A 54,264-nucleotide genomic window follows, 5' to 3' on the forward strand; every position below is an offset into this window, starting at 1 on the left:
CTGGATTGGCAGTACGGCGACCTCGGCATCGGCTGGACCGCGCGCTACTACTCCAGCATGAAGGAGAAGTGCTCGTACATGGATGAGTGCAACATGCCGGGCTTCAACTCGTCGTACACCAGCGCGTCGCCGACCAACAAGGTGGGCTCCAACACCTTCCACGACCTGCAGGTGCGTTACAGCCTGCCGTGGGATGGCACCGTGTCGCTGGGCGTGAACAACGTGTTCAACCACCAGGGTCCGATCATGTACAGCCAGCCGAACAGCAGCTTCACCTACTACGGTGGCTTCGACATCGGCCGCTTCATGTACATGAAGTACCAGCAGCGCTTCTAAGCCTGCAACCGCCTTCCCGCCACGGCCATCCCTCTCTCCTGGCCGTGGACGGAAGCAGAACGGCGCCCCTCGGGGCGCCGTTCTTTTTTGGGTGGAAGCGGGTCGGATCCCTTCGCCCTGCGAAGGGCTCTGACCCCACGCGACGGATAGAACAGGGTCAGAGCCCTCCGCGTTGCGGAGGGATCCGACCCCGCAGCCCCGCCGGCGCTAGCGCTTGGCGCGCATCGTGCGGATGTTGTCGCCGACGAACAGGATCAGGCCGGCCCAGATCGCGGCAAAACCGATCGCCTTGGCGGTATCGAACGCTTCGTGGAAGAAGAACACGCCCAGCAGCAGCTGCAGGCTCGGTGCGATGTACTGCAGGATGCCCACCAGCGACAGCGGAATGCGCTTCACGCCGTAGGCAAAGCCGATCAGCGGTACGGCGGTGACTGCGCCACCGAAGATCAGCAGCAGGTCGTTGCGCCAGCCCCAGCCATGGAAGAACGCACCGCCATGGCCGTTTTCCGCCCAGATCGCGAAGGCCAGCGCCGGCAGGAACAGGTACATGCTTTCCACGCCCAGGCCGGCCACCGGGTCGACCGAGACCAGCTTGCGCAACAGCCCATACAGGCCGAACGAACAAGCCAGGCCGAGCGCGATCCACGGCGGTGTGCCGGCGTCGATGGTCAGCCAGGCCACGCCCACCGCCGCCATCGCCACCGCCACCCATTGCAGGCGGCGCAGGCGTTCCTTCAGCACCAGCACGCCCAGCAGCACGTTCACCAGCGGGTTGATGAAGTAGCCCAGGCTGGTCTCGATGACATGACCGGCGTTGACCGCCCAGATGTACAGGCCCCAGTTGAAGGCGATGGTCAGGCTCGACACCAGCAGGATCGGCAGCGCGCGCGGCTGCGCGGCGATCTTCTGCCACCAGCCCAGGCGCGAGCTGATCAGCAGCCAGCCCAGCACCAGCACGGTGCTCCAGATGATGCGGTGGGCGATGATCTGGAACGAAGGCACCTCGTTGAGCAGGTGCCAGTACACCGGCACCAGGCCCCAGATCACGAAGGTGGACGCGGTGACCAGCAGGCCCCGGCGTTGTTCTTTCTCGTCCATGCTCATCTCTTTCGCGTCCTTGCCATCGTCAGTACCACCACACCCAGGAGAATCACCGCCATCGCCAGCAGGTCGCGCCAGCCGAAGCGTTCACCGTTGAGCAGCGCGCCGAGCAGCACCGCGATCACCGGGTTGACGTACGCATAGCTGCCCGCCAGCGCCGGACGCACGTTCTGCAGCAGCCACACGTAGGCAGTAAACGCGACGATGGAGCCGAACACGCACAGGTACGCCATCGCCAGCAGGCCACCGGTATCGGGCAGCGTGCTCGGGCGCTCGCCGACCGCCAGGCCGATCAGCACCAGCAGCACGCCACCGCAGATCATCTGCCCGGCCGCGGTCATGAACGGGCCCGGCAGGTCCAGCCCGCGTGCCCACACCGAACCGAAGGCCCAGCCGATCGGCGCGATCAGCAGCAGCACCAGCCCGGTCGGCGAGGCGGTCAGGCTGCTGCCGGCATTGAGCCAGACCACACCGAGGAAGCCGATGGCGATGCCCAGCCACTCACCGCGGCTGGCATGCTGCCCGCGCAGCGCCGAGAACAGCGCCATCCACAGCGGCACCGAGGCCACCGCGGTGGCGGCCAGGCCCGAGGACACCTCACGCTCGGCCAGCACCACCATGCCGTTGCCCAGCACCAGCATGGTCACGCCCATGATGACCAAGTTGCGCCATTGCCGCAGGGTCGGGTTCGGCAGCTTCCAGAACAGGCGCAGCGCCAGGAACATCAGGCCGCCGGCAATGATGAAGCGGCTGCCGGAGACCATCGTCAGCGGCAGTGCGCCGCCGTGCAGGGCCTTGGCGATGCCCAGGTAGGTCGAGCCCCAGACCACATAGACCAGCAGCAGTGCCAGCGCGACAAGGCCACCCCGGGAGGCAGCCGCAGACGAAGAGGGGGGAGCCGACATGACACACCAGGGAGCCGGGGGAAGGCGGATTCTAGGACGTTTTGAGTATGGTCCGGGACCCCATGCGGTGGCACGCTGTCATCCATCCATGCACCCTGCTCTGGTCTGCTACCCCGTGTTGACGGTCGATGCAGTACCAAGAGGGCTGCCCGGCCGCGCCGCCCCAAGGCCGGGCGCCGTTTTCCCTGCGCACGGACGCGCCGCATCGAGGATTCCCACCCAGATGAGCACCACGCCCCAACCTGCTGTCCCCGCGAACGACCGCGCCGCCCTGCGGCGGTCGATCTCCAACACCCTCAAAGGCTCCGCCGGCAACCTGGTGGAGTGGTACGACGTCTACGTGTACTCGGTGTTCGCCGTGTACTTCGAATCGCAGTTCTTCTCGCCCGACGACAAGAACTCCACGATGTACGTGTGGGCGATCTTCGCCGCGACCTTCCTGATGCGCCCGATCGGCGCCTGGTTCTTCGGCCGCTTCGCCGACCGCCATGGCCGCCGCCTGGCGCTGACCGTCTCGGTCACGTTGATGGCGCTGTGCTCGTTCCTGATCGCCATCACCCCCACCGCCGCCAGCATCGGCATCTGGGCCGCGGTCATCCTGCTGTTCGCACGGCTGCTGCAGGGCTTCGCCACCGGTGGCGAGTACGGCGCCAGCGCCACCTACATGTCCGAAGCCGCCATTCCCGGCCGCCGCGGCTTCCTGTCGTCCTTCCACTACGTCACCCTGGTTGGCGGCCACGTGCTGGCCCAGCTGACCCTGCTGCTGATGCTGACCTTCTGGGGCAAGCCGGAAATCTCCGAGTGGGGCTGGCGCATCGCCTTCGGCATCGGCGGCATCGCCGCGGTGGTGGTGTTCTGGCTGCGCCGTGGCATGGACGAGTCGCTGTCGGAGTCGTCCATCGAGGCCGCGCGCGAGGGCAAGGCGCAGAAGTCCGGTTCGATGTACGAGCTGTTCGTGCACCAGTGGCGACCGCTGCTGCTGTGCTTCCTGATCACCGCCGGCGGCACCGTGGCCTTCTACACCTACTCGGTGAACGGCCCGAAGATGATCCAGAGCGCCTTCGCCGGCAACGATCCGATGACCGGCACCCTGATCAACCTGGGCGTGCTGGCCTTCCTGATGGTGCTGCAGCCGGTCGGTGGCTGGCTGTCGGACATCATCGGCCGCAAGACCCTGCTGGTGTTCTTCGGCGTCGGCGGCGTGCTGTACAGCTGGTACCTGATCACCCAGCTGCCGCACCAGCATGACGCCACCCTGGCCTTCCTGACCCTGGCGCTGGCCTTCGTCATCCTCACCGGCTACACCTCCATCAACGCGGTGGTAAAGGCCGAACTGTTCCCCACCCATGTGCGTGCACTGGGCGTGGGCCTGGGCTATGCGCTGGCCAACTCGCTGTTCGGCGGCACCGCCCCGCTGCTGTACCAGGGCGCGCTGAAGACCGGCCACGTCGATTGGTTCGCCCTCTACGTGACTGCCACGATCGCGGTATCGTTGGTGGTCTATGTGTTCTTCCTCACCAACAAGGGCCCGAACTGGCTCGACGGCACCCGCAAGTAAGCGCGTTGCCCTGATCGCGGCCACCGGTGCAATGCCGGTGGCCGCTGCGTCTCCCGCTCCTCCACTGATGTGGATCGCGGTGACGCTGGCCGCAGCCACGGCACTGGCCTGGCTGCTGCGCCGCCCCAGCGCACAGGCCGCATGGCCACGCATCGGTTTCGGGATCGCCCTGCTGCTGTTCTGCGCCGCACTGGCGCTGCAGCTGGCAGTGGACCTGGGCAGCGGCCACAGCTCGCTGCAACTGCGCCTGCATCGCGGCGTCAACGGCGGATCGCTGGTCGGCCTGCGCACGATGGTGGCGTGCTATCTGGCAGCGCTCGCCGCCAGCGGCTGGGGCGCGTGGAAGCTGCTGCGCCGGCGCTGACGAACACCCGGTCGTGCCGCCGGCTGGCCGACACCTCCACATTCTTTCGGTCGTGCCGGCCGCTGGCCGGCAACTCAACATTCCTTTGGTAGTGCCGGCCGCTGGCCGGCAACCTCATGAACCTCCGGAAAGAGCAGGCAGTTGCCGGCCAGCGGCCGGCACTACCTCAGCGGCGGGCCGCTTCGCTCTTGTCGCGCGCGCCGCGGAACTCCGATTCCTTTTCCCACGTCGGCCAGCGGCGGCTGTTGGCCAGCTCCGCGCCCAGATCGTAGACCAGCAGGGTATCGGCAGCGTGGCCGCTCGGGTCCCAGCGCGGCGTCCAGGCATCGCAGGCCTGGTGGTAGCAATCGGCGAAGTACTTCTCGCGCAGCGCGCGGCCGGCTTCAACCCCACCGTCCAGCTTGTCCAGGCCCGGGCCGATGGTGATTGCCGGCACGCCCAGGCGGGCGAAGGCGAAGTGGTCAGCGCGGTAGAAGAAGCCCGCTTCCAGGTTCGGGTCCGGGCTGTAGCTGCGGCCGCGGGCCTTGGCCACGCGTTCCAGGTCGCCTTCCAGCGAGACCCGGCCCTTGCCCCACGACGCGATGTCGCGGGTCGGGCCATCCGGGCTGAACATCTCGATGTTCAGCACCGCGGCGGTCTTGTCCAGCGGCGCCAGCGGGTGCGCGGCGTAGTAGCTGGCGCCCAGCAGGCCCTTCTCTTCGGCGGTCAGCGCCACGAAGTACAGCGTGCGCTGCGGCTGCGGGCCGGCGGCGAACACCCGGCCCAGTTCCAGCACCGTGGCCACGCCGGTGGCGTTGTCGATCGCACCGCGGCGGATGCGGTCGCCCTTGGCGTCGGGCTGGCCGATACCGAAGGCATCCCAGTGCGCAGAGAAGATCACCGCCTCGTCGCCATGCTCGCCACCGGGCAGCTTGGCCACCACGTTGCGGGTCACCACCTGCTCGCGCTTCAGCGCGAAGTCCACGCTCAGCTTGGCGTTGTCCAGTGCCACAGGACGGAAGTCGGCGCGCATCGCCTTGCGCTTCTCGGCATCGAAGTCGAGGCCGGCGTCGGCGAAAATCGCCTCGGCCAGCTCGCGCTGCATCCAGCCACGCAGCGGCGTGTGCTGCGCCATCGCCTCGTCCTGGCCGCGCTCGATGTCGAACAGCGGCGATGTGCCCGAGCTCTTCACCGTGGCCCAGCCGTAGGCGGCCGGCGCGGTCTCGTGCACGATCAGCACGCCTTCGGCGCCACGGCGTGCGGCTTCCTCGAACTTGTAGGTCCAGCGGCCGTAGTAGGTCACCGCCTTGCCGTCGAATGCGCCCGGTGCATCGGCTTCGAAATCGGCATCGTTGATCAGTACCACGGCGATCTTGCCGTGCAGGTCCACGTCCTTGTAGTCGTTCCACTGGCGTTCCGGCGCATCGATGCCATAGCCGACGAACACCAGCGGCGCATTCCTGATCTGCACGCGCTTGCGCGGCTGCAGGCTCTGCAGGGTCACGTCCACGCCATTGGCCAGCGCACGCTTGCCCTGCTTCAGCGACAGGCTGGCCTTGGCCGGGCCGTCCAGCTGCGCGCGCACCAACGGGACCGGCTGCACCCAGCTGCCATCCACGCCGCCGGGCTGCAGGCCGTAGCTGCGGAACTGCTCGATCAGGTACTGCACCGTGCGCTCTTCACCCTCGGTGGCCGGCGCGCGGCCCTCGAATTCATCCGACGCCAGAACGCGCACATGGCGCGACAGCGCCTGCGGATCGATGCCGCCACCCGGCAGGTCGTTGGCCGCATGGGCAAGGCCACCGACGAACAGGCAGGACGACAGCAGCAACACGCGCATCGGATTCACGGCAGTACCACGGCTAGCTTGGAAGTCACCAGAGTGTAACGTGGTCGTGACATCACGGCGCGGCTTGGGCCTGCGTCATCCACGCAGGGCGTGGATCTACCTGCTGATGCGATCCAGCCAGCAGGCCAGGCCCTGTGCATTGAGCTCGATATCCATCGCCAGCACGGTGGTCACTGCCGCATCGTCCAGCGCACAGCCATGCAGCTGTGCACGTTCCAGATACAGCGCCTGCAACGCGGCCAACAGGCAACGATGGCGGTCCGGTCGACCGTCGCACTGGCGGCCGATGGCGGCCATCGCATCGATCTGCTCGAACAGGTCGCCGGCCAGTTTCTCCACCTGTTCCACACGACCGTAGTGGGTCAGGTACATCGCCTGCGGGCCGTAGCCCAGCATGCGCTGGATCGAGGCCTTCATCGCCTCCGGGTCGAACTGCACCGGCGAGGAGGTCGGGAAGATGAAAGCGCCCTGCGCGCTGTCCAGCTCGCGGTAGGAGATACCGAAGGTATCGCCGGTGAACCAGCTGCGGCTGCGCGCATCCCATACGCAATAGTGGTGCAGCGCGTGACCCGGCGTGTGCAGCAGCACCAGCTCGCGGCCGGCCAGATCGATGCGGTGGCCGTCTTCGGCCACCACCACGCGCGACTCCGGAATCGCCTCGATGCGGCCATAGCTGCGCGCGATCTCGTCGGCGCCATACACCGCTGTGGCACCGGCGATCAGCCGGGTCGGGTCGATCATGTGCGGCGCACCGCGCGGGTGCAGCACCGCCTTTGCGTTGGGCAGCTGCTGCATCAGCAGGCCGGCGCCGCCGGCGTGGTCCAGGTGCACGTGCGTGAGCAGCAACCAGTCCACCGCTTCCACGTCCAGGCCGGCATCCGCCAGCGCCTGCAGCATCGCCGGCACCGACAGGCCGGTGCCGCAGTCGACAAACGCGGCGCGGCCGTTTTCAACGATCAGGTAAGCCGCGTCGAAGTCCGGGCGCTGGAAGCCGGTATCGATGGTGTGGATGCTGGGGTCGGCGGTCATCGGCACGCACCTGGCAGGATCGGGAACAGACGCCCATGGTAGGCGCGCAGGCGGCCCGGGTTCGATGCGGCTTTGGTCGGAGTCAAGATTCCGTAGAGCCGAGCCCATGCTCGGCTGCCTTTCTGCCAGACATCAGCCGAGCATGGGCTCGGCTCTACAGAGGGCGCGTGCAGTCGAGCATGGCTCGACTCTACAAAGGCGGGGTTACCGGTCCAGCCAGCGCGGTCGCAGCAGCAACGCCAGCACCAGCACCGCCAGGAACGCGCCGTAGGCGTACAGCACCGCCAGCACCTGCGGCCAGATCGGGCCGGCGCCGGGTTGCACCACGCCGATGCGGTAGCCCCACAGCATCGACACGATGCTCAGCGCGAACGCCAGTACCAGGGTGGTGCCATCGAACAGGCGCCGCCGCGCGGTACGCGGCTGGCGCGGGAACAGCCAGTACAGGCTGCCCAGCAGCAGGAACCAGGGCAGGAACAGCAGCAGCGACAACCAGGCCATCGCAGACTCCATGTCATCGCGCCGGCGGCGCGCGGACATCATGCCATGGGTGCTGTGCCACGGTCGTGCCGGCGGGGGGCTTCCCTGTAGAGCCGAGCCCATGCTCGGCTGCTTTGCTACCCAGCCGAGCACGGGCTCGGCTCTACAGAGGCGGAGCAAAGTCGAGCATGGCTCGACTCTACAAAGGGCAGGCAGGACCGGCGATCAGGCCGCTTCGCGCAACACGGCCAGCGCGGCCAGCACGGCGTCCACCTCGGCGTCCAGCTTGAACAGCTCGCTCTGCAGCTGGTCGCCCTGCTCGGCCTGCTTGATCACGGCAATCAGCTGGCCGGCATCACGTGGCGAATCGAAGCCTTCGCTCTGGATCAGCAGCGTGCCGTCGCCGGCGGTCAGCTTGAAGTAGAACCGGCCGTCCTTCTCGCGGTACTGCTTGAACTGCGGCGGCGCCACGCGGGCCACGCCGGCATCTTCGCTGGCGATGTCGCCCGCCGTGGACAGGTCGCGCAGACCCACGGCGTGGCGCAGTTCTTCCAGCAGCGGTGCCGCCAACTGCTCGCGCAGCTGCTGCCCACGGCGCTTGAGCAGCGCTTCGATCTTCTCCGGCTCGGCCATCAGCGCGTTGTAGCGCTCGCGCAGCGGCGACAGTTCGCTGTCGATGCGCTCGAACAGCTGCTGCTTGGCGTCGCCCCAGCTGATGCCGGCAGCGAACGCCTTGGCGAACTCTGCGGTCTGTTCCGGCGTGGCGAACGCTTGGTACATCTGGAACAGCGCCGAGCCTTCGGTGTCCTTCGGCTCACCCGGTGCGCGCGAGTCGGTCAGGATCGAGAACACCAGCTTCTTCAGCTCCTCGCGCGGCACGAACAGCGGAATGGTGTTGTGGTAGCTCTTGCTCATCTTGCGGCCATCCAGGCCGGCCAGCGTCGCCACCTGCTCATCGATCACCACGTCCGGCAGCGGGAAGTACTCCTTGCCGTACACGTGGTTGAAGCGCTGGGCGAAATCGCGCGCCATCTCGATGTGCTGGATCTGGTCACGACCCACCGGCACCTGGTTGGCCTTGAAGATCAGGATGTCGGCGGCCATCAGCACCGGGTACATGAACAGGCCGGCGCTGACGCCTGCGTCCTCGTCCACGCCTTCCTCGCGGTTCTTGTCCACTGCGGCCTTGTAGGCGTGCGCCCGGTTGAGGATGCCCTTGCTGGCGATGGCGGTCAGGAACCACATCAGCTCGGTGGTCTCGCGGATGTCGCTCTGGCGGTAGAACCACACGTGTTCCGGGTCCAGGCCGCAGGCCAGCCAGCTGGCCGCGATCTCCAGGGTCGCGCGCTGGGTGCGCTGCGGGTCCTGCGACTTGATCAGGCTGTGCAGGTCGGCCAGGAAGAAGAAGCTCTCGATCCCCGGCGCGCGGCTGGCGGCGATGGCCGGACGGATGGCGCCAACGTAGTTGCCCAAGTGGGGCGTGCCGGAGGGGGTGATGCCGGTAAGGACTCGGGTCGTCATGACTGCGTGGGGTAACCTTCGATGAACGGCGCCAGTTTACCTTGCACGCCACCAACCCCGTCAGGGCCTGCGGCGCGTTCATTCACCCAACCCCGCTGGAGACGCCCGATGAAACGCCTGCTGCCCCTGCTGCTGATCCTGCCCCTGGCCGGCTTCCGCCCGGCGCCACCTCCGCCACCGGCCTACGAAGGCGGCCCGGTGCGCATGACCCTGGTCGACCGCGACCGTGGCACCGAACTGCGCAGCTACCCCGCCGAGGGCCAGCGCTGGGTGGCCGGCGAGCGCGGCCACCGCTACGCCGTGCGCCTGTACAACGACAGCCCGCGCCGGGTGCTGGTGGTGCTCTCGGTGGACGGCGTCAACGCCATCTCCGGCGAGGATGCCGATCCCTCGCAGACCGGCTACGTGCTCAACCCCGGCCAGCGCGCCGACATCACCGGCTGGCGCAAGAGCCAAGACGAAGTGGCGCAGTTCGTGTTCAGCAGCCCCAGCGGCAGCTATGCCAGCCGCACCGGCCGCCCGGACAACATCGGCGTTGTGGGCGTGGCGGTGTTCGAAGAGGCACGTCGCTGGCGCCCCGAGCCGATCCTGCGCCGTGGCCTGCCGCTGCCGGCCCCGGCGGCCGAAGCGGCGGCCGATGCCAGTGCCAGTGCCAGCCGCATCGAAGGCTACGCCAGCAAGTCGCAGGCGCCAGCGCTGGGTACCGGCCATGGTGCGCGCGAGCAGTCCTCGGTGCGCGATACCGACTTCGAGCGCGCCAGCCGCAGCCCCGCACAGGTATTGCAGCTGCGCTACGACAGCGCCCGTAACCTGCGTGCGCGCGGCATCCTGGTGGATTCGCCCTCGCGCCTGCCGCGCGAACCGCAGGCGTTCCCCAACCGCTACGTGCCGGACCCGCCGACGCGCTGATCGTCCGGCGCAGACAACACGACGCCCGCAACCTCACGGTGCGGGCGTCGTGTTGCGGGGGAAACCGAAGCGCTTACTTGTAGTCCGGATAGTCCTTGCTCACCGCGTCCTGGAACTCGCGCACTTCCTTCTCCGCGCGGTCCTTGGCCCAGCCATAACGTTCCTGCAGGCGGCCGGCCAGATACTCGGCGTTACCTTCGGCCACATCGAAGTCGTCGTTGGTCAGATCGCCCCACTTGGCCTGGGCCTTGCCCTTCAGCTGCGACCACTTGCCGGAAATGATGTCTTTGTTCATTGCTGGGAGTCCTTGGTTGCAACGGCGTTCTTACCGTGGCTCCAGCTTCGCGCAGCGGCTGTTGAGTACCGGTCAACCGGCAATGAAATACATGCTCACCTGCTTGAATGGTTCACTCCGCTTCGACGGCCACGCGGCAAACAGCGCGCACAAAAAAGGCCGGGAAGATTCCCGGCCTTTTCGCTTTCCAATCCGCGCCGGGCTCACTTGCCCTTGGCGGCGTCCTCAACTTTTTCACCGGCCTTCTGCACGTCCTTGCCGGCACCGGCAACGGTATTGCAACCGGCCAGCAGGGCCACCGAGAACATCGACAACAGCATCAGGGCAACTACGCGCTTCATGGGCTTCTCCTTGGGTTCGCCGCTACACCGCTTCATTCGCGGATGGGGTTCTGTCGCTCGGCGGGAGGGCACACTGCCACCGCCGCCGCGTGAAGTGCAATCTGGCGGCAGCGGCGTGGAGCGGGTGTGAACGGATCGGCGATCCGTTCAGGCCAGGCCCTCAGTCGCGCATCAGGGTGGACTTGCCGAACAGGCTTTCGACCAGGTCCACGGCCAGTTCGGCGGTGGCATTCTGCTTGTCCAGCAAGGGGTTGAGCTCGACGATGTCCAGCGATCCCATGCGCCCGGTGTCGGCGATCATCTCCATCACCAGCTGCGCCTCGCGGTAGTTCACCCCACCCGGCACCGTGGTGCCCACGCCCGGTGCGATGCTGGGGTCGAGGAAGTCGACGTCGAAGCTGACATGCAGGTGGGTGTTCTCATCGATGCCGGCCAGCGCCGCCTCCACCGCGCGCTTCATGCCGTTCTCATCGATGTAGCGCATGTCGTACACATCCACCTTGTGGGTCTTGATCAGGCGCTTCTCCTCCGGGTCCACCGAGCGGATGCCGATCTGGTGCATCTGCGCCGGGGTGATCGCCGGTGCGCTGCCGCCCAGGTGGGTCAGCGCCTCCGGGCCGAGGCCGCACAGGCAGGCCACCGGCATGCCGTGGATGTTGCCCGACGGGGTGACATCGCTGGTGTTGAAATCCGAGTGCGCATCCAGCCACAGCACGCGCAGGGTCTTGCCCTGCTCGCGGCACCAGCGCGCGACGGCGGTGATCGAACCGATCCCCAGGCAGTGGTCGCCGCCGAGCATGATGGGCATGCGGCCGGCCTGCAGCTCGGCGTAGCTGGCTTCCATCAGTGCATGGTTCCACGCCACCACTTCATCCAGATGGCGGTAGCCTTCCACCGGCGCGGTCCACGGGTTGCGCGGGCCATCCAGGTTGCCCACGTCACGGACGTCCACACCACGTGCTTCCAGCGCCTCCGGCAGGCCCGCCACGCGCAGCGCCTCCGGCCCCAGCCGTGCACCGCGATGGCCCGCACCGACGTCGGTGGGAACGCCAATCAGGGATACGGAGATGGTATGGGCCATGGGTGCCTCCTGCGGTGCGGAAAAAGAAGCACAGTCTAGCCAGAGCTGTGTGACACCACTCGCGGCGGTGCAGCAGGGCATGGGCCAGATCGCCGCGGCGTGGCAGCCGTATCCGGTCAGGTATTTCAACGCTGAGTGGTCAGAAACCCGCCCTTCCTTGATCCGCTTCACACCCGAGTCGGCATCGCCTCTTACCCACGGCGGTCCTTGTCTCCACTCTGCGTCGGCACCCGGACGGTGCGGCTTCATTTCCCCAACCCTGGAGAACGACGCACATGAAACATGCACTCAATGGATTTGCGGTACTGGCAATTGCCCTGGGCGGACTGTTTCCGGCAGCTGCCAATGCCTCCTCGCAACGCATCACGCATACGGTGACCACCGACGCGTATCCCATGCAGACTGCCAGCGCACGCCAGGTGCTCGACTGGGTGGCGCAGCGGGTAAAGCCGTCTTTCGCCCCACAGGGCTACGGCAACGTACAGGTGGAACGGCGTGCGTTCTCCGTAGGGCGCGCGTCTGCACGCTCGGATGAATCGATTCCCGGCAAGCTGCCGGAGCAGGGCATTCCCGGTGAGATCTACCGGGTGGAGAACCTGCTTCCCGACGGCTCCCTGCAGACGTGGGAATTCACCTGGGTGGAACCCTCGTCCGGCCATGGCGGCGGCTGGGATGTCACTGGGTACACCTACAAGAAGGGAAATGACCCGGTAAACCAGCAGTAACGGGACGGGGGCAATGTTTGCCGCATTGCCCCTTTAGACTCCCGGCCGACGGCGGTCATGTCGGCCTGCGACGGCTTTTACGGCGGCGGAAAATTGGTGACCGACCGCTTGGCGGGCCGCGCTTAGAGGATCGCCGACGACCACTTTTCAACTCGGAACGGGCGCCTTTTCAACACGTCGATACGCCACTTTCCACTCACGCGTCTGAGTACGAACAAGTGCTCGTAACGCAAGGAACTCGACTTCTGAGGATCGTCGCGTACCAGCACTTCCGCCTTCGAGATCCCAAGCCTCGCAACTGATACCAGTAGGTCATCCGGCACATACCGTCGGGGGCTGCCGACTGAAATTCCAGTCGAGTACACACGTTGGCGGTCGGTGCACCAGGCTGTCAAAATATCCGCTTTCTCCTGCTGGAAGCCGGAGCTTCGCAGAAGGTTGCCACCGGACCGGGAATCCTTGTAGCCACGCGTTTCCCATTCGTAATAGGCCAACAAATAGCCACGCACCACTGAGGCGGGTTCACCTTCGGCGTCTGGTTCGGGCCACTCAAGCGCCGGCGCCTCTATCAACGGTGGCGGCAACTGCGCCCCCGCCAACTTCAAACGCGCCACTACGTCTTCGTGCTTGCGGGCATCAGCCATTGCCAGTGCGTTTGTCCCCTCGAAGTTCAACGGTGCGACGGTAGCTCCGCTATCCAGCAACAGTTCGACCATCGCGAGATGGCCGCCCGAAGACGCCAACATCAGCGGCGTGTACCTCGATTCCGGCGAAGCAGCATCCAGCAATGCACCGCGAGCAATCAGCACACGTCCGATTTCCGTATCGCCTGCGTTGGCAGCCCAACCCAGCGCGGTGTAACCCAGTGCAGTGCAGGCGTGCTGGATGTTGGCGCCACGATCCAGTAACCGCTCCACCGAGTCAGCCTTCCCGGCGATCACAGCCGATAGCAGCGGGGTGCGCCCCGTGCCTTTGTGCTGCCACTCGATATCGGCACCCTCATCCAGCAGCGCGTCGATTCGGGCGAGATCCTGCTTCTCAGCTGCTTTGGCCAGAAGATGGGACATATAGGTGCCACCAGACGGGTGTATGGGCGGTCACCATAAGGCCGCTGGCGCGATGAACTCAACCGCCGCGGCGACGAACCGGCGTCAGGCTCTGCACCTGGCCGTTGTTGCGCATCATGCACAGGAAGCGGCCATCGGGATAATCGATGATCAGTTCCTGGTAATCGCTGCCCACCGGCATCCGGGTCACCAGCGTGCCCTGCGCGCCCTTGCGCATATTGCAGGAGCCCAGCGCGGTATCACCCGCCGGCGCGCTGTACGCCACTTTGGACACATTGCGGAACACCGCCCGGCACCCGCCGTTCACCCATACCGAGTGCCGCGACAGGCCCCAGTTCCCGGCCACCCAGGCGATGGTTGCGGAGATGCGCGCTCCACTTGATGCCCCTGGACGACCGCAATGCGCCCTATTCCTGTCTATCGCAGAGCAGTTTGAGGCGACGGTCCTGCTGGCTCAGGCCGGATTGACTACTCATGCCGGCGTTCATGTCCGCTCTATGTTGGAAGCGCTGGCTGACGTGTACCAGCTTGCTTCCAAGAGCGATCACGTGCGGCGAATGCGCTACGAGCAGGCTCATGGCGAGAAGAAGCTCTACGACCGGATGCTAGCCACCGACCTGCTGGAGCCGCACGACCGGGCGATGCTGGAGGCGCGCTTGGCTGAGTGCTTGACGCGCTATCAGCCTTTGCATGAAGAGTTCCGCAGGGGTAAGCCTTCCCAGGCCGATCACTTCATCGCAGCAGGGCTGCCGGAACTGATTGGGCCATACACGATGCTATGCAGCTTCACCCACAGCGATCTGACTGCGTTGGCGCTCCGGCACCAAGGCGAGCGCGGGCTGATCCTTCGCGCGCCCGTAGCATACGACGTGTTGTTCCTCGTCCTCTCGCTCGCCACCTACTCGCTGGTCCATGCTGCACGTGCACTCGAAGCGGTGGTCTACCTACCCGAAGGGAGCTACGACCTTCACATGGCGAGGCTGGAAGCGCTACAGGACGAACTCATGGTTCTCAGGCCCGAATTGCCGGAGGCCGACCAGGCAAACGAAAGCCGCCCGGAGGCGGCTGGTGCACAGTGAAGTGCGGGCAACAGCCGCGCAACAAAAAGCCCCCGCCGTGAGGCAGGGGCTTTGGTCGCTACAGAAGGCAAGGAAGGGTAACCTTCCTTCTACCGAGGTTTGGGCTTATGCCGCCCGAGGGGTGATTTCGTCGATCACATCGGCCAACTCAGCACTGGTCGTCACCAGGTCGTAGTTGGCCTGCAGGTTAAGCCACACCTCGGCCGAGGTGCCAAAGTAGCGCCCAAGGCGCAAAGCGGTATCGGCAGTTACGCCGCGACGCCCTGCGATAATGTCGGAAACGCGGGCCGGGGTAACGTTAATTTCATGGGCCAGAGCGCGGGCGGACATACCCAGCGGGGCTAGAAACTCGACGGACAGGATCTCTCCCGGGTGAATTGCGGGGAGCGCGGTGGCGGTTTTCGCGTTGGCGCGTGTCATGGACTTGATAGTTTCGCCGCACGTTGCGTGCGCGGCGCCTCCTATTTGAGTGTGAATGCTTACGGAATGTTCCAATTGTGTGAAGCTGAAATTCGATTCTTAAATGAGACTCTACGTGATGGACTGAGGGTCTTACTTGGGAGGCCCGCGCCGGTGTTAGCCGGCGCTCCCTCTCCTTAGTGGTAATCGGTGACTTCTACATCGTAGGCGTCACCATCCTTCCATTTGAAACAGATGCGGTACTGGTTGTTGATGCGGATGCTGTGCTGCCCAGCTCGGTCGCCTTTCAGCGCTTCCAATCGGTTGCCGGGCGGTGACTTCAAATCTTGTAACGTCACCGCAGCATTCAGGTACACCAGTTTGATCTGAATCTGCCTCTCGATACCTGCCAGAGGTTTGACCTTCTTACCGCTGGCTATTCGTTCGGTATCCTTACTTCCATACGTTTTTATCACCGGCGCCTCCTTTACTCGTAGCGACAGGCGTATCGTATACCGATACACGGTACACTGCAACCCCCCCCCCCCCCTCTGGACAAAAACACACCTCCCAGGCAGATGCCCATTGAGGTGGACCAGCAGCCCTTAAGCTGCGGCGCCCAGGTCGAAGGGGTTGAAGCGGATCACCTCATCGCCCAGCCATTCGTTAAGCGCGGTCAGCCGCGTCTGCAGGGGTGACAGTTCCATTGCAGTCCACACGGTCGCCGCCTCGCGGATCGAGCCCCGGTAATTTTCCCGGTAGACGTAAAAAGGCCAGCGCCCCGCGCTGGCCTTTTCTATTGAAACCCCTGTTTTCAAGGCGTTTCGGCACTTCCCGAGTGGTGCCGCTTATCCGAATCGAACGGATGACCTACTGTTTACAAGACAGTTGCTCTACCAACTGAGCTAAAGCGGCATGGGTGGTGCACCGGCGGCAGCGCCGCGGTCCGGGGATTCTAGCGCAACCGCGTGCATTCCAGCGACCGGCTCTGTGCCGCCCCGCTGCGCTGCTGGGCCTGGGCCGGCTGCGTGCCCGCCGCCAGCTGCCCTTCCAGCCACCATTGGCCGGCGTCGCCGCTGGCCACCAGGCGCGGCTGGAAGCCGGCGGCCTGCACCGCTGCCATGCGGCGCTCGGCGCCTTCGCGATTGCGGTACTGGCCCAACGCCACGGCGTTGGCCTCCTCGCCCTGGCTGATGATGTAGTAGTCGCTCAGGCCGGCGGCGACGATACGTTTCACGGTGGCCTGCGCTTCATCACGGTTGGCGGCGGCCGGCAGCATCACCCGGTAACGGGCGCTGCCGCTGGCAGCGGGCTGTTCGCGCAGGCGCGCCTGGCTGAGCAGCGCGCCGGCCTTGCCTTGCGCAGTGGTCGCGGCGGCGCGGTCGGCGAACGGACCCAGCGCGACGCAGCGCGGCGGCTCGGCGGCCGCGGGCGGGGTTACGGGCTTTTCCGGTGCCGGAACGGGTGCAGGCGGTGTTGCCGGCTTGGCGGCGGCAGCAACCGGCGTAGCGTCAGCCGTCTGCGGCTTGGGAATTTCCGGCTTGGCCGGCACGGCCGGCGCGGGTGCGGGCGTCGCAGCCACTGCGGTCTTCGCGGCCGGTTCGCGCTCCATCAGCGGTGCGGTCGGGGCGGCGGCGGTGGCCTCGGCTGCGGCATTGGCATCCGCGCCACCGGGCACCCAGCGCAGCTCGGCGACGCCAGCCGGTTGCGGTGCAGGCGCAGGCGGCTGCGGTGCATCGCGCAGCAGCCACCAGCAGGCGACGCCAAGATTGAGAACGGCCAGTACGACGATCAGGGCACGGGTCAGCATGCGCGGATACTAGCCTGCGGGCTGGTGCACCGCCCAGCGGGCGAGTCCATCCAGCACCAGCGAGGGGTGGTAGTCGGCACCCGGCAGCAGCGGCATCAGCGCCGGTGCGCCGCCGCCGTGCACCAGCAGCGACGGCGCTACGCCCAGCAGCGCGTGCGCCTGCTGCGCACTGCGTTCAATCAGCGCCACCGCAGCGCCATCGCAACCGGAGGCCAGCGCATCGGCGGTGTCGTTGGCGAACTCGCTGTAGTCGCCGCCGGTAGCCGGCAGCTGCACGGCGCGGGCGTGCAGCGCTTCGCGCATGGTCGTGGGCGACGCGGAAATGCGGCCACCGTGGTGCTGGCCGTCGGCGTCGAGCAGGTCAATCGTCAGCGCGGTGCCCACGCCGACCACCAGCACCGGGCGCTGTGCCTTTGCGGCAGCCAGCAGGGCCAGGAAGCGGTCGACGCCGAACTTTTCCGGCTTGGCGTAGGCAATGCGCACACCGGCGCATTCGGCGCTGGTGCGCACCACGTGCACGTTTTCGAAGCGGCGTTGCAGCTGGTCAAGCATGGCGCTGGTCAGCGAGGGTGCGGCCACGCTGGCCACGAACGCGGTGGTACCGCTGGGCAGGCTGTGCGGCGGCTGCCCGGCCATGCCTTCGGCGCCATGCGCCCAGGCCTGCACGTCACCGGCACGATCTCCCTGCAACGGCGCGAACTTGAAGCGCGAGTTGCCGAGGTCGAACAACCAATCGCTCATGCTGCCCTCACGCTGACTTCGCCGGCGTGCAGCAGGCGCTCCTGGCCATCGATGCGCACGCGCAATGCGCCGTCATCGGCCAGGCCAAGCGCGGTACCGTGCTGCCACTGCCCGTCCAGTTCCACGCGTACTTCGCGGCCGGCCAGCATGTCGAAGGCGGCGTAGCGCGGCAGGAACGGAGCGAGGCCTTCGCGATCGAATTCCTCCAGCGCCGGCAGCAGACGGGCCAGCACAGCGGCAACGACCACGTTGCGGTCCACCGGCTTGCCGGCCAGGGTGTCCAGGTCCACCCACGGCTGGCTGATCTGCTCGGCGAACGACGGCGGCATGTGCGTGTTGATGCCGATGCCGATCACCGCGCGCGCCGGGCCGGCGTATTCGCCACCGCCCTCTGCGAGCAGGCCGACCAGCTTGCGCTTGCCATCGACGATCAGGTCGTTCGGCCACTTCAGCTGTGCCTGGGCATAGCCCAGGTCGTGCAGCGCTTCAGCCACGGCGATGCCGGCCACCAGGCTCAGCCCGGCCAGGCGGCCGAGGCCACCGGAGTACAGGCGCAGCACCGACAGGTAGATATGCGCGGCCAGCGGCGAGGCCCAGGTGCGGCCACGACGGCCACGGCCACCGGTCTGGCGTTCGGCCAGCAGCACGCTGACCCCGCGCTGGGGCGCGCTGCACCGCAGCAATTCAGCGTTGGTGGAGTCCACCGTCCAGGCCACCTGCAGGTCGTGCAGCAGCGGCAGAACCCCGGCCGGCAGGCCAGCACGGATCGCCGCCGGGTCCAGCAGGTCAACCGGGCGGGTCAGGCCATAGCCCTCGCCGGCACGGCCCTCGACATCCACACCGGCGGCCCTAAGCCCTTGAATACGCTTCCAAATAGCCGCACGGGTCTGGCCCAGCTCACGGGCCAGGGCGTCGCCGGACAGGCGACCGGCAGCGAGTTTGGCCAGCAATTGGCGATCGTCCACGGCAGCTTCCACGAAGTCAGGCAGGAATTATGCGGGAAAGCCGCCAGCGACGCCCGCCACGCTGGGTTCCGCGGGGGCTTCCAACGGGGCGCCGGGTTCGGGCTAGAATCGGGAACTCACCCTCCCTTAACGTGGATGTCGTCAATGCGCCGTTATGCCCATTGCCTGATCGTGCTGATGATGCCCTTCGCGGCGTCTGCGACGGCAGCGCTGGACGACAGCCGCGGCGCCTGCGTGTCCTCCAACGGTGATGCCGCCTCGCAGCGCGCGCCGACCGCGACTGCCTCGGCTGCGACCACCAAGCCGGCACCGGTACGCCCCGCGGCCAGCAGTGCCACCAGCACCGGGGGCGGCGGCAGCGACGATGACGTGCTGCAGCGCATCCGTGCGCCGAAGTGGCACAGCTACCTGCCGGGAATGTTCCGCTGATCAAGTCGTTGCTGCAGTGGCTGCGGCCTACGCCGCGGCCGATCGACGATGCACTGTGGGAACACGCCTGCCGCCGCGCGGCCTGGCTGGACGGACTGGACGACGAACGCCGCGCGCGCCTGCGCGTACTGGCCACGCGCTTCCTGCACGAGAAGACCATCACCCCGATCGGTGAGCTGCAGCTGCAGGCCGGTGACGGCGTGCTGCTGGCCGCGCTGTGCTGCCTGCCGCTGCTGGCGTTCGGTGAGGTGGGGCTGGAGGGCTGGTCGCAGCTGATCGTCTACCCCGATGCCTTCCGCGTGCACCGCAGCCACATGGATGCGGCTGGCGTGCTGCACGAGTGGGATGACGAGCTGATCGGCGAGTCGTGGGACAGCGGTCCGTTGATCCTGTCCTGGGCCGATGTGCAGGCCGACCTGGCGGCGCCGCACGAGGGCTACTGCGTGGCGGTGCACGAGATGGTGCACAAGCTGGATGCGCTCGATGGTGCGATGGACGGTACGCCGCCGCTGCCGCGCGAATGGCAGCGCGAGTGGGCGGGCACGTTCCAGCGCGCCTACGACGCGTTCTGTGCGCAGGTGGACGCAGGCGAAGAGACGCTGATCGATCCGTATGCGGCCGAGGCGCCGGAAGAGTTCTTCGCGGTGGCCAGCGAGTACCACTTCTCGGCACCGGATCTGCTGCAGCAGGCGTTGCCGGAGGTGGCGGCGCAGCTGCGACGGTTCTACGGCGAGCCGCCCAGGATCGCAATGCGGTAGTGCCGGCCGCTGGCCGGCAACCCCATGATCTTCGATGGCATTGCTTGGTTGCCGGCCAGCGGCCAGCACTACCGATCAACGAGGCTTACGGCCCTGGCGGCAGGCGCACTTCGAAGCGGGCGCCGCCCAGTTCGGCCGAACGGCCCACGGTCAGTTCGCCGCGGTAATCCTTGATCAGGTCCTGCACGATCGACAGGCCGATGCCGTGGCCCTGCACGCGCTCGTCGCCACGCACGCCACGCTGCAGCACCTTGCCGATGTCGTCCGGGGCAATGCCCGGGCCGTCGTCATCCACCGCCAGCAGCAGGCCGGCGCGGCGCGCGTTCGGGGCCGGCAGCGGCTGCGCGGTCAGCAGCACGCGGCGGTTGGCCCACTTGAAGGCGTTCTCCAGCAGGTTGCCGAGCAGTTCCTGCAGGTCGCCCGGTTCGCCGTGGAAGCGTGCGGCCGGATCGATATCGAATTCGCACAGCACGCCCTTGGAAGCGTAGACCTTTTCCAGCCCACGCACGATTTCCTCGGCATTGGACTCGATCGGCAGCGGCGCGGAGAACAGCTTGTGGCCCGAGGAGGCCGCGCGCGCCAGCTGGTACGAAACCAGGTTGTTCATGCGCTGCAACTGCACGTCCAGTTCTTCGCGCAGCGCGCCGTCGCCGGCACCGCTGTCCATCTGCGTGCGCAACACGGCAATCGGCGTTTTCAGGCTGTGCGCCAGGTCGGCCAGGGTGTTGCGCTGGCGCTCGAGGTTCTCGCGCTCGCTTTCGATGAAGGCGTTGATGCTGTCAGTCAGCGGTTCCAGCTCGCGCGGGTGGCGCTCGCTCATGCGCTCGGTCTCGCCGCGCTGCACCTTGGTCAACTCGGTGATCACCCGGCGCAACGGGCGCAGGCTCCACTGCAGGATGACGGTCTGCAGCAGCAGCAGGATCAGGCCGATGCCGCCCAGGTAGAACCAGACGCGGCCACGGAACACGCGCAGCTGGGCACCCAGCGCGCGCGAGTCTTCCATCACATAGATGGTGTACGGGAATTCGGTGGCGGGGTCGGCATCGGCGCCCCACACCAGGCCCAGGCCATAGCGGTACACCGAGCCCTGGCTGCCGTCGATCTGGATCATCGGCAGCGGGCCTTCGAACACTTCCTGGCGCGGTGCCAGCAGGCCGCCGCCCACGGTGGGCAGCATCGGGCCTTCAGCGGACATCGAATTGCCCTTGCCGTGCGGCATCACCACCTGCAGGTACAGGCCACTGCCGGGCACGTCGAAGCGGGAATCCGGCGGCTGCTCGCGGATGTACAGCGAGCGGTCGCGGGTGAAGTCGATGCCGGCCGCGTAGGAGGTGGCGTAGTTCTTCAGGCGCTCACGCAGGTTCGCCTTCGCCGTGTCGGCGAAGGCGGCGTCGAGCGCGTAACCGGCCAGGGCCAGGAACGCCACCAGGCCCACGGACGCGGCGAGCATCTGGCGCGCCTGCAGTGAGCGTGGCCGCCAGCGTCGGAAGAACCACAGACGGCCGGACATCGTGTTATCGCCAGGGTGAGCCGGCTCAGCCCTCGTTGCGCGGAATCGCGAAACGGTAGCCGCGACCGCGCACGGTCTCGATCGGCTTCAGTTCGCCGTCCGGGTCCAGCTTCTTGCGCAGGCGACCGATGAACACCTCCAGCACGTTCGAGTCGCGGTCGAAGTCCTGCTGGTAGATGTGCTCGGTGAGGTCGGCCTTGGAGACCAGTTCACCGGCATGCATCATCAGGTACTCCAGCACCTTGTACTCGTAGCTGGTCAGGTCGACATTGCTGCCGGCCACACTGACGGTCTGGGCGGCGAGGTCCAGGGCGACCGGGCCGCATTCCAGGGTCGGCTTGCTCCAGCCAGCGGCGCGGCGCAGCAACGCGTTGACGCGGGCCAGCAGCTCTTCGACGTGGAACGGCTTGACCAGGTAATCGTCGGCACCCTGCTTCAGGCCCTCGACCTTGTCCTGCCAGCTCGAACGCGCGGTCAGGATCAGCACCGGGAACTTCTTGCCTTCATCACGCAGGGCCTTGATCAGCTCCATGCCCGACATCTTGGGCAGGCCGAGGTCGATGATGCCGACATCGAACGGAACTTCGCGCCCCATGTAGAGGCCTTCCTCGCCGTCCTGCGCAGCATCGACGGCAAAGCCTTCGCGCTTGAGCCGGGCTGCCAGGGTCTCACGCAGCGGGGCTTCGTCTTCGACCAGAAGGATACGCATGAACTCTCCCTAGTGTCCTGGGTGTGGCCCGGAGGCCTGTGGGGTACGGGTTGATAGCGACAACTATCCCTGTTCAGGGGTTATCGCCGCGTAGTGATGACATATCCGACCGCGGCGTGCGCGGCTGTGAACGCGACGGGGCGGGGTCGTCCATGTAGCGGACCCGGCCCCGGTCGTCCATGTACTTCACCCGGTTGATATCACGACCATCGAACGGCACGCGCTCGGCACCGAGGATGTGACCACCCGTGGTGCGCTGCACGCGGCGCACGGCATCGGACAGCGAACGCTCGTCGCCACGGTTGCCGCGCTCGCCCCGCTCCATCATCTCCGCACGCCCCTGCTCACCCCGCGGCGGCTGCTGTGCCAGCGCCGACGACAGCGGCACGGCCGACAGGACCACGCAGGTGGCCAGGGCAATGCGGCGATGGAAGGGAGCGGAAGACATCGATGCGATCCTAGCCGAGCACGGCGATTCGTTCAAAAGTCGTAAATCCGGATGCCGGGTTCGGGGCCCGGCGCTTTACAAATCCTTTGCAAATTCTTGGTTTGGGGCAGTGAATCCGGTCTGAACTTTTCCGGCCGCGGCCCCGCGATGTTCAGCTAGGTGAACATTCGGAACGAATCGCCGCGCCTTGTCAAGTCAGGAATGTGACAGCGGTCACGCTGCGGCGCGATCAGCGTCGCGTTCGGTCGCGGCAAGCGCCTGCTCGACCAGGCTCCAATCGGCGCCCGGGCGGTGTGCGCCCTCGCTCAGCACCTGGCGGAATGCGCGGCCACCGGGCTGGCCATGGAACAGGCCGAGCAGGTGGCGGGTGATGTGCTTCAGCGCCAGGCCTTCGCCCAAGCGCGCTTCCACGTAGGGGCGCAGCGCGCGCAGCAGGTCGCCGCGGGCCTGCAGCGGGGCGCCGGTCTGCAGCGCCTCCAGCTGATGCAGCAGGTAGGGATCGTGGTAGGCCGCGCGGCCCAGCATCACGCCATCGACGTGCGCGGCCTGCGCCTGCACCGCCTCGACGCTGGCCAGGCCGCCGTTGAGCACCACCGGCAGCGCCGGGCGCTCCTGCTTCAGCCGGTAGGCCCAGTCGTACTTCAGCGGCGGAACCTCGCGGTTCTCCTTCGGCGACAGGCCCTTCAGCCACGCGTTGCGCGCGTGCACCACCACCATCGCGGCACCTGCGGCGACCTGACGGTCGACGAAGGCGGCGAACACGTCGTAGTCGTTGTCCTCGTCCACGCCCAGGCGGCACTTCACCGTCACCGGGATCTCGACGGCATCGACCATCGCCGCCACGCACTCGGCCACGAGCCTCGGCTCGCGCATCAGGCAGGCGCCGAAGCGCCCGGCCTGCACGCGGTCGGACGGGCAGCCGCAGTTGAGGTTGACCTCGTCGTAGCCCCAGTCGGCAGCGATGCGCGCAGCCTGCGCCAGCAGCGCGGGATCGCTGCCCCCCAGCTGCAGCGCCAGCGGCTGTTCACTGCGGTCGAAGCCGAGCAGGCGCTCGCGATCGCCGTGGATGACCGCGTTGGCGTGCACCATTTCCGTGTACAGGCGCACACCCGGTGCCAGCACGCGATGGAACACGCGGCAATGGCGATCGGTCCAGTCCATCATGGGGGCAACGGACAGGCGCAGGGAATCGGCGTAACGGGCGGTGGCGGACGGCATCGGGGTGTTGATCGTGGAGACTGGCATTGCCAGTGAGATCAATAGTTTACACCGGACGGCTGAATGGCGGCGGGTGGCTCCGGGGCTGGCCGCTCGACCGGCCCCGGGGACACCGCGTGGCTTACAACCCGCGGTTGCGAACCTGTTCCTGCTGCTGTTCCTGCGCACGCTGGTTGAACTGACTGTCCAGCGCTTCGCTCTGCCGGCTGCTGGCCTCGACCGAGTGCGACACCGCCTGCTGGCGGTCGACGAAGGTCCGCTGCGCTGCCGGGTCACCCAGCTCGCCCTGCACCGCGAACAGGCCGGTGCCGTCCGGGCGGGCCACGACATGGTCGATCTGGCGCATGCCGGACACCTTGCTTTCGTAGGCCAGCTGGCCAGCCGCTCGTTCGGCTTCCTGCGGGTTGGCGAACAGCGGCTTCAGGCCGGCCTGGGCGCGCTGCTGTTCGAGCGCCTGCAGCCTGTCCAAAGCCTGGCCGAAGCGCGCGTTGTCGGCATGCCCGGCGTCGCGCATGCTGGCCGGCGCTGCAGGTTCGGCCTGGGCCGGTGCCGCCGGCGCGATACCGGCCTTCACCGCGTTGGGGGCATCGACCTGCGCCAGGGTCCTGCGGCCGGCCTTGCCATCGTCGTCCAGGCCATTGTTGGCCTGGAACTGCTTGACCGCTGCAAAGGTGTCCTTGCCATACACGCCATCGGCGTGCAGCGGCTTGCCGTCGGCCCCGGCGTAGCCCAGCGCCGCCAGCTTGCCCTGCAGGGCCTTGACCTCATCGCCGCGCTCGCCCTGCTTCAGCACGCCATCGGCCATCGGCGCCTGCTGTGCACTGCGTGCGGCCTGCGCGGCCTCGGGGCCCTGCGCGTGGACCTTGCCGCCCAGGGTGATGCGGTCGTTGAGGATGTCGCCCAGGAACCTGCGGTACTGATCGGGCTCGAGCTCGATATGCGCGTGCACGGCACCCGGGGTACCGGCATCGGACTGGCGGATCAACGGCGCACCGTACTCGACGAAATCACCGGTCTTGTAAGGGGTGGTTCCACGCGCACCGTGCAGCACCTGCCCGACCAGTTCGCGCTGCGGATGCCCGGCCGGATGGCTCCAGATGCTGATCGAATTCCACTTGTCATTGTTGACCTGGACATACCCGGCGACCGGATTGGGAATCATCACCTCCCGATCGCCGCGCGCATTGCTCAGGATCAGATCCTTGTGCACCAGCGGGATGCCGTTGCGATCACCGCGGGTCCGTACCGTTTCCAGTTCGCCCTCGACCATGGCCGACGGGCGGTCAGCCTTGGCGGCATTGCCGGTGCGCACGGCCTCGGCATTGGTGTTGGGGTGATGGATCTTCAGTTCGCGATAGGCATCCTCGCCACTGGTGCCATGGCGCAGTGTGCGGTTGCTGCTGCCGTTGCCAAAGGGTTCGACCACGACGATGCGCTGGCCACCGGGCGCGGCGGCGGCATCGGCTTCCCGCGCAGTCGCGGGTGCGGGTGCCGCAGCAGGAGTGACCGGTGCAGGCGTGGCCGGTGCCACAGGCTGCGCCGGCGTGTGCTCGCGTACCGCCGTATCCAGGGCCTGCAGGGTCTGCCGGCCGGCCTTGCCATCGACGGTCAGCCCATGCGCCTGCTGGAACTCGCGCACTGCATGCTCGGTATTGGCACCGTAGTGGCTATCGGCTGTCAGCGGTTGCCCGTTGCGACCGCTATGGCCGGCCTGGATCAGCTTGGCCTGCAGGGCCTGGACCTCGGTACCACGCTCGCCGGGTGCCAGCACGCCGTCGGCCATCGCCGATGCCGCCGCACGCTGGCCGCGCTGGCCGCGCTGGCCGGGCTCAGGTTCACCGAACACCTGCTGGTAATCCTTGCCCCGGTAAGCCTCGGGGTTGTGGTTGACCTGGTCGTAGCGCGCCAGCCCGACCAGTGCGGTCTTCTCGGTGAGCGCACGATCACGCAGCGAATCCCACAGGGTGGGCGAGCTCTGGAAGTGCACCTGCACATTGGCGTGCTTGTAGTCCTGCACCGCGCGGACGATCTGCTCGTCACTCAGCTCAGTCAGCTTGAAGTCTTCGCCATAGGCCTGCTGCAGGCCCTTCTGGAACACCGACCGGGTCATGCCGCGGTACTGCACCGAGGTGCTCCACAGCGCATCCTGCACGGCCGCACCACGGCCGGAGAGATCGATGCCCACATCCTTCAGGCGGCCCATCTGCACGTCGTAGTACTTGTGCTGGATGAAGTCGTGCTGGTCCCTGGCAAACCCTGCCGGATCGGCGGCCGCCACTTCCTTCCAGCGTTCGGTGAAGGCCGGGGTTCCTGCCTGCAGGCCGTTGAAGCGGTTGCCATAGCGCGAGGCGGCGACGTACTCATCCACGCCGCCAACGTTGGTGGCGTACTGGTAACTGCCATACGACACGCCGCCATGGTCGCCCCTGCCGGTGGAAACGTGGCCGGGGCCGCGACCTCCGGTTTCGAAATGCGCCGACGTCTGGCCGCGATGCCAGTTGTCCATTGCCTGCTTTGCCTGGGTCACAACATCCATTTTCCTGCACTCCTTTGCGGGGGAATTACTTCGAGGTCAGTGCCTGCAGCACGTCGGCACGGTTGGCGGTGCGATTGATCCGGCAGGACTGCGCGTCCAGCATCTGCCCCTGCCCGTCTTCGGCAGGGTTCCAGCTGCAGTAGCGATTGGTATCGGACATGTAGGCGGCCTGCTCGTCCATCAGCCTGTCCTTGTCCTTGCCATCGGGACCGTCGACGATCTTCATGAAGGCCTGCTCGAGTCGCTGCTCCTGCCAGGCAAGCTCCTCATCGCCACACGCCTGCAGTGCGGGGGTCTCGCCGCCGCTGGAGTTCACGCACGTGGCGTACTGCGGCCGCAGCGTGGCTTTGTTGTAGGAATCATCCGGGCGCTGCGGCGGCATGTCCTGATCATCGGCATCGGCCGCTGTCGTGGCAGGTGCGGCGCGTGCAGGCTCTGCAGTGGCGGGCGGCGATGCGGTGGCGGGCGCGGCGGCCGCGGGGGCAACTGCCGTATCCGCCTCCGGGCTCTTGGCCTGGCATGCTGCCAGGCTGAGGCCCAGGGCCAGCGCAAGCGCGATGGCCCCGGCCCTGCCGAACGTTTCGCGGGGGGCCGCTGGAAGGTGGTTTGTTCCCTGCATTGCTTGCATCTCCTTGGCATCCAGGCACGTGGCCCGTCAACGCGGGGCCGTCCATCGGCCCCATCGGGAATTGCATGCTACGCCAGCGTGGATTTCAGATGCCTGACTGGATTCAGAATGTGTGCACCTTGTCCCAACTGCAATCTGCACGGCGCAACGTCCTCGCGATCGCGTTCGCGAATTCGTATGTTGAGGTCGCTCACATGATGCCCAATGCTCACGAATCTCAACGAAACTGCCGTTTCAAGGACATCTTGAAGGCTTGACCGCAGTCAATTCCGCTGCCCTGCCAGCAGACGGGCTTTCGGATCGGCGTCGAGGCCCCCTGCAATGCCGCCATCGAGGCTCATCATCGCGCCAACACGCCCTTCTGCAGTTCCACCGCACGGTTGGCGTAACGATTGATGAGGCACGACTGTGCATCCAACGCCGGGCCCACGCTGTCAGTGGCCTGGCTGCAGTGTTTGTCCGTGTCTGCAGCCCAGTTGGCCTGCTCGTCCATCCAGCGGTCCTTGCCCGGGCCGTCGGGGCCGTCCATCAGTCGCGCGACCTGTGCTTCCAGCAGCGCCTTGTGATGGGCGAGCTCGGCCGTATCGCAGGCTTCCAACTGGTCGTCCATGCCGCGGGCGTCCTGCACGCAACGGGTGTATTCCGGACGCAGCGCTGCCTGGGTATACGAGGTATCCGGCGGCGCGCTCTGCGCCAGCAGCTGGTCGGCACGGTTGGCAACACGGTACAGGCGGCATTCCTGCGCGCCCTGCAGCTGCTGCACGCTGCTGTTGGGGACATCGCGACAATAACGGTCTGTATCGCTGCGCCAGCTCGCCTGGGTGGCCTGGAATGCCGTCCGGGCAGCGCCGTCGAGTCCGGCCAGCGCCTTGCTGGCCGCCGCTTCGAGACGCCCTTCCTGGTAGGCGAGTTCGTCCTTGCCGCAGGCCTGGAGCTTGCCTGCATCTTCCACCCCATCCACACACCAGCCATAGGCTGGGCGCAGGCGACCGTCGGTATAGGACGCATCCGGGTAGTGGAGGGAATCTGCCGATGCCGGGCCGGAAGGGGCTGTCGGCGATGCCGCAGCAATCGACGCGGGGGCCGCCGTTTCGGTCGATGCCTGGGAAGAAGGCGCCTGGCATGCGGTGAGCGCCAGGCACAGGGCCAGCACCTTCCAATACCCATGGCCGACGCCGACCCGTTCGCTGCGCCCAAGCGCGCCCAATGCCTGCATTGCCAGTTTCTCCCTTGCGTGTCGCCAGCGGGTGCCGGCAAGGAGGGGCCGTCCATCGGCCCCATCACGCGGGCAATGCTACGACGGCGCCGGTTTCAGGTGCCTGACTGGATTCAGAATGCGTGCACGTCGTCTCAGACGCGGACGCTGGAACCTCAATGCCCGCCTCCGCGCCCGCCTACCTGTTCGATCAACGTCTGGCTGGCCGCATTCAGGCCCACCACCGTCACCCCCGCCCCATGCGCGGCCAGCTTTTCCTGCGCGCGTTCCAGCGCGGCCACCGCCGTCAGATCCCACAGATGGGCATCACGCAGGTCGATCTGCACCTTCGGCGCCACATGCTGGTAGTCGAACGCGGCGCCCAGCTGGCCGGCGGACGCGAAGAACACCTGCCCGCGTACGCGGTAGACCTGCGTGTCTGCGACATCCTCGCGCTGCACATCCAGCATGCGGCCAACCTTGCGCGCGAAGAACAGCGCCGACAACAGCACGCCACTGAGCACGCCCTTGGCCAGGTCGTGGGTGGCCACGGTGACCACCACGGTCAGCAGCATCACGGCCGAGGAACTGCGCGGATGCGTGCGCAGGTCGCGCAGCGAGCGCCAGCTGAAGGTGCCGATGCTGACCATGATCATCACCGCCACCAGAGCGGCCATCGGGATCTGCCGCACCAGGTCGCTGCCGTACACCACCAGCACCAGCAGCAGCACGCCGGCCACCAGGCAGGACAGGCGGCCACGGCCACCGGACGTCACGTTGATGACCGACTGGCCGATCATCGCGCAGCCGGCCATGCCGCCGAGGAAACCTGTGACCGTATTCGCCACGCCCTGGCCGACGCATTCGCGGTTGCGCTCGCTGGGCGTCTCGGTGATGTCCTCGACGATCTGCAGGGTCATCATCGATTCGAGCAGGCCGACCATCCTGAGCCGGGCGGGCCGGCTGCCGATGTGCGGCAAGGGTCAGGGTGGCGTGATCACTGCAGTGCGTCGTCGAGGAGCGTAGGAGGGGCGCAGTCTAGGCCCTGGCGGCTCAAATGGCCGCCTGCACGGGCCTGATTCAGGCTAGTAGGTGTGTGCGGCAATCAGGAAGTTCGGCAACTGCCCCGTGAAACTCTGGTAGGACGCGCCGCTCAACGAACGTTGACGGTTCTCTCTACGCCTGCAGTAGTTCAATCGCACCTGCGAAGCATTTGGAGTATTGATGTACGGCTGATAGCGCATGTTGCCGCGAATGGTCGGGCCACTTCCGTAGTAGGCGTAGATGTCATGGCACAGTCCAATGTCGGACATCAGATAGGCGAGATTCTCACCAGGACCGTTGAACAGTGGCCCTTGCCTCACATTTTCGGTGGACATCTCGGTAAAGCCTGGAACACTTCCACCCGATTTATCGACCAAACCAGCGATGCGCAGTGGACGGTTTGACATATCCCACTGGATGGATCCGTCGGCGTTGTAGACCTGCATGCCTGTGCTTCCACTGTTGACCGCCCGCCCCCATGCCCACCACTCGAAGCTGGTGGTCCCTTGCCCCATGCTCCAGTAAAAGCCATTCAGCGCTGACATCACCTGTGCGGATCCGCCATTGCAGCGGATGAACACCAGGTACGGCACGCTCTGTGCGGGAAGGCTTACAAACCCGCTCGCGCCATAGGCGGACGTATTGCTTGCAATGGACTGCGTGCCCTTGGCTATCGAAAAGAAGACGAAGGAATGTGCGTTCACAAGAACCGGAACGCCGCTGTCATTGGTGACTTCAAGACCAACAGACATCAGAAGACTCCGTAGTAGATGGAAGCAGTCGGGTTGGCAATCGGCGAGAACGTGAACTGCATCCGCAATGTATTGCCGCCGTCGACAAACGACATGTACCCAAGCGCAGGCGCGGAAAACTGATTGCCATTCTGGTCCTGCCAACTGTCGGAGCCAGGGCTGGGCAGGATGGCAAATGGCTCACCCAGGCCGGCCAGGCCCACACTGCTGGACGAGCTCCCAACGACCGAGAGAGTGCCCATGATCTTGCCGGCACGATCATTGGTGTCGAACCACATCTGCCCGTCCGGGCCGAATATCTGCATACCTGTTGCCATTACCAGATCCCCATGCGGACGCGGACGCGGCCGTTGCTGTCGTAAACGTGGATGACACTGTCATTGATGGTCAGGCGGCCGCCGTTCTCGGGGCCGTTCATCGTCAACGTGCCGTTCTTGTCTAGCCTCCATCGCGGTTGCCCGCCGGCACCGACCGCATTGGACTGGATCACGTCGCCGATCATGGCGTTCTGGATCCAGCCGTTGCCGATCAGTGCCTGGCTGATGAAGGTCTGCCCGCCCTGCACCACGAAGGGCGCACTGACCTGCCCGCTGTTGGTGTTGAACAGCGCGAAGCGATCAGCCTGCATCAGGATCTGGCTCTGATAGCTGCCATCTGGCTGCTGCTCCACGCCCAGACCCATGCCGGCCATGTAGATCTGCCCGGCGCTGGTGATCTGCGCCTTGACCGTATAGGTCGCGCTGACCTTGCCATCTAGGTTGACCACGGCCTGCGAGACCTGCTGGACCGCGGCGCTGACGCCCTCGATCTTGCCTGGAACACCTTCGATGGACGCTTCGACCGTGTCCACGCGCTTGGCCAGTGCCGCGTCCTTCTCGGCCATCACGCTGTAGACGGTGATGGCACCGGCGCTGACATCGTTCTCGCCGACGTTGTAGTCCTCCTCGCCGGCAGTGTGGTCGCTGACCTGGGCGAACAGGCCGTCGACCTTCTGCCCCTGCGCGGCCACCTTGCCATCGACGTCGGTCACGTCCATTTCCAGCTGATCGACACGGCCGACGATGGCACCCGCCTCGGCAATGGCATCGCCGATGTTCTTCCAGTGGCTGCCCGGCGGCGTTTCATTGCCTGCGGCAGTGCCCTGCCAGCTCCAGATCCGCCCGTCGTGGATGACGGTCTGCCCTGGGCTGTAGGTTGCCTCGGCATCCCAGACCAGCGGCAGCACTTGGGTGACGCGCTCGATCTTGCCCTTCAGCTGTTGGCCCAGCGCGCTTTCGTTGATGCGGCCGGCGAAGTAGGCGTCGTAGTCATCCGGGTTGCTGCTGGACTCACCCATCACCCCGGCTTGCGCCGGATACCACGGGCCGATGTTGCCACTTCGATCCACCAGCCGTCCCCAGAACCAGAAGCGCGCGCCAGCGGCCAGGCCGTTCATCTGGTGCTGGGCCTGCGGGTAGGCGAAGTCGCCCAGCTTGATCGCGCTCTCGCGATTGGGGCCAGTGCTGTACCAGAGTTCGGTCCGTTCGGTATCGGTTGCACCTGCGGGGAAGCCCCAGGACAGTGCGATGCCGAAGGGGCGGGCAGTGCTGGTCAACGATGCCAGCGAGGGGGGCGGCGTCGTCTTGCCTTCAATGGTGGTGAGCGCGCTGAGCGTCGGCTGCGATACGGCGCCCAGCGCATTGACCGCGCGTACGCGCGCCAGATACTGGCCGGCGTAGACGCCCCGCACTTCCAGGCTCTGCGTCCCGACGCGGCCAGCACGGACCCAGTTGAGATCGCCACGGCGCCATTCCACGTCATAACCGATCGCCTTGTCCGCAGCATCCCACTCGATCGTGAGCACGGAGGTAGCGATGCCCTGGTCGACCACCACATGCGAGGCCATCCGCACGTTGGCCGGTGCCGGCTGCACGCTGGGCGGGATGATGCTGATCGGCGGCTGTTCCAGGCGCGTGCCATCGTCGATGGCGGCGTACTTGCCCGGCACGTGCTTGAGCGCGGTGATCTGATAGGTCAGGTCCTCGCCTTCGCTGATCGACAGCACGCGATAGTGCTGCAGGGCCAGCTCCGGCGATTCCAATGCCCAGACCGACTGCGCCACCGGCACCGCCGACCACGGCGCGCTGACGGTCACCGTCTCGCCGTCCACCGACTGCACCGTGCGTGCTTCGGTCTGCCCGCTGGGCAGGGTGGCACGCAGGGTGTCACCGGCCGCGATCTGTTCCGGCATGCGGTCCAGCACCAGGCTGCGCGTGCCCGCACTACGGATGCGGCCCGCATTGCGGCGGCCGGCGCGGTTCGGGTCGGCCACCTGGATCACATCACCGGGCATGCAGCCCAGCGCATCCAGGCCCACCGAGAAGCTGATCGTCTCGGTTTCCAGCATCTCGGTATGCAGGATGTGGTTGCCCACGCGCTGCGCCTGCGAACGCGAGTGGCAGCCCACCGCCGTCACTTCGGTCTGGTTGATGCCGTAGCGGGCCACGCCAGGCAGGTGCTGCACCACTTCGACCTTCTGCCGGCCGAAGTCGTCCGGATCGATCCACGACACCAGGGCCACCGTGTGCCGCGCCGTGCGGCTGCTGCCGGCATAGTGGAAGCGCCCTTCGATGACGTTGGCCTGGCTGTAGGTCAGCACCGGGTCCTTGGGCATGTCGGCCGAGGCCATCACCTGCCCCGCCGCATAGAAGCTGATGCCGCGGAACATGGTGGCGATGTCCTGCAGCACGCGGTAGGCCTCGGCGCGGGTCTGCAGATACAGGCTGCAGGTGAAGCGCGGCTCCTTGCCGCCCTGGCCATCGCTGACCAGTTCATCGCAGTAGCGCGCGATCTGGTACAGCCGCCACTTGTCCACCCAGTCCAGCGGAACACGATGGCCCAGGCCGAAGCGATCGTTGGTGACGATGTCGAAGAACACCCAGGCCGGATTGTTGGTCCAGCCACTCTTGAAGGTACCGTCCCACACACCGCTGTAGAGACGGCTGAGCGGATCGTAGTTGGAGGGGATGCGTACGATGCGGCCCCACAGCTGGTAGGACCGGGTGGGAATGTTCTGGAACTGGCTGGCATCAACCTGCACCGCCGCCAACGCACAGTTCGGATAGCGCAGCTTGGCATCGATGATCTCGGTCATCGACAGCACGTTGATGGTATCGGCGATGGTGCTGCTGTTGGCGTTGGCGGTCAGCCGGCGGATGCGCACCTGCCACTGGCTGCCGGCAGGCAGATCGATGCGGCGGCTGCGCTCGTACTGGCTGGTGGTCTTGCCACTGAAGGCATCGGTCAGCACCGTGCTGAACGGGCCGCCGTCGGTGGACAGATCCACCGCGTACATGATCCGGTAGCCTTCAGTGTCGCCGTTCTCGGCGTTGGTCTTCTGCAACGCCGGCACCGCAAAGCGGATACGGACGGCTGACAGATCGGCACCCGATACGGTGCGCACCACCGGCGCATCGCTGCGCAGCTCGACGTTGACCCCGACTTCGTTCTCGATGGAGGGGAAGCCGCTGATGTGCTCCTGGTCCTGGGTGCCGGAACGCGTCTGCACGTCCACGCCGGAGAAGTTCAGCGTGCCGTCCGGATTCTCGATCGGCACCTGGTCCAGGTAGATCGACTGCTTGCCGGCAACCAGGCCACGGATCTCGCCCTCGCTGGCGAGGTCGATGATGCGGGCCACCGCCATCGAGTGCAGGCTGTCGGCGGTTTCGACCGGGGTTCGGGCGTTGCTCGCGCCCTTCTTGGCACCCGCCAGCACTGGCGTGGCTGCGCCGCGCGTGCGCGGCGTGGGATGAGTGGTCTGATTCAAAACTGGTCCTCCGCCAGGATGCCGCCGCTGATCACGGCCGAGCCGATGAACATGCCCTTGCTGTCATGGCCGCCATAGGCGACCGGCACGGGGTTGCCTTGCGCCTGCGTGTTGACGGTGCCGTTCATGCTGTAGCTGGGCGCGTTTTCGGGTGTGTCTTTGGCACCCAGGCCCTTTGGCTGGGGGGAGAGCATCTGGGTGATGCCGCCGATCACCATGGAAACACCGAGCTTCATCATCGGTTGGCCGATCGCTCCATATCCCCATGCCGATGCCACGGCGCCAACAACGATGAGGACGACGCCCACAATCGTCTGCAGTACGCCCCCTCGCTTGCTGCCCACCAGAACCGGCGCGATGCGGATGTCATCCTGTCCCGGCGGGTCGTGCAGCTGATCCCGCGACAGGTTCTGCCGGCCGTTGAACACGGCAAACTCCATGCCCTTGGCCTTTGCGCCCATCAGGTACTGCTGGAATCCTGGCAGCATGGTGCACAGTGCATGCACCGCCTCGGCCGGGCTGTTCACCGCCAGCCGGAACCTGCGCCCGAAGCGCGCACCCAGCTTGCCGTACAGGCGGATCGTACGAAGGCGGTCAGTCATGTCGCACCCCGCGATGGCGGACGATGCAGCGGGTGCGCTCGGCCCACATGCCGCCGTACGGCACGGTCTCGGACAGGCGCCCATGCAGGTGATGCAGCATCTGACCGTCGCCGAGGTAGATGCCCGCGTGGTTGGTGACCGGCGAGCGAATCTGCATCAGGATCATGTCGCCCCGCTGCGGCTCGCCCTCGATCAGGTCGAAGCCCTCGGCGTGCAGCCGTTCAAGGCTGTAAAGGTCCTGGCCGTGGCTCCACCAGTCGTCCTGGCGTTCGTACTCGGACAGCGGGATGCCCAGTTCGCGTGCGTGGAAATCGCGGACCAGGCTGTAGCAGTCCAGCACACCGTGGGCGAACTGGCGACCGACCAACGGTGCCATGTAGCCAGTGGGATGCAGGGTCTGCAGATCACCGCACAGCGGTGCCTCGCCTGTTACCTGGCCGACGCTGACGATGTGCCAGGTCAGCCCGCTGCGCTCGCACATGACCCTATCGGCGTCGGACGGCGTTGCGGCGGCATCGGGATGGCTGTGCACCAGGGCCAGCACCTCGCCCTTATCCTCGGCCACGGCATAGTCCTCAGCGGGCAGGCGGAAATGCTCGCTGGGCGTGGCGGCCACGTTGCGGCAGGGAAGATAGCGTTCGTGGCCTTCAATGGCCACGATCAGCCCGCAGCATTCGCGCGGGTACTCGGCCACGGCGTGCGCCTGGATGGCCTGCAGGGTTGTCGGTTGCATGTTTCACCCATGAAAAAGGCCCGCGCGGGCGGGCCTGGAAAGTGGAATTCGGGAGGGGATCGATCAGGAGCGCAACAGGCCCGCGGCGGGGAAGCCGCCATAGGGCAGCGGCTTGTCCTGGCCGAAGCGCAGCTTGCAGCTGCGTACCCGACCGCCGCACTGGTCACGCGCCGGATCATCGGTGGCGACGTCGTCGCTGTCGGCCACCGCTGGACCGTTGTAGCCGCAGTACGCGCCGCGATAACCGCCACGCACCAGCCAGCCACACATGCCGGCGATGATCTGCCTGCCCGGCAGCTGCTGCCCATTGAGATCGATCGCGGTGGTCAGCTCGAATTCGACCATCTGCTTGTCCTCACCGATCTTGCGCTCGATGAACCAGACTTCATCAGGGAAGTGCTCGCCAGGATCCGCGCTGGGATTGCCTTCCTCGAAGTTGGCGGCATCCAGGTACTTGGCCAGCGTCTGCCGGCGGATGATGCGTGCACCGACCAGATCATCGAACAACAGGCACATGGCGGTGATGCGGCCATCGATGTTGCTCACGCGCAGGCGCGGGTTCGGCGGCTGGTCGCTGGTGCGCTCGAAGCCGCTGGCCTCGATCGGCCAGGGGCCATATTCCTGGCCCTGCCACCAGATGAGGCCACTCTGCAGGTGCGCGTGGAAGAAGAGCTTGTCGGCGCCGAAACTGCTGGCGTCAAGTTCATAGACGGTGATGCGGCCACCCGGCTCAAGCTGCTGGGCATCGGCGGTGATCATGGGGTGTTCTCCTGTGCGGCATTGGGAAGAGGGGGTGGTACGGGGTACCGTTCCTGGCCGCACGGTACGATGACGTGGTGGCCTGGGCGCAGCGAGGCAGTGGTGGTGAAGCAGGCGTGCTTTGGCGCCTGCGGAGCAGGGGTTGTCATGGCTCAGAGCTCCGCATCGGCCTGGACCAGCACCTGCGAGGTGGTCGACCACACCACCACCGCGCCCCAGAGCTGCATGTTGTTCGGCATCGAGGCGATGACTGCCGCGTCAACCGTGGACTGCCAGCTGGGCGCTCCGCCGTCGAAGTTGACCAGGTTGCCGGCATTGCCGAAGCCCACCAGGTTCAGCGCGGTGGACGGCGAGGAGATTCTGGGCGCTGAGCGTTTGCGCACCTTGAACGGGATGCACGCACGCGTGTCGCCGTTGGCGGTGTAGGTGATGCCGATGATCCGGTTTACATCCACCGTCTCGTAGTAGCGCTGGCACAACAGCAGCTCCAGTGCTTCGGACCGGCGGTCGAAGTCGGTGGCGGTATCGCCTTCTTCGATCTGCACTTCGGCCAGTTGCACGCTGCCGCTCTTCTGCCCGGCGGCGAACGCGCGGCCGCCGAAATCGGCACCTGCGTCCAGCCAGAAGCCCAGTTGCAGGTAGCTGTCCGGGCCCAGCGTCTTGCCGGCAAGACCGGGAACTTCCACGGTGACCTGGTGCCATCGCCACAGCGTATCGAGCACGACCGAGGCGCCGATGCTGTCGCGCGCGGTAGACCCACCCGTTCCGTAGGACTGCTGCAACTCCACGCCGATGCGGAAGTCGTCCACCGAGGCGCGCGCCTTGAAACTGATCGTGACGGTGCGCCCGGCCAGTGTCCGGACATCCTCGATGCGCTGTTGGACCAGCGCCATGTTGCCGGCACCGGCAACGCTCTGCACCTCCAGCCGAAGCAGGTGGCGCGACCCAGCCAGCAGGCGCCCTCCCTGGCCGCCGCCTGGAGGCACATCCTCGCGTGAGGCAGCCACCCTGGTGCCGATGGCATTGATCGCCCAGCGGTCAGCGATGTAGCGAGAGCCCGTGGATGCAGGGAACACTGCACCGCGCTGCCAGAACCGGAAGTCGCCGTTGATGAGCGGGTTCCTTCCGGCCATGCGGCCTTCCAGATGCATGAGCGCCGATTGCGCGTCGTCCAGACCAGCGTAGATCTCGGCGAAGTTGTCGTTGATCTTGGTGAATGCCGGCCGCTGGGTCTCACCTCGTTTGCCGTTGGGCTGGACGGTGTCCAGGTCGATGATTCTTCGTGTCATGTGCAGTCCTCGCTGCGTGCGCCGGTGTTGACGGCCAGGGTCAGATCTCGGCGTCAGCCGCCCAGTTGCCGCCCACCAGATAGGCATAGAACGGCGTCAGGCCAGAACCGAAATCAAGCTGAAGCGTGAATCCATCGGGACGAAGGAACAGCGGGACAGCCATTCCGCGTGACCACCCGTTGCCGTTGAACAACGACCAGTAACCGAGGGCCGGCGCCACTTCACTGTTGGAGTAGAGGGTGAGCGCAGGCACAGTGCGTTTGGCGACCTTGAAGGAGATCTGCTCACTGCGCGCCAGGCCTGCCTGGAATGCGGCGGCGACGCCCTGCGGTGACGGCATGCCAAGCTGCGGTGCCTGTTCCAGCGGGAAGCTCTTCTCGTAGTACCGCTGGCACAGCATCAACTCGGTTGCGTCATCACGCATGTCGTAGTCGGTAGGTGTCGCCCCCTTCTCCAACTGCATGCAGGTCAGCGAAAAGGACCCAGACTGGCCGACAAGCTGTCCGCCATAACCACCGGGTGTCGCAAAGTCGACGATGACGTGCAGCTTGCTGTTGGCTCCCACGGTCTTGCCAGCAATGGATGGCAACTCGACGGTGAAGTACCTGAGCGCGGCCGCGGTGCCGATCTCCTGGACGCCTGCCCGGACCGTCACATCCGGAGACCCATTGGTACCAAACGTCTGGATGAAGCGAACGCCGATGCGGCAGCCCGGCGTCGCGGCCCATGCCTGCATGCTCAGCGTCACGGTACTTCCCGCGAGCGTCTGCACGCCTTCCACCGGCTGGGTGACGAACGCCTCGGTCGCGGCCGTCGATCCGGTGAGATCGCAGTTCATGAATCCCGTGACCCCGAATGCCGGGGCATCGAAGCTGCGGCGTGACACCGCGACCTGCCCCGCCCCAGTGCATACCACCTGGAAGCGATCGGCAACATACACCGCCAGAGGCGACACCACAGTGCGGCTGCTGCCCCGTTGCCAGAACCTGAAGTCACCGTTGATCAGCCGGTTCCGGCCGTTCTGCCTGCGCCGGAGATCCTGCACCGTGGTTTCGAGTTCATCCAGATCCGTGTAGAGATCGGCGAAGTTCTCATTGACCTTGGTGAAGGCCGGCCGTTGCGTCTCACCCCGCTTTCCGTTCGGCTGCACGGTATCAAGGTCGATTGTGCGTCGTGCCATGCGTCGTCCTCCTCAGCCGCCGATGATTTCCGGCGCCTGCTCGGCAGGCCAGCCGAATGCATCCGGCTGCGGCAGTTGCGCCTGGACCTTCCGCCAGTCCGGCGCGTTCTCCTCGGCGGTGGACTCAATAGTCTCCAGTGCGAGGTTGACCCCGTCGCGCCAGGCAATCATGGCGATGGCGTCCTGCGCATAGCGCGGCACCGCACTGCCTACGTAGCTGCAGCAGCTCTCGATGCTGTCATAGCCGCGATCGCGGGCACACTGGGCCATCCACTCCCACGCCTTTCCGCGGATGAAGCGATGGAACTGCGCCGAGCCGGGTGCGAACAGCGGCGGTACCGGCTCCGGCTCATTGCCTGCCGTACACCAGGCTTCATAGTCATTCCACAGACGGTGGCCACGTGGAATGAAGGCGCCGGTCTGCAGGCACTTGATGGTGTCGATCTCTTCGGTCAGTTGATACATGTCATAGCTCCGCGTCGGCGGTCCAATGGAAGGAGGAGCCCCAGTTGCCTGCGGCGGATTGGTAATTGACCTGTGCGCCGGACTGGCCGGCATATACGATGGACGTCACCGTGCCGATGCCGCCGCTTGCGCCGGATATGCGCCCTGCCTGCCCGTTCACATCGCTGTAGACCGTGTAGGCTGGGATGGCCCGCTTGGGGACGCGACACCGGATATGCGAGGTGCTGCCAACGCCGACGCTGCGGTCGTAGAACTGGTTGTCGCGTCCGATGCCATCGGCCGTGCCAGGCGGCACATCCAGGTTGTAGCTCTTCTCGTAGTAGCGCTGGCACAGCTGCAGCTCGTGGGCCAGCGGGCGCAGGTCGAATGCCGTTGCCCTGTCGCCGCGCTCCAGCTGCATCATCGCAAGGCCGAACTCTCCGCTCTGACCGGAGATGACACCGCCATAGGCATCGGCGCACAGATCCACCACCAGCCACAGGAAATCGCTGTCGGCATTGCTGCCCAGCGTCTTCCCCTTCACCGATGGCAGTCGCGCACTGAGCTGGAAATAGGTCCAGGACGCGGCGGTGACCGCCACGGTTCCCAGCTCTACGCTGACCGCGGCGGACGGCGAACCACCGGTGCCAAAGTGCTGGATGAGACGAACACCGATGCGTTTTCCTGGCGGGCCATAGGCGAAGCCGGAAACCACCACTTCGCCGTCGGACAGCGTGGCGACCCCTTCGACCTTCTGTGCGACATAGGCGCTGCTGCCTGCACTGACCTTGGAGACAACGCTGTTGAGGAAACGGCGCGATTCCGGCGCGGCTCCGCCGGCAAGAAGATTGGCCCCGCGATTTGCGGTATGCGTGCAGCTCAGCGCTGCCACGGTCCAACGATCGGCCACATAGATCTCGCCGCCTTGGGTGGTGCCAGTGGTGGCCCGCTGCCAGAAATCGAAGTTGCCGTTGATCAGGCGGTTCCTGCCTGGAGCCGCGCTCTGCAATGCGCTTTCCAGCGAATCCAGCGCGCCATACACTTCGGCGAAGTTGTCGTTGATCTTGGTAAACGCCGGGCGCTGGGTTTCGCCCCGCATTCCGTTCGGCTGAACGGAATCGAGGTCGATGATTTTTCTCGTCATTGCTGTCGTCCTGTTCCCTGCGGGCGCCCCATCAAAGCTCGGCGTCGGCCCACCAATGCCACCAGCCGCCCCAGCGGCCTGGATTGTTGGTCCAGCTGACTTCGTACCCGGAAGGCGAGGCGTAGTTGACCAGGCAGGGCACGCGGGAGATGTTGTCTTCCGCGATGTGTCCATCCTGCTGGATGTTGTCGGCCGAGATGATCATCACGTAGGGATGGGCACGCTTTGCCGTCTGGAATCGCACGCTCTGGTAATGCGCCATTCCCGGTGAGTTGATCGAGAATGCCTCGCGCCCTTCGTTGTGCGCCGTGTTGGGTACGATGTCGAGGTTGTAGCTCTTCTCGTAGTAGCGCTGGCACAACGCCAGTTCCACACCTGGCGGCCGCCAGTCGAAGCGTGTCGCTGCGCGGCCCGATTCGACCTGGAACTGGGTAAAGCCGAACGAGCCGTTCTGTGCCACCAGCTCGCCCTTCTGACCAGCACCGCACAGGTCGAACACTACGTAGAGGTGGTCGTTGCCGTTGCTGCCGAGCACCTTTCCCCGGGTACTCGGCAACGTCACCGTGATGCTGTGACGTTTGGCGGTGGTGCCCAGTGTGAGCACACCGGCTTCCAGCACCACCTGCGGCGAGGGTGAGCCGCCGGTTCCGAAATCCTGGATGACACGCACGCCCACACTGCGACCGGGCGCATCAGAGTTCGCCCATACCGAGATCGTGATGTCTCCGCTTGCACTGCGGACACCCTCGATCTTCTGCCCCATCCAGGCGCCACTTCTGGCGATGGCCTCGGATACGGTGCAGACCAGAATCGACCGTGTGTCTTCCGGAAATCCGGCCTGCCCGTCGTACGCCACCCGCTGTACGTCGTGGTTGCAGACCAGCGCCGAGTTCGTGAAACGGTCGGCGAAGAACACTTCCGCGCCCAGCGTCCCCGACCCAGTGCCGACACGACCAGATGTACGGCGCTGCCAGAACTGCAGGGCACCATTGATGAGCAGATTCCTGCCTGGAACGCGCTCGGTGATGGCATTCCCCACGATCTGCGGGATTTTCGCCACCTCAGTCAACGCGTCGTAGACTTCGGCGAAGTTGTCGTTGATCTTGGTGAACGCCGGGCGCTGTGTTTCACCCCGCTTTCCGTTCGGTTGAACGGAATCGAGGTCGATGATCTTTCGTGGCATTTGTGCTGTTTCCTTGATGGTTTCGGTTGCGAAGGAACGCTCTCCAGCCCTCCCGCGGACCTCAGATTTCGGCATCCATGGTCAATCCAGTGCCCTCCGCTGCCGAATCTCCGCTCTGCAGGATGCCGGCCTGACCCGCTGCGGCAGTGTTCAGCGCACCGATGATGGTCATGCGGGTCGACGTAACTTCCGCCGCACTGAGCGCTGTCAGGCTGGTTGCACCGTCTCCCGTGAGCAGCCGCCATTGCGATGGGTTCGAGAAGGCGACCGCGGGTACCGACCGCATTCGCTGATTGAATCGGTAGGTGAGGTACACCGCGTTGTCGCCCCGAATCAGGCCCACGCCCGCGTTGAAGCGCGATCCACCGTCGAACGGCACGCCAGTGGCGTCCACCTGGTAGTAGCGTTGGCACAGCCGCAGCTCTTCCCCCTTCGGCCTCCACTCGAACGGCGTCGCGAGCGGGCCCGCCTCCCACTGGAACTCTCCGAAGTACAGCTGGCCCTGTTGCGCGCCCAGTCCTGCGGTGCGGCTGGCGAACTGCGTGCCCGCCGTTACCCATATGCAGACCACGGCCGCACCGTCACCGGACAGTGCCTTCCCTGAGATGGAAGGCAGGGTCACTGTCCTGCGGATCCGGTTCAGGCCGGAGGCCAGTTCGACCACCTCCGGCGCGATTCCCAGCACAGGCGTGCTTCCCCCCGCGCCAAAGGTCTGGGCGAATTCAAGGGCGATCTTCCGCCCGGCGGCGCCGGCGTTGAACACCAGGAACGAAACGGTGCTCTCCACGCCCGCGAAGTTGCGGACGTCTTCCACGCGCTGCTCGAAGACAAAGAAGTGGTTTGTGCCATCCGTATTGCCACTCGAACTGACCGACAACGTGAAGGTGCTGAACGGGAAGTTATTGTCGCCTGCCGCTGCGGGATTGCGCTTGAACACGGCGTCTTCGACGTTGCCCATCTGCAGGAACCATCGGTCGGCTGTGTAGTTCCCGGAGATGCCGAAGCTGCTGCCGCGCTGCCAGATGTCGAAATTGCCATTGATCAGGCGATTGCGCCGTGCCGGCGCGCGCATCATGGTATCGGCGAGCTGCCCGGGCAGGCCGTCGACTGCCTGGCCAACCTGCTGGAAGTTCTGGTTGATCTTGGTGAAGGCCGGCCGCTGGGTCTCCCCACGCTTTCCGTTGGGCTGGATGGTATCCAGGTCGATCCGTTGAAGATCCATGCTCATGCCTACGCGTGGAAGGTCTGCTCGAAGGTGGCGGTGATGGTCGATACCTGGCCGCCGAGATGGCTGTCGGTGTAGGAATCACACATGTACAGCCCCTGCCCCAGTGGCCCTTTCCACAGGAAGCTGCGGCCGGCATGACCATCCAGGAAGGTCACGATCTCGTTGATCGTTTTGCGGTTGCCGACGAACTGCAGCTGGTAACTGCGTGAAGTGGCGTTCAGGCCATCGGCAGCGGCCTGCGCATAGCCATCACCGAACTTCGCGCGCTTCACGGCGGCGGTGGTGGTTCCAGTACTCTGGCTGGTTGCCGGCCAGGTGAAGGTGTCGGTCATTGCATGGCACTCCTGCTGAGCACACCACCTGCCTTCAGGTCACGACTCTGCAGCTCGCGGTACTTGCGTTCCACGAACTGGCCGATCTCGTTGCCGAACTGCTGCAGCATGCTTTCGTTGGTGGTGACTTCCTTGCCACCGTTGTTGTCGATGCGGATGCTGACTCCCACTCCGCCACCACCGCCGCCACCGTGCGCGGCCACACCCAGGCGGCCGTCCGGCCCGCGCCGCAGCGGCATGATCGCTTCCGGTCCCGCTTCGCCGAACACGCCGGCGCCCTTGGCGAAGGCGAACAGCTGCGGAGTGTTGTAGACACCGCCGGAATAGGCCGACAGGCTCGGCGACTGGTAGACGCCACCGTTGGCGTTGGCCTCCACCCCCGTGCCGTATCCGAACAGGCCCGCGATCTTCTTGACGCCCCAGACGATTGCCTGTTGGATGGCGATCATCTTCAGATCGGCGATGATCGACTTGGCCAGATCCTTGTAGTTGGACTTGCCCGTCTTCACGAAGCTCTGCAGTGCCGCCTCTGCGCCGGTGAACGCCTTGGAAAAGGCATCCTGGGTGGACTTGGCGGAGTTCTCGGTCTTTTCCATGTACTCGCCGAGCGCGCTGCCGAAGCCCTTGCGGAACCCCGAAAGTCCTGTGGTGCCCTTGGTGTCCTTGGCGTCCTTGGTTTCGCCCGCCTTGGCATCACCGACCTTGGCGTCCTTGGCAGTCGCCACGCCTGCAGCCACCGCCGCCGCGTCCGTCGCTGCATCCTTGGGCGTCAGGTCGACCCCCATCAAGCCGGCGATCTTCCTCGCCCCCCAGACCAGTGCCTGCTGTGCGGCGATCATCTTGAGGTCGGACAGGATGGACTGGGCCAGTTCCTTGTACTTGGACTTGCCGGTGGTCACGAAGCTCCTCAACGCTTCGTCGGCGCCGGTGAATGCTTTGTCGAAGGCTTTTTTGGCAGCCGTGGCGGTGTTTTCGGTCTTGCCGATATAGTCGCCGAGCGCGCCGCCCAGGCCCTTGCGGATGCCTGCCAGGCCCTTGTCGTCCTGTTGGGCCTTCTCTTCCTTCTTTGCAGCCTTGCCGGCGTCCGCGCCCGCTGCGGTTGTTCCTGCCTTCGCCGCCGCCTGCAGCTGCGTGTTCAGGGCGGTCAGCTGCGTGGACAGTGCGGTGACCAATGATGCGCTGGTGGTCAGCACGGCATTGAAGGCCTGCTGCACCGTGTTGATCTTCTCCAGCTGCCGCTGGAACTCCTGTGTGGTGCCGGTCATCTCGGTCATGCCGCGCCTTGCTGCCTGCATGGCCGTTTCCAATGCGTTGCTGGCCTCCACGGTGGTCCGTGTGCTGCCAGGCGATGTAGTGCTCATTGAGTGTTCCTCGGGAGAGTCGGCTCCGCTTCGGCGGAGCCGGGATCGGCCATCGGCATTGCCGCGATGGCCGGCTCATTCCTGTTGCATCTGCTCCAAGGCAGCGCGTTCGATGATGCGGATGGCCGCCATCACCTCGTCATGCTGGTCGCCGTCGAGCGCTTCGCGCTCCAGCTCCCGGTAGACCACGTTGTAATCCAGCCCGATCGGGCCACCTGCGCCGACGCGCCACTGGGTGGCAACCCGCGAGAAAAGTTCGATGGGAAGCACGCACTCCGGCCACAGCTCGACCTGCGGCGGTGGAAAGTGCTTTGCCTTCAATCCAAGCTTCATCAGCTCGGACTCGGTGGGGGCCCGCCAGTACAGGGCCCCCACCGCCTCGATCAGTTTCCCTTGCGTGCGACCTGCAGGGCCTGGGTGTAGCCACCGATGATGGCGCCATCCAGGCCGGCCTGCTGCTGCAGCGCCAGCTCGACGCCGGCGGTGTCCAGCGCCACATCGGCATCCCAGTCCACCACGATGTCCAGGATGGCCTGGGCCACGCTCAACGTGTCATCGCCAAGACGCTCCAGCAGGCTGGCGTAGTCGGCTACCGACAGGTGCCGGTAGGTCAGGTTGAGCTTCTGCTCGCGGCCGTGACCGACGATGGTCAGGGTGCTCTTGAAGCTCTCCGGCGCCTTGACCTGGAACATCAGGCGCCCTCGACCAGGATGGAGTCTGCCAGCGCGGTGAAGGTCGCGGTGGTGCCCATCGGGGTGTTGGCGGCCATGGTCGGGTCGCCGTTGTAGCTCAGGTAGCCGTACCAGTACAGCACGTCGCCACCGACCAGCTTGGCCCGCAGGATCACCGGCTCGCCCTTGGCGTCAGCGTTCTTCAGTGCCGAATACCACGGCTTCTTCGGATCGTAGAACAGCGGCAGGGTGATGGTCTTGGCGTTCTTGAAGGTCGGCATCTGGACCTGGCGACCGGTCGGGTCTTCGAGCAGCGTGCCGCTCCAGTACTGCTGCTCGCCACCGGCGGTGGTCGGGTCGCCCTGCTGGTCCAGGTCGACGAAGGCGCCCGCCTTGCGCAGTACACCGGCACCGCTGGTACCGGGGAACAGCACGGTATCGGTGGTGTCGATGCCCAGCAGTTCAACGCTGCCGGTGGCTTCAGCACCGGCGCGGGTGGCGCGGTTGTTCAGGGCCGGCCAGCCCGGCAGTTCAATGACCACCACATCGCCGGTGTCGACGCTGTTGGCGGCAACGCTGGCCAGCGCCGGCGCAGCCTTGGAGATCGCGCTGGTGGCGATCGCGGTGGAGACGACCGGTGCGAAGCCGAACTGGGTGCCCTTGGGAAGCTTGAGTGCCATGGTGTATTTCCTCGTTGGATAAAAAAAAGCCCGGCGAATGCCAGGCTGGGGTGTTGCACGGGTGATGCGGTTTACGGGTCGACGTACCACAGGCCGAAATCGAGCCGCGCGCCGTACTTGTGCAGCATCGGCTCATGCACGGCGATTGCAGCGCCGAACGATTCGGCGGTCGGCAATCCTGCGCATACCTGATCCTCGATGTTGCGGATCAGGGTGTTGGCCTGGGCGCGGCTGTCTGCCCAGACGGTCAGCTGCACGCGAGCGTGCTTCTGTTCGGGAATGGAACCTTCGTTGAACCACACGGACTGTCCACCCATCTGCTGGTAGACGGCACACGGATAGATGACCGGTTCCGGCGGAAGGTCGGGATACAGCCGGCCCTGCAGCAGCGGGGCCAGCAGCGCGTGCAGCTGTGCTTCGTAACTCATCGCGGTGTCCTGGTTGGCGTCGCTCAGGCGATGCCTGAAGACTGTTCGGTGAACAGCACCGTGGTCTGGCGCCGGCTGAAGTCGGGCGCAACGCCGGTGATGTTGAAAACACGACCGTCATGCACGATGCGCATGCCGGCCTGGATGCCTGCCTGTCGTGCGGCTGCCAATCGGACATGGAAGCGCTGGCGCCGGATCGTTGCCGGCAGGCGGCTTTCCAGCGTCAGCCGCTGCACGCTGTCTGCGCGGTCGGCGATGATGGCGGCCCACAGTTCTGCCACCGGCTGCCAGGCGTCCAGCGGCTGCCCCCACGCATCGAGCTGGCCGTCCTGGCGCTCGATGCGGATGCGGCGATTGAAGTGGCCGGCGTTCATGGCGTTGCTGCCGATCGGTACGGATCAAGCAGCGCGGCCACGCCGAACGGCAGCTCCATTGCGATGGCAGCGGCGCCTGCCGGTGCATCGAACGTCTGCGCAGAGACGACCACGGCTTCGCGATGGGCGTACAGGTGGCCCAGCAACAGGCGCACCGCTGCACGGATGCTGTCGTTGACCGGCATGCCCTGCAGCAGGCGCGCACTGCGCGCGGTCGCCACGGCCAGGCGGCGATCGGCCACATCACGCATGGCCTTGGCCTTGGCCGCGTTGGTCTCGGCATTGGCGGCGGCAACCGCGGCTTCATGCCCGGTCACCGCCGCCGCCATGTCCTGCGGCAGCTGGTCCAGCGCCTGGTCCAGCGCGGCCTGGTCGGCGTACAGCTCGCGGCCCAGATAGGCCGCGGCTGCATCGCTGGCTGCGGCCAGCAGGTCACCCAGGATGGCGTCGTCAAAATCGCCGTCGATACGGCAGTGCGCGCGGCACTGCTCAAGGGTCAGCAGGGGCATCGAATCCTCCTTCGTTGATGGATGTGGAGTGCCCCGATCCTGCGCGCACGGCGGCGCCCCACGCGATCACCAGGACGGCGCGGGAAAGGCAGGATCGGGGCGGAAAACAGAACGGCTGCGACGGGGACGTCAGGGCCGGTGGCGGTGACCTCGCAGCGCGCGACGGCGCAAACGAAAGAAGCCCCCGGGGTCACCGGAGGCTTCTATGTCATCGTGGTACAAACGATACGCTTCGGGTGTGCACCCGTCAATCCGCAAACGGTTACCAGTCTGGTGACTTTTCCAGGCGCTGTGCGGGCGTGGTCATGGCGACGTGCCGCAGGCTGGATAGAATGGCAACGCGCTGCTTCCGCAGCCCATTTCCCGCTGGATTCCCGCATGCCTGCCAACACCGAACGCTTCTTCGATGCGCGTACCGAACAAGGCGTGCTGCGCCTGTCCATCGCAGGCTCATTGCTGCTGGCTGCCGCTGCGGTGGTATTTGGTCTTCTGGCCAATTCCTCGCTGATCATCTTCGATGGCATCTACGGCCTGATCGATGTGGTGATGACCTGGCTGTCACTGCTGGTCGCGCGTCTGATCGCACTGTCCACCAGCACCGACGCGCTGCAGTCGCGGCTCAACCAGCGCTTCACCATGGGCTTCTGGCACCTGGAGCCCATCGTGCTGGGGGTGAGCGGCACGCTGATGATCGGCGCGGCACTGTATGCGCTGGTCAATGCGGTGGATGCGCTGATGTCCGGCGGCCGCCACATCGCACTCGGCCCAGCCATCGCCTTCGCCGGGTTGTCGATCATCGGCGAAGGTGTGCTGGCCTGGTTCGTGCTGCGCGCCAACCGCCGCATCGGTTCGGAGTTCATCGCGCTGGACGCGAAGAACTGGGTGATCGCCGCCAGCATGTCGGCCTGCTACCTGCTGGCCTTCCTTGGCGGCGTACTGGTGCGCGGCACCTCGCTGGCCTGGGTCGGGCCGTACATCGACCCGGCCATCCTCGCTTTCGTCTGCGTGCTGGTGATGATCGCCCCGCTCGGGACGGTGCGCCGGGCGCTGGCCGGCATCCTGCTGGTCACCCCGCCGGAACTGCAGGCGCACGTGGACGCGGTGGCACGCGCGATCGTGGCCAAGCATGGCTTCGTCGAGCATCGCAGCTACGTCGCCCAGGTGGGGCGTGGCGAGCAGATCGAGTTGTTCTTCGTGGTACGCGAGGACGACCCGCCGCGGCCCCTGCTGGAATGGGACCAGCTGCGCGACGAGATCGGCGATGCGCTGGGCGAGGCCTCGCCGGACCGCTGGCTGACCATCATGTTCACCACCGACCGCGAGTGGACGATCTAGGCCAACAGGACGATCAATCAAGTTTTTCGTACGGACTGCAACCCAACGTACGCAGAAACCGGGCAAAGTAGGCTCCATAGCAGTACCCACCCACTGACCAGGAGCATCCCGATGTCCATCGAAAAGGTTCTGTATACCGCCCAGGCCACCTCCACCGGCGGCCGTGAAGGCCGTTCCGTCTCGTCCGACAACGTGCTGGACATCCAGCTGTCGACCCCGCGCGAGCTGGGTGGTGCCGGCGGCCCGGGCACCAACCCGGAACAGCTGTTCGCCGCTGGCTACTCGGCCTGCTTCCTGGGCGCGCTGAAGTTCGTGGCCGGCCAGGCCAAGGTCGCGCTGCCGGCCGACACCACCGTCACCGGCAAGGTCGGCATCGGCCAGATCCCGACCGGCTTCGGCATCGAGGCCGAGCTGACCATCAACGTGCCGGGCGTGCCGCGCGAGCAGGTGGAAGAACTGGTGCAGAAGGCGCACATCGTGTGCCCGTACTCCAACGCCACCCGCGGCAACATTGATGTAACGCTGATCGTTGCCTGATGCGGCGCCGGGGTCGGATCCCTTTGCCACCGGCAAAGGGCTCTGACCCCATCCCAGGCCCGCACGGCTATATGGGGTCAGAGCCCTTTCGCGTTGCGAAAGGGATCCGACCCCCAAAAAAATGGGCGGATGCCGGTCGAAACCGAACATCCGCCCATCCCACCTCCGTTGTCCCGCACGGGGGCATGAGGTTGCCGGCCAGCGGCCGGCACTACCAGGTCACTTCTCGCTCGTGATGAGCTGCACGACGCTGGAGAAATCCAGCTTGCCGCGGCCGGCCTGGTGGTTCATCGAGTAGAGATTGCGGGCCACTTCGCCCAGCGGAATCGAAGCGCCGACACTCATCGCCGCTTCCACCGCCAGGCCCATGTCCTTCAGCATAAGATCGCTGCCGAAGCCACCGCTGTAGCCACGCGAGGCCGGCGCATTCTCCAGCACGCCCGGCCACGGGTTGCACACTTCGGTGGCCCAGCTGCGGCCGGTGCTGACCGCCATCATCTGCGACAGCACCTTGGGGTCCAGCCCGTGCGCCACGCCCAGTGCGATGGCTTCACCGGTCACCGCCATGATCACGCCCAGCGCCATGTTGTTGCACAGCTTGGCGACCTGGCCAGCGCCGCTGGCGCCGACGTGGAAGATGTTCTTGCCCATCGCCTGCAGCACCGGGCGTGCGCGTTCCAGCGCGTCTTCCTCGCCGCCGACGATGAAGGTCAGGGTGCCGGCCTGGGCGCCGGCGGTACCGCCGGACACCGGTGCGTCGATCATCTGCAGGCCACGCGCGGCGGCCGCTTCCGAGACCTTGCGGGCACTGGCCGGGGCGATCGTGCTGCAGTCGATGACCAGTGCACCGGCCGGGATCGCGGCCAGAATGCCGTCGTCGCCCAGGTACACGCCTTCGACATGACGGCTGGCCGGCAGCATCGAGATCACCACTTCGGCATCGGCCAGGGTGTCGCGCGCCGACGATGCAGCGCTGGCGCCGGCGTCGACAGCGGCCTGCACCGCGGCCGGAACCAGATCGAACACGCGCACGCTGTGGCCGTTCTTGACCAGATTGGCGGCCATCGGGCCACCCATGTTGCCCAACCCGATGAATGCAATGCGGCTCATGCAAGGCTCCTTTCAACAAGGGGAGTGCCCAGGTCGGCCAGCGGATGCGCGGCGTCGGCCCAGGGGGAAGCGAAGAAGGTGTCTGCCCACGCGCCAGTGGCCTCGGCCAGGGTGGCCGGGTTCCACTGCGGATTGCGGTCCTTGTCGACCAGCAGCGCGCGGATGCCTTCGGCGAAATCACCATGGGCGGCGCAATGCAGGGCGACGATGTACTCCAGGCGATAGATCGCGGCCAGGTCCTGGCCGGCACTGCGGCGCTGCAGTTCGTACGCCAACCGTGCCGAACCCGGTGCACCGGCAGCAAGGGTCTTCTGAGCCGCCTGCAACCAGGCGTCGTCGGTCTGCAGGCCGGCAATGCGCGCCACGATGGCTTCAAGGTCATCGCCTTCGCACAACGCATCGACCTGCGCCGCGTGGGCCAGCAGTGGACCGGTGGCGGCATCGCTGGCATGCGACTGCAGCAGATGGGTCAGGCGTTCGTGGTTGTGTGCGGTGTCATTGGACCAGGCCACCTGCAGCAGCGCATCGAACACTGCGCTGCGGCGTTCTTCGGCCACGTGCACGTCGGCCAGGCCGGCGTAGATGGCATCGCCCGGGTTGAGCAGTGCGCCGGTCAGGGCCAGGAACAGGCCACCCTTGCCCGGCACGCGCGGCAGCAGCCAACTGCCACCGACATCAGGGAACAGGCCGACGGTGATTTCCGGGAAGGCCAGCTTGGAGCGTTCGCTGACCACACGGTGGCTGGCGCCGGACATCAGGCCGATGCCGCCGCCCATCACGATGCCGTGGCCCCAGCACAGGATCGGCTTGGTGTAGGTGTGGATGAGGTAATCGACGCGGTATTCGACGTCGAAGAACTCGGCGGCATAGGCGTTCTGGCGGATGTCGCTGTGGCCGGCCTCACGGAAGGCGACCATGGCCTTGTACAGGCTGTGCAGGTCGCCACCAGCACAGAACGCCTTTTCGCCGGCGCCCTGCAGCACCACCATGGCGATGCCATCGTCGTCGGCCCAGGCGTTGAGCTGCTTCAGCAGCAGGTGCGCCATCGGCAGCGAGAAACCGTTGAGCGTACGCGGCGCATTGAGCGTGGCGATGCCGATGCGCGTGCCGTTGCCAGCCACGCGCTCTTCGAACAGCACCGGTGCGTCGTCGGCAGCGGTATCCGTGCTCATGCGTTCTTCCACTGCGCGGCGCGCTTTTCCAGGAAGGCAGTCACGCCCTCGACCTGGTCGGCGGTGTCGAACAGGTCGACGAAGGCTTCGCGCTCGGCCACCAGCGCCGAGGCGTGGGTGCCGGTGCGGGTGGACTGCACCAGGGTCTTGCAGGCGGCGATGCTGGTCGGGCTCTGCTTGCCGGCCTTCTTTGCCCATTCCAGCGCCAGCGCCTTGGCTTCGCCCTTGCCGACCTTTTCTTCGGCCAGGCCAATGCGCAGCGCGGTCTCGGCATTGATGCGCTCACCCAGCAGGATCATGCGCTTGGCCCAGCCCTCGCCGACCAGGCGCGGCAGGTTCTGGGTACCGCCGGCACACGGCAGCAGGCCGACGGTGGCCTCCGGCAGCGCGACCTGGGCATGGTCTTCAATGATGCGCAGGTCGCAGGCCAGCGCGCACTCCAGGCCACCGCCCATGGCGTAGCCGTTGATCGCGGCGATCGACACGCCGCGGAAACCGGACAGCGCTTCGAAGGCCTCACCGAAGCGGCGCGCGGCCTCACGTGCAGCGGCCTTGTCGCCGGAGGCGAACTGGTTGAGGTCGGCACCGGCGGAGAAGAATTTCTCGCCGTCACCGGTGATCACCAGCGCGTAGATGTCGCGGTCTGCGTTGAGCGCGCCGACCAGGTCGCGCAGCGCCGACAGGCTGTGCACGGTCCAGGTATGCGCCGGCGGGTTGTTCAGGGTGACCACGGCGGTGTGGCCATCCACCTCCACCTTCAGGCCCACGTGCTCCTGGGTACGCCAATCCTTCATCGCAGTTCCTCTTCGGTGTTGAGCAGGTGACGGGCAACGATCACCCGCATGATCTCGTTGGTGCCTTCCAGGATCTGGTGCACGCGGCAGTCACGCAGCAGGCGCTCGATCGGGTATTCGCGGATGTAGCCGTAGCCCCCGTGGATCTGCAGCGCTTCATTGCAGACGTTGAAACCGGCATCGGTGGCGAAGCGCTTGGCCATCGCGCACCACACGTTGGCATCGCTGGCACCGGCATCGAGCTTGCGTGCCGCGGTGTGCACCATCTGCCGTGCAGCCACCAGCTGGGTGACCATGTCGGCCAGCTTGAACTGCAGCGCCTGGAACTCGGCCAGCGCCTTGCCGAACTGGCGGCGCTCGCCCATGTAGCGGCGCGCAGCATCCAGTGCACCCTGTGCGGCACCCAGCGAGCAGGCGGCGATGTTGATGCGGCCGCCGTCCAGCCCCTTCATGGCCAGCTTGAAGCCGCCGCCTTCCTCTCCCAGAAGGTGGCTGACCGGCACGCGGACGTTCTCGAAGGTGATGCCACGGGTGGGCTGGCTGTTCCAGCCCATCTTCTCTTCCTTGCGGCCGAAGCTGATGCCCGGCAGGTCCGCCGGCACCGCAATGGCGCTGACACCGCCGGCACCGGCACCGCCGGTACGCGCCATCACCACCAGCAGCTCGGTGGCACCGGCGCCGGAAATGAAGGCCTTCGAGCCGTTCAGCACGTAGAAGTCGCCATCGCGCACGGCGGTGGTCTTCAGCGACGCCGCATCGGAACCCGCACCCGGTTCGGTCAGGCAGTACGAGGCCAGCTTGCTGCCCGAGGACAGATCGGTGCCCCACGCATCGCGCAGGGCCGGCTGGCCCCACCTGGACACCATCCACGAGGCCATGTTGTGGATGCTGATGTACGCCGCGGTCGACGGATCGACGTTGGCGAGCTCCTCGATGACGACGGCGGCGTCCAGTCGGCTCAGGCCGCTGCCGCCCACTTCCGGGTCCATGTACAGACCGCAGAAGCCCAACTCACCGGCCTTGGCGATCGCCTCGCGCGGAAAGATGCCCTCCGCATCCCATCGCGCGGCGTGCGGCGCCAGTTCGGCCTGTGCGAAGTCGCGCGCCGCCTCGCGGTACGCCTGCTGCGCTTCTTCCAGTTCCGTCGTCATCGAGTGGCTCATGGCTGCTCCTGCCGTTACTTCAGGCTGATCGTGGTGTTGACGCCGTGGCTCAGCGTCTCGTCATCGAACCAGCGCGCGGTGACCGTCTTGGTCTGGGTGTAGAACAGCACCACCTGCTTGCCATACGGGCCCAGGTCACCCAGCTTGGAGGCGCGCGAACCGGTGAACGAGAACAGCGGCACCGGCACCGGGATCGGCACGTTGATGCCGACCTGGCCGACGTCGATGTCCTCCTGGAACTTGCGCGCGGCAGCGCCGGACTGGGTGAACAGTGCGGTGCCGTTGCCGTTCGGGTTGCTGTTGACCATCGCGATGGCCTCTTCCAGCGTTTCCGCTTCGAGGATGACCAGCACCGGCCCGAAGATCTCTTCCTGGTAGATGCGCATGTCGGTGGTGACACCGGCAAAGATGGTCGGGCCGACGAAGTTGCCCTTCTCGAAGCCATCGACCTGCGGCTTGCGGCCATCGAGCACCAGCTTGGCGCCCTGCTCCACGCCCGAGGCGATCAGGCCTTCCACGCGCTCGCGGGCGCTGCAGGAGATGACCGGGCCGACGTCGGTACCGGACACGGTGCCGGCGCTGACCTTCAGGGTCTGGGCCTTGGCCACCAGGTCCTGCACCCAGTTGCGCGCCTCACCGACCAGCACCAGCGTGGAAGCCGCCATGCAGCGCTGGCCAGCGGCACCGAAGGCGGCACCGACCATTGCGTTGAGGGTCTGTTCCTTGTTGGCGTCCGGCAGCACCACGGCGTGGTTCTTGGCGCCCATCATGCACTGCACGCGCTTGCCGGCCAGCGAAGCGCGGTTGTAGACGTGGGTGCCGACGCGGGTGGACCCGACGAACGACACGGCCTTGATGTCCGGGTGGTCGCAGATCGCGTTGACCACTTCCTCGCCGCCGTGGACGACGTTCAGCACGCCCTTGGGAATGCCGGCTTCCAGGGCAAGCTCGACCAGGCGCATGGTGACCATCGGGTCCTGCTCGGACGGCTTGAGGATGAAGGTGTTGCCCGTTGCAATCGCCATCGGGAACATCCACAGCGGGATCATCGCCGGGAAATTGAACGGGGTAATGCCAGCGCACACGCCCAGCGGCTGCATGATCGTGTAGGTGTCCACGCCATTGGCCACGTTGTTGGCCAGCTCGCCCAGCTGCAGGTTGCCGATGGCGGCGGCGTGCTCGACCACTTCCAGGCCGCGGAACACATCACCTTCGGCGTCCGGCAGGGTCTTGCCCTGTTCGGCGGTGAGGATGTGGGCCAGCTCACTCATGTTTTCGCGGATCAGCTGCTGGTACTTCAGGAAGATGCGCGCGCGGGTGCCGATCGGGGTCTTGCGCCAGGTCTTGAAGGCTTCCTTGGCGGCGGCGACGGCGGCGTCCACTTCGCCGGTGGTGGCGAACGGCACCTGGGCCAGCACGTCCTGGGTGGCCGGATTGATCACGTCCTGCCAGTGGGAAGTGGCCGATTCAACGAACTGGCCATCGATCAGCATGCGGATACGGGGCGCTGCAACAGTCATGACGACAATCCCACAGGGTGCGAAAGATGCTTGGCATTATTCACAGCACCCGACTCGATTTCCGGGCTGAATCCGCTTAATCTGGCCAACACGCCCCACGATTCCTGTTAATTCTGTGAATTATTCAGCTCCCCAGCGGCAACTCGGCCT

59 protein-coding genes, 1 tRNA gene and 1 pseudogene (2 of these 61 only partly in view) are annotated in these 54,264 nt (G+C 66.1%); 11 read left to right on the plus strand and 50 right to left on the minus strand.

What is annotated here, in order from left to right:
- A protein-coding gene (locus AC5P8R_RS14140; protein ID WP_288495753.1) for a TonB-dependent receptor crosses the window boundary here: on the plus strand, positions 1 to 336 show its 3' portion. It extends 2,490 nt beyond the left edge of the window; 336 of the gene's 2,826 nt are visible here — the last part of the coding sequence; its start codon lies off the left edge, out of view; its stop codon occupies positions 334 to 336.
- Between the two features lie 207 nt (positions 337 to 543).
- On the opposite strand, the gene rarD is transcribed toward AC5P8R_RS14140, so the two are convergent.
- Positions 544 to 1,440 (minus strand): EamA family transporter RarD, encoded by an 897-nt coding sequence (gene rarD / locus AC5P8R_RS14145; RefSeq protein ID WP_014645638.1) that lies wholly within the window; start codon positions 1,438 to 1,440, stop codon positions 544 to 546.
- Positions 1,437 to 2,342 (minus strand): drug/metabolite exporter YedA, encoded by a 906-nt coding sequence (gene yedA / locus AC5P8R_RS14150; protein WP_262087961.1) that lies wholly within the window; start codon positions 2,340 to 2,342, stop codon positions 1,437 to 1,439. The genes rarD and yedA overlap by 4 nt, the downstream gene beginning before the upstream one ends.
- A 223-nt stretch (positions 2,343 to 2,565) precedes the next feature.
- Here yedA and AC5P8R_RS14155 point away from each other — a divergent pair, with 223 nt between their 5' ends.
- Together AC5P8R_RS14155 and AC5P8R_RS14160 are read left to right on the plus strand one after the other, a co-directional pair.
- Positions 2,566 to 3,900, plus strand: a complete 1,335-nt coding sequence (locus AC5P8R_RS14155; protein ID WP_014645636.1) for an MFS transporter — start codon at positions 2,566 to 2,568, stop codon at positions 3,898 to 3,900.
- Positions 3,901 to 3,967: 67 nt separating this feature from the next.
- On the plus strand, positions 3,968 to 4,264 hold the full coding sequence (locus tag AC5P8R_RS14160) for a hypothetical protein (RefSeq protein WP_014645635.1): 297 nt from the start codon (positions 3,968 to 3,970) through the stop codon (positions 4,262 to 4,264).
- A 166-nt stretch (positions 4,265 to 4,430) separates the two neighbouring features.
- Here AC5P8R_RS14160 and AC5P8R_RS14165 read toward each other — a convergent pair whose 3' ends face one another.
- The 4 genes from AC5P8R_RS14165 to AC5P8R_RS14180 form a co-directional block, all read right to left on the minus strand.
- Positions 4,431 to 6,083 (minus strand): M28 family metallopeptidase, encoded by a 1,653-nt coding sequence (locus AC5P8R_RS14165; protein ID WP_014645634.1) that lies wholly within the window; start codon positions 6,081 to 6,083, stop codon positions 4,431 to 4,433.
- 105 nt (positions 6,084 to 6,188) lie between these two features.
- Entirely contained in the window at positions 6,189 to 7,121 is a 933-nt protein-coding gene (locus AC5P8R_RS14170; protein ID WP_495223559.1) for an MBL fold metallo-hydrolase, read from the minus strand.
- Between the two features lie 204 nt (positions 7,122 to 7,325).
- On the minus strand, positions 7,326 to 7,622 hold the full coding sequence (locus tag AC5P8R_RS14175) for a hypothetical protein (RefSeq protein ID WP_032956243.1): 297 nt from the start codon (positions 7,620 to 7,622) through the stop codon (positions 7,326 to 7,328).
- Positions 7,623 to 7,826: 204 nt separating this feature from the next.
- Positions 7,827 to 9,122, minus strand: a complete 1,296-nt coding sequence (locus tag AC5P8R_RS14180) for a tryptophan--tRNA ligase (RefSeq protein ID WP_032956245.1) — start codon at positions 9,120 to 9,122, stop codon at positions 7,827 to 7,829.
- 108 nt (positions 9,123 to 9,230) lie between these two features.
- Here AC5P8R_RS14180 and AC5P8R_RS14185 point away from each other — a divergent pair, with 108 nt between their 5' ends.
- On the plus strand, positions 9,231 to 10,031 hold the full coding sequence (locus AC5P8R_RS14185; protein WP_495223560.1) for a hypothetical protein: 801 nt from the start codon (positions 9,231 to 9,233) through the stop codon (positions 10,029 to 10,031).
- Positions 10,032 to 10,104: 73 nt separating this feature from the next.
- Here AC5P8R_RS14185 and AC5P8R_RS14190 read toward each other — a convergent pair whose 3' ends face one another.
- The 3 genes from AC5P8R_RS14190 to rocF all read right to left on the minus strand — a co-directional run bounded on the left by AC5P8R_RS14190 (position 10,105) and on the right by rocF (position 11,748).
- Entirely contained in the window at positions 10,105 to 10,326 is a 222-nt protein-coding gene (locus AC5P8R_RS14190) for a CsbD family protein (RefSeq protein WP_004153772.1), read from the minus strand.
- Positions 10,327 to 10,529: 203 nt separating this feature from the next.
- A complete protein-coding gene (locus AC5P8R_RS14195; protein WP_014035659.1) occupies positions 10,530 to 10,667 on the minus strand; it encodes an entericidin A/B family lipoprotein in 138 nt (45 codons plus the stop codon).
- A gap of 160 nt (positions 10,668 to 10,827) precedes the next feature.
- On the minus strand, positions 10,828 to 11,748 hold the full coding sequence (rocF, locus tag AC5P8R_RS14200; RefSeq protein WP_111206485.1) for an arginase: 921 nt from the start codon (positions 11,746 to 11,748) through the stop codon (positions 10,828 to 10,830).
- Positions 11,749 to 12,023: 275 nt separating this feature from the next.
- On the opposite strand from rocF, the gene AC5P8R_RS14205 reads away from it, so the two are divergent.
- Positions 12,024 to 12,473, plus strand: coding sequence for a hypothetical protein (locus AC5P8R_RS14205; protein WP_032956250.1), 450 nt, complete (start codon positions 12,024 to 12,026; stop codon positions 12,471 to 12,473).
- 122 nt (positions 12,474 to 12,595) lie between these two features.
- Here AC5P8R_RS14205 and AC5P8R_RS14210 read toward each other — a convergent pair whose 3' ends face one another.
- Together AC5P8R_RS14210 and AC5P8R_RS14215 are read right to left on the minus strand one after the other, a co-directional pair.
- Entirely contained in the window at positions 12,596 to 13,540 is a 945-nt protein-coding gene (locus AC5P8R_RS14210) for an ankyrin repeat domain-containing protein (RefSeq protein ID WP_495223561.1), read from the minus strand.
- Positions 13,541 to 13,598: 58 nt separating this feature from the next.
- Complete coding sequence (locus AC5P8R_RS14215; protein WP_080342703.1) at positions 13,599 to 13,961, minus strand: DUF3011 domain-containing protein; 363 nt, start codon at positions 13,959 to 13,961, stop codon at positions 13,599 to 13,601.
- Here AC5P8R_RS14215 and AC5P8R_RS14220 point away from each other — a divergent pair.
- Entirely contained in the window at positions 13,906 to 14,619 is a 714-nt protein-coding gene (locus AC5P8R_RS14220) for a DUF5677 domain-containing protein (protein WP_197575151.1), read from the plus strand. The two genes, AC5P8R_RS14215 and AC5P8R_RS14220, sit on opposite strands and share 56 nt — an antisense overlap.
- 105 nt (positions 14,620 to 14,724) lie before the next feature.
- Here AC5P8R_RS14220 and AC5P8R_RS14225 read toward each other — a convergent pair whose 3' ends face one another.
- From AC5P8R_RS14225 to birA, 6 genes are all read right to left on the minus strand, one after another.
- On the minus strand, positions 14,725 to 15,039 hold the full coding sequence (locus AC5P8R_RS14225; protein WP_046428102.1) for a HigA family addiction module antitoxin: 315 nt from the start codon (positions 15,037 to 15,039) through the stop codon (positions 14,725 to 14,727).
- Between the two features lie 176 nt (positions 15,040 to 15,215).
- Positions 15,216 to 15,494: a type II toxin-antitoxin system RelE/ParE family toxin gene (locus AC5P8R_RS14230; RefSeq protein ID WP_046428099.1), complete on the minus strand. Its 279-nt coding sequence runs from the start codon at positions 15,492 to 15,494 to the stop codon at positions 15,216 to 15,218.
- Positions 15,495 to 15,857: 363 nt separating this feature from the next.
- Positions 15,858 to 15,933 (minus strand) — tRNA-Thr (locus AC5P8R_RS14235).
- A 40-nt stretch (positions 15,934 to 15,973) separates the two neighbouring features.
- Positions 15,974 to 16,828, minus strand: coding sequence for an SPOR domain-containing protein (locus tag AC5P8R_RS14240; RefSeq protein ID WP_014645625.1), 855 nt, complete (start codon positions 16,826 to 16,828; stop codon positions 15,974 to 15,976).
- Between the two features lie 9 nt (positions 16,829 to 16,837).
- Entirely contained in the window at positions 16,838 to 17,569 is a 732-nt protein-coding gene (locus tag AC5P8R_RS14245; protein ID WP_088480267.1) for a type III pantothenate kinase, read from the minus strand.
- Positions 17,566 to 18,534, minus strand: a complete 969-nt coding sequence (gene birA / locus AC5P8R_RS14250) for a bifunctional biotin--[acetyl-CoA-carboxylase] ligase/biotin operon repressor BirA (protein ID WP_014645623.1) — start codon at positions 18,532 to 18,534, stop codon at positions 17,566 to 17,568. Before birA ends, AC5P8R_RS14245 begins: the two co-directional genes overlap by 4 nt.
- A gap of 144 nt (positions 18,535 to 18,678) precedes the next feature.
- Here birA and AC5P8R_RS14255 point away from each other — a divergent pair, with 144 nt between their 5' ends.
- Together AC5P8R_RS14255 and AC5P8R_RS14260 are read left to right on the plus strand one after the other, a co-directional pair.
- Positions 18,679 to 18,963: a hypothetical protein gene (locus tag AC5P8R_RS14255; RefSeq protein ID WP_142235555.1), complete on the plus strand. Its 285-nt coding sequence runs from the start codon at positions 18,679 to 18,681 to the stop codon at positions 18,961 to 18,963.
- Complete coding sequence (locus AC5P8R_RS14260; protein ID WP_167692531.1) at positions 18,930 to 19,721, plus strand: M90 family metallopeptidase; 792 nt, start codon at positions 18,930 to 18,932, stop codon at positions 19,719 to 19,721. The genes AC5P8R_RS14255 and AC5P8R_RS14260 overlap by 34 nt, the downstream gene beginning before the upstream one ends.
- An 85-nt stretch (positions 19,722 to 19,806) precedes the next feature.
- Here the strand turns inward: AC5P8R_RS14260 and AC5P8R_RS14265 are convergent, their stop codons facing one another.
- From AC5P8R_RS14265 to AC5P8R_RS14400, 28 genes and pseudogenes are all read right to left on the minus strand, one after another.
- Positions 19,807 to 21,231: an ATP-binding protein gene (locus AC5P8R_RS14265; RefSeq protein WP_014645620.1), complete on the minus strand. Its 1,425-nt coding sequence runs from the start codon at positions 21,229 to 21,231 to the stop codon at positions 19,807 to 19,809.
- A gap of 25 nt (positions 21,232 to 21,256) precedes the next feature.
- A complete protein-coding gene (locus AC5P8R_RS14270) occupies positions 21,257 to 21,940 on the minus strand; it encodes a response regulator transcription factor (RefSeq protein ID WP_004136763.1) in 684 nt (227 codons plus the stop codon).
- Between the two features lie 73 nt (positions 21,941 to 22,013).
- Complete coding sequence (locus tag AC5P8R_RS14275) at positions 22,014 to 22,388, minus strand: hypothetical protein (protein ID WP_014645619.1); 375 nt, start codon at positions 22,386 to 22,388, stop codon at positions 22,014 to 22,016.
- 213 nt (positions 22,389 to 22,601) lie between these two features.
- A complete protein-coding gene (gene dusA, locus AC5P8R_RS14280; RefSeq protein WP_495223562.1) occupies positions 22,602 to 23,633 on the minus strand; it encodes a tRNA dihydrouridine(20/20a) synthase DusA in 1,032 nt (343 codons plus the stop codon).
- Between the two features lie 94 nt (positions 23,634 to 23,727).
- Complete coding sequence (locus tag AC5P8R_RS14285; protein WP_495223563.1) at positions 23,728 to 26,142, minus strand: VgrG-related protein; 2,415 nt, start codon at positions 26,140 to 26,142, stop codon at positions 23,728 to 23,730.
- Positions 26,143 to 26,167: 25 nt separating this feature from the next.
- Entirely contained in the window at positions 26,168 to 26,524 is a 357-nt protein-coding gene (locus AC5P8R_RS14290) for a lysozyme inhibitor LprI family protein (RefSeq protein WP_065428057.1), read from the minus strand.
- A gap of 586 nt (positions 26,525 to 27,110) precedes the next feature.
- A complete protein-coding gene (locus AC5P8R_RS14295; protein ID WP_014645615.1) occupies positions 27,111 to 27,986 on the minus strand; it encodes a lysozyme inhibitor LprI family protein in 876 nt (291 codons plus the stop codon).
- Between the two features lie 155 nt (positions 27,987 to 28,141).
- Positions 28,142 to 28,921, minus strand: a pseudogene (locus tag AC5P8R_RS14300) (SulP family inorganic anion transporter); the annotation flags it as partial.
- A gap of 129 nt (positions 28,922 to 29,050) precedes the next feature.
- Positions 29,051 to 29,761, minus strand: coding sequence for a hypothetical protein (locus AC5P8R_RS14305; RefSeq protein WP_197621361.1), 711 nt, complete (start codon positions 29,759 to 29,761; stop codon positions 29,051 to 29,053).
- Positions 29,761 to 30,066 carry a hypothetical protein gene (locus tag AC5P8R_RS14310; RefSeq protein WP_014645612.1) on the minus strand — a complete coding sequence of 102 codons (306 nt, stop codon included), beginning with the start codon at positions 30,064 to 30,066 and terminating at the stop codon, positions 29,761 to 29,763. Before AC5P8R_RS14310 ends, AC5P8R_RS14305 begins: the two co-directional genes overlap by 1 nt.
- A gap of 11 nt (positions 30,067 to 30,077) precedes the next feature.
- Positions 30,078 to 33,566, minus strand: coding sequence for a TipJ family phage tail tip protein (locus tag AC5P8R_RS14315; RefSeq protein WP_495223564.1), 3,489 nt, complete (start codon positions 33,564 to 33,566; stop codon positions 30,078 to 30,080).
- Positions 33,563 to 34,168, minus strand: coding sequence for a tail assembly protein (locus AC5P8R_RS14320; protein WP_032956265.1), 606 nt, complete (start codon positions 34,166 to 34,168; stop codon positions 33,563 to 33,565). Before AC5P8R_RS14320 ends, AC5P8R_RS14315 begins: the two co-directional genes overlap by 4 nt.
- On the minus strand, positions 34,161 to 34,901 hold the full coding sequence (locus AC5P8R_RS14325) for a C40 family peptidase (RefSeq protein WP_032956266.1): 741 nt from the start codon (positions 34,899 to 34,901) through the stop codon (positions 34,161 to 34,163). Before AC5P8R_RS14325 ends, AC5P8R_RS14320 begins: the two co-directional genes overlap by 8 nt.
- A gap of 63 nt (positions 34,902 to 34,964) precedes the next feature.
- Positions 34,965 to 35,660, minus strand: coding sequence for a phage minor tail protein L (locus tag AC5P8R_RS14330; protein ID WP_014645608.1), 696 nt, complete (start codon positions 35,658 to 35,660; stop codon positions 34,965 to 34,967).
- A 152-nt stretch (positions 35,661 to 35,812) separates the two neighbouring features.
- Positions 35,813 to 36,949 carry a hypothetical protein gene (locus tag AC5P8R_RS14335; protein ID WP_495223565.1) on the minus strand — a complete coding sequence of 379 codons (1,137 nt, stop codon included), beginning with the start codon at positions 36,947 to 36,949 and terminating at the stop codon, positions 35,813 to 35,815.
- A 40-nt stretch (positions 36,950 to 36,989) separates the two neighbouring features.
- A complete protein-coding gene (locus AC5P8R_RS14340; RefSeq protein ID WP_046428063.1) occupies positions 36,990 to 38,129 on the minus strand; it encodes a hypothetical protein in 1,140 nt (379 codons plus the stop codon).
- A 12-nt stretch (positions 38,130 to 38,141) separates the two neighbouring features.
- On the minus strand, positions 38,142 to 38,594 hold the full coding sequence (locus AC5P8R_RS14345) for a hypothetical protein (protein ID WP_046428060.1): 453 nt from the start codon (positions 38,592 to 38,594) through the stop codon (positions 38,142 to 38,144).
- 1 nt (position 38,595) lies between these two features.
- Positions 38,596 to 39,717 (minus strand): hypothetical protein, encoded by a 1,122-nt coding sequence (locus tag AC5P8R_RS14350; RefSeq protein WP_495223566.1) that lies wholly within the window; start codon positions 39,715 to 39,717, stop codon positions 38,596 to 38,598.
- Positions 39,718 to 39,748: 31 nt separating this feature from the next.
- On the minus strand, positions 39,749 to 40,900 hold the full coding sequence (locus tag AC5P8R_RS14355) for a hypothetical protein (protein WP_049420446.1): 1,152 nt from the start codon (positions 40,898 to 40,900) through the stop codon (positions 39,749 to 39,751).
- Between the two features lie 61 nt (positions 40,901 to 40,961).
- Positions 40,962 to 42,128: a hypothetical protein gene (locus AC5P8R_RS14360; protein ID WP_069118138.1), complete on the minus strand. Its 1,167-nt coding sequence runs from the start codon at positions 42,126 to 42,128 to the stop codon at positions 40,962 to 40,964.
- Positions 42,129 to 42,130: 2 nt separating this feature from the next.
- The gene (locus tag AC5P8R_RS14365; protein WP_049441818.1) at positions 42,131 to 42,460 is read right to left on the minus strand and encodes a phage tail protein; all 330 of its coding nucleotides are present in this window, start codon (positions 42,458 to 42,460) and stop codon (positions 42,131 to 42,133) included.
- Positions 42,457 to 43,821 carry a phage tail tape measure protein gene (locus AC5P8R_RS14370; RefSeq protein ID WP_046428054.1) on the minus strand — a complete coding sequence of 455 codons (1,365 nt, stop codon included), beginning with the start codon at positions 43,819 to 43,821 and terminating at the stop codon, positions 42,457 to 42,459. The genes AC5P8R_RS14365 and AC5P8R_RS14370 overlap by 4 nt, the downstream gene beginning before the upstream one ends.
- Positions 43,822 to 43,896: 75 nt before the next feature.
- Positions 43,897 to 44,154: a DUF1799 domain-containing protein gene (locus AC5P8R_RS14375; protein ID WP_014645600.1), complete on the minus strand. Its 258-nt coding sequence runs from the start codon at positions 44,152 to 44,154 to the stop codon at positions 43,897 to 43,899.
- A 50-nt stretch (positions 44,155 to 44,204) separates the two neighbouring features.
- Entirely contained in the window at positions 44,205 to 44,513 is a 309-nt protein-coding gene (locus tag AC5P8R_RS14380) for a phage tail assembly chaperone (protein ID WP_014645599.1), read from the minus strand.
- Complete coding sequence (locus AC5P8R_RS14385; protein WP_014645598.1) at positions 44,513 to 45,172, minus strand: phage tail protein; 660 nt, start codon at positions 45,170 to 45,172, stop codon at positions 44,513 to 44,515. Before AC5P8R_RS14385 ends, AC5P8R_RS14380 begins: the two co-directional genes overlap by 1 nt.
- Positions 45,173 to 45,243: 71 nt before the next feature.
- Positions 45,244 to 45,600: a tail completion protein gp17 gene (gene gp17, locus AC5P8R_RS14390; RefSeq protein ID WP_014645597.1), complete on the minus strand. Its 357-nt coding sequence runs from the start codon at positions 45,598 to 45,600 to the stop codon at positions 45,244 to 45,246.
- A gap of 23 nt (positions 45,601 to 45,623) precedes the next feature.
- A complete protein-coding gene (locus AC5P8R_RS14395) occupies positions 45,624 to 45,974 on the minus strand; it encodes a head-tail adaptor protein (RefSeq protein ID WP_014645596.1) in 351 nt (116 codons plus the stop codon).
- Positions 45,971 to 46,483: a head-tail connector protein gene (locus AC5P8R_RS14400; RefSeq protein ID WP_014645595.1), complete on the minus strand. Its 513-nt coding sequence runs from the start codon at positions 46,481 to 46,483 to the stop codon at positions 45,971 to 45,973. Before AC5P8R_RS14400 ends, AC5P8R_RS14395 begins: the two co-directional genes overlap by 4 nt.
- 378 nt (positions 46,484 to 46,861) lie before the next feature.
- Between AC5P8R_RS14400 and AC5P8R_RS14405 the strand changes: the two genes are divergently transcribed.
- Together AC5P8R_RS14405 and AC5P8R_RS14410 are read left to right on the plus strand one after the other, a co-directional pair.
- Positions 46,862 to 47,818, plus strand: a complete 957-nt coding sequence (locus AC5P8R_RS14405) for a cation efflux transmembrane domain-containing protein (protein ID WP_169412436.1) — start codon at positions 46,862 to 46,864, stop codon at positions 47,816 to 47,818.
- Positions 47,819 to 47,929: 111 nt separating this feature from the next.
- A complete protein-coding gene (locus tag AC5P8R_RS14410) occupies positions 47,930 to 48,355 on the plus strand; it encodes an organic hydroperoxide resistance protein (RefSeq protein WP_004153735.1) in 426 nt (141 codons plus the stop codon).
- Between the two features lie 219 nt (positions 48,356 to 48,574).
- Here AC5P8R_RS14410 and mmsB read toward each other — a convergent pair whose 3' ends face one another.
- Genes mmsB through AC5P8R_RS14435 form a run of 5 tightly spaced genes read right to left on the minus strand, consistent with a single transcriptional unit; the run spans position 48,575 to position 54,114 of the window.
- Positions 48,575 to 49,465 (minus strand): 3-hydroxyisobutyrate dehydrogenase, encoded by an 891-nt coding sequence (gene mmsB / locus AC5P8R_RS14415; protein ID WP_005407687.1) that lies wholly within the window; start codon positions 49,463 to 49,465, stop codon positions 48,575 to 48,577.
- Positions 49,462 to 50,637 (minus strand): enoyl-CoA hydratase/isomerase family protein, encoded by a 1,176-nt coding sequence (locus AC5P8R_RS14420; RefSeq protein ID WP_164077533.1) that lies wholly within the window; start codon positions 50,635 to 50,637, stop codon positions 49,462 to 49,464. Before AC5P8R_RS14420 ends, mmsB begins: the two co-directional genes overlap by 4 nt.
- On the minus strand, positions 50,634 to 51,431 hold the full coding sequence (locus AC5P8R_RS14425) for an enoyl-CoA hydratase (RefSeq protein WP_005407685.1): 798 nt from the start codon (positions 51,429 to 51,431) through the stop codon (positions 50,634 to 50,636). The genes AC5P8R_RS14420 and AC5P8R_RS14425 overlap by 4 nt, the downstream gene beginning before the upstream one ends.
- On the minus strand, positions 51,428 to 52,594 hold the full coding sequence (locus AC5P8R_RS14430; RefSeq protein WP_014645592.1) for an acyl-CoA dehydrogenase family protein: 1,167 nt from the start codon (positions 52,592 to 52,594) through the stop codon (positions 51,428 to 51,430). Before AC5P8R_RS14430 ends, AC5P8R_RS14425 begins: the two co-directional genes overlap by 4 nt.
- Positions 52,595 to 52,608: 14 nt before the next feature.
- Complete coding sequence (locus AC5P8R_RS14435; protein WP_014645591.1) at positions 52,609 to 54,114, minus strand: CoA-acylating methylmalonate-semialdehyde dehydrogenase; 1,506 nt, start codon at positions 54,112 to 54,114, stop codon at positions 52,609 to 52,611.
- A 115-nt stretch (positions 54,115 to 54,229) separates the two neighbouring features.
- Here AC5P8R_RS14435 and AC5P8R_RS14440 point away from each other — a divergent pair, with 115 nt between their 5' ends.
- Positions 54,230 to 54,264 carry the 5' portion of a short-chain fatty acyl-CoA regulator family protein gene (locus AC5P8R_RS14440; protein WP_197574396.1) on the plus strand. The gene runs 1,333 nt beyond the window's last position, so the window shows 35 of its 1,368 coding nt (coding positions 1–35); it begins with the start codon at positions 54,230 to 54,232; its stop codon lies beyond the right edge, outside the window.

It is taken from the genome of Stenotrophomonas sp. YJH_SMC_73, from assembly GCF_059370155.1.

Excerpts from the sequence above, each read along its gene's own strand:
- rarD (WP_014645638.1), bottom strand. The coding sequence starts at position 1,440 with ATGAGCATGGACGAGAAAGAACAACGCCGGGGCCTGCTGGTCACCGCG.
- yedA (WP_262087961.1), bottom strand. The coding sequence starts at position 2,342 with ATGTCGGCTCCCCCCTCTTCGTCTGCGGCTGCCTCCCGGGGTGGCCTT.
- AC5P8R_RS14155 (WP_014645636.1), top strand. The coding sequence starts at position 2,566 with ATGAGCACCACGCCCCAACCTGCTGTCCCCGCGAACGACCGCGCCGCC.
- AC5P8R_RS14160 (WP_014645635.1), top strand. The coding sequence starts at position 3,968 with ATGTGGATCGCGGTGACGCTGGCCGCAGCCACGGCACTGGCCTGGCTG.
- AC5P8R_RS14165 (WP_014645634.1), bottom strand. The coding sequence starts at position 6,083 with ATGCGCGTGTTGCTGCTGTCGTCCTGCCTGTTCGTCGGTGGCCTTGCC.
- AC5P8R_RS14170 (WP_495223559.1), bottom strand. The coding sequence starts at position 7,121 with ATGACCGCCGACCCCAGCATCCACACCATCGATACCGGCTTCCAGCGC.
- AC5P8R_RS14175 (WP_032956243.1), bottom strand. The coding sequence starts at position 7,622 with ATGGCCTGGTTGTCGCTGCTGCTGTTCCTGCCCTGGTTCCTGCTGCTG.
- AC5P8R_RS14180 (WP_032956245.1), bottom strand. The coding sequence starts at position 9,122 with ATGACGACCCGAGTCCTTACCGGCATCACCCCCTCCGGCACGCCCCAC.
- AC5P8R_RS14185 (WP_495223560.1), top strand. The coding sequence starts at position 9,231 with ATGAAACGCCTGCTGCCCCTGCTGCTGATCCTGCCCCTGGCCGGCTTC.
- AC5P8R_RS14190 (WP_004153772.1), bottom strand. The coding sequence starts at position 10,326 with ATGAACAAAGACATCATTTCCGGCAAGTGGTCGCAGCTGAAGGGCAAG.
- AC5P8R_RS14195 (WP_014035659.1), bottom strand. The coding sequence starts at position 10,667 with ATGAAGCGCGTAGTTGCCCTGATGCTGTTGTCGATGTTCTCGGTGGCC.
- rocF (WP_111206485.1), bottom strand. The coding sequence starts at position 11,748 with ATGGCCCATACCATCTCCGTATCCCTGATTGGCGTTCCCACCGACGTC.
- AC5P8R_RS14205 (WP_032956250.1), top strand. The coding sequence starts at position 12,024 with ATGAAACATGCACTCAATGGATTTGCGGTACTGGCAATTGCCCTGGGC.
- AC5P8R_RS14210 (WP_495223561.1), bottom strand. The coding sequence starts at position 13,540 with ATGTCCCATCTTCTGGCCAAAGCAGCTGAGAAGCAGGATCTCGCCCGA.
- AC5P8R_RS14220 (WP_197575151.1), top strand. The coding sequence starts at position 13,906 with ATGCGCGCTCCACTTGATGCCCCTGGACGACCGCAATGCGCCCTATTC.
- AC5P8R_RS14225 (WP_046428102.1), bottom strand. The coding sequence starts at position 15,039 with ATGACACGCGCCAACGCGAAAACCGCCACCGCGCTCCCCGCAATTCAC.
- AC5P8R_RS14240 (WP_014645625.1), bottom strand. The coding sequence starts at position 16,828 with ATGCTGACCCGTGCCCTGATCGTCGTACTGGCCGTTCTCAATCTTGGC.
- AC5P8R_RS14245 (WP_088480267.1), bottom strand. The coding sequence starts at position 17,569 with ATGAGCGATTGGTTGTTCGACCTCGGCAACTCGCGCTTCAAGTTCGCG.
- AC5P8R_RS14255 (WP_142235555.1), top strand. The coding sequence starts at position 18,679 with ATGCGCCGTTATGCCCATTGCCTGATCGTGCTGATGATGCCCTTCGCG.
- AC5P8R_RS14265 (WP_014645620.1), bottom strand. The coding sequence starts at position 21,231 with ATGTCCGGCCGTCTGTGGTTCTTCCGACGCTGGCGGCCACGCTCACTG.
- AC5P8R_RS14270 (WP_004136763.1), bottom strand. The coding sequence starts at position 21,940 with ATGCGTATCCTTCTGGTCGAAGACGAAGCCCCGCTGCGTGAGACCCTG.
- AC5P8R_RS14275 (WP_014645619.1), bottom strand. The coding sequence starts at position 22,388 with ATGTCTTCCGCTCCCTTCCATCGCCGCATTGCCCTGGCCACCTGCGTG.
- dusA (WP_495223562.1), bottom strand. The coding sequence starts at position 23,633 with ATGCCAGTCTCCACGATCAACACCCCGATGCCGTCCGCCACCGCCCGT.
- AC5P8R_RS14285 (WP_495223563.1), bottom strand. The coding sequence starts at position 26,142 with ATGGATGTTGTGACCCAGGCAAAGCAGGCAATGGACAACTGGCATCGC.
- AC5P8R_RS14290 (WP_065428057.1), bottom strand. The coding sequence starts at position 26,524 with ATGCCGCCGCAGCGCCCGGATGATTCCTACAACAAAGCCACGCTGCGG.
- AC5P8R_RS14295 (WP_014645615.1), bottom strand. The coding sequence starts at position 27,986 with ATGCAGGCATTGGGCGCGCTTGGGCGCAGCGAACGGGTCGGCGTCGGC.
- AC5P8R_RS14305 (WP_197621361.1), bottom strand. The coding sequence starts at position 29,761 with ATGTCTGTTGGTCTTGAAGTCACCAATGACAGCGGCGTTCCGGTTCTT.
- AC5P8R_RS14310 (WP_014645612.1), bottom strand. The coding sequence starts at position 30,066 with ATGCAGATATTCGGCCCGGACGGGCAGATGTGGTTCGACACCAATGAT.
- AC5P8R_RS14320 (WP_032956265.1), bottom strand. The coding sequence starts at position 34,168 with ATGACTGACCGCCTTCGTACGATCCGCCTGTACGGCAAGCTGGGTGCG.
- AC5P8R_RS14325 (WP_032956266.1), bottom strand. The coding sequence starts at position 34,901 with ATGCAACCGACAACCCTGCAGGCCATCCAGGCGCACGCCGTGGCCGAG.
- AC5P8R_RS14330 (WP_014645608.1), bottom strand. The coding sequence starts at position 35,660 with ATGATCACCGCCGATGCCCAGCAGCTTGAGCCGGGTGGCCGCATCACC.
- AC5P8R_RS14335 (WP_495223565.1), bottom strand. The coding sequence starts at position 36,949 with ATGACACGAAGAATCATCGACCTGGACACCGTCCAGCCCAACGGCAAA.
- AC5P8R_RS14340 (WP_046428063.1), bottom strand. The coding sequence starts at position 38,129 with ATGGCACGACGCACAATCGACCTTGATACCGTGCAGCCGAACGGAAAG.
- AC5P8R_RS14345 (WP_046428060.1), bottom strand. The coding sequence starts at position 38,594 with ATGTATCAACTGACCGAAGAGATCGACACCATCAAGTGCCTGCAGACC.
- AC5P8R_RS14350 (WP_495223566.1), bottom strand. The coding sequence starts at position 39,717 with ATGACGAGAAAAATCATCGACCTCGATTCCGTTCAGCCGAACGGAATG.
- AC5P8R_RS14355 (WP_049420446.1), bottom strand. The coding sequence starts at position 40,900 with ATGCCACGAAAGATCATCGACCTCGATTCCGTTCAACCGAACGGAAAG.
- AC5P8R_RS14360 (WP_069118138.1), bottom strand. The coding sequence starts at position 42,128 with ATGAGCATGGATCTTCAACGGATCGACCTGGATACCATCCAGCCCAAC.
- AC5P8R_RS14365 (WP_049441818.1), bottom strand. The coding sequence starts at position 42,460 with ATGACCGACACCTTCACCTGGCCGGCAACCAGCCAGAGTACTGGAACC.
- AC5P8R_RS14370 (WP_046428054.1), bottom strand. The coding sequence starts at position 43,821 with ATGAGCACTACATCGCCTGGCAGCACACGGACCACCGTGGAGGCCAGC.
- AC5P8R_RS14375 (WP_014645600.1), bottom strand. The coding sequence starts at position 44,154 with ATGAAGCTTGGATTGAAGGCAAAGCACTTTCCACCGCCGCAGGTCGAG.
- AC5P8R_RS14380 (WP_014645599.1), bottom strand. The coding sequence starts at position 44,513 with ATGTTCCAGGTCAAGGCGCCGGAGAGCTTCAAGAGCACCCTGACCATC.
- AC5P8R_RS14385 (WP_014645598.1), bottom strand. The coding sequence starts at position 45,172 with ATGGCACTCAAGCTTCCCAAGGGCACCCAGTTCGGCTTCGCACCGGTC.
- gp17 (WP_014645597.1), bottom strand. The coding sequence starts at position 45,600 with ATGAGTTACGAAGCACAGCTGCACGCGCTGCTGGCCCCGCTGCTGCAG.
- AC5P8R_RS14395 (WP_014645596.1), bottom strand. The coding sequence starts at position 45,974 with ATGAACGCCGGCCACTTCAATCGCCGCATCCGCATCGAGCGCCAGGAC.
- AC5P8R_RS14400 (WP_014645595.1), bottom strand. The coding sequence starts at position 46,483 with ATGCCCCTGCTGACCCTTGAGCAGTGCCGCGCGCACTGCCGTATCGAC.
- AC5P8R_RS14405 (WP_169412436.1), top strand. The coding sequence starts at position 46,862 with ATGCCTGCCAACACCGAACGCTTCTTCGATGCGCGTACCGAACAAGGC.
- AC5P8R_RS14410 (WP_004153735.1), top strand. The coding sequence starts at position 47,930 with ATGTCCATCGAAAAGGTTCTGTATACCGCCCAGGCCACCTCCACCGGC.
- mmsB (WP_005407687.1), bottom strand. The coding sequence starts at position 49,465 with ATGAGCCGCATTGCATTCATCGGGTTGGGCAACATGGGTGGCCCGATG.
- AC5P8R_RS14420 (WP_164077533.1), bottom strand. The coding sequence starts at position 50,637 with ATGAGCACGGATACCGCTGCCGACGACGCACCGGTGCTGTTCGAAGAG.
- AC5P8R_RS14425 (WP_005407685.1), bottom strand. The coding sequence starts at position 51,431 with ATGAAGGATTGGCGTACCCAGGAGCACGTGGGCCTGAAGGTGGAGGTG.
- AC5P8R_RS14430 (WP_014645592.1), bottom strand. The coding sequence starts at position 52,594 with ATGAGCCACTCGATGACGACGGAACTGGAAGAAGCGCAGCAGGCGTAC.
- AC5P8R_RS14435 (WP_014645591.1), bottom strand. The coding sequence starts at position 54,114 with ATGACTGTTGCAGCGCCCCGTATCCGCATGCTGATCGATGGCCAGTTC.